This is a genomic window from Mycobacterium sp. IS-3022 (genome assembly GCF_001500065.1).
Lineage (GTDB): Bacteria > Actinomycetota > Actinomycetes > Mycobacteriales > Mycobacteriaceae > Mycobacterium.
In genome coordinates this window covers 1-57671 of sequence record NZ_LQIN01000016.1, presented here as the reverse complement: position 1 = coordinate 57671, position 57671 = coordinate 1, and the positions used below count along the sequence as shown (strand labels likewise).

Below are 57671 nucleotides of genomic sequence, written 5' to 3'. Positions count from 1 at the left end.
GTCGCCGGGCCGGTGCTTGAGGCGGTCCTCCAGACCCACGCGGTCCAGCAGCTGTTCGGCCCGCTTGCGCGCGGCTCGGCGCGACATGCCCGAGGCGCGCAGCGGCACCATCACGTTCTCCACCGCAGTGAGACTCGGCACGAGGTTGAACGCCTGGAACACGAACCCCACAGTCTCGCGCCGGTATGTCCCAAGGTCTTTCGCGCTCAACGACGTGACGTCGACGTCCCCGAACTTGATGGTGCCGCTGGTGGGTTGCAGGATCCCGCCGAGGCAGGACAGCAGCGTCGTCTTCCCACATCCGCTCGGCCCCAACAGGATCACCAGCGAGCCGGCTGCGACATCGAGGTTCAGGCCGTCGATCGGTCGCAATGCGTGCCCGCCGCTCGAGTACTCGACCACCAGGTTCTGGATGGACAGATCACCCATGGGTCACGGACCCCCGAATGCCAGCGCAGGATCGACGGCCACCGCGCGGTGCAGGCCCGCGGCACTGGCGATCAGGCCGATCACCACCGCGACGATCGGCAGCGCGACGAACGCCTGTGTCGGCACGATGACCTGCATGGGGAACAGCGGCCCGAGCAACAGCGACAGCCCCGCCCCGACGAGGGCCGCCAGCAACGCCACGATCACCGCTTGTAGCGCCAGCCCGGCCATCACCGAACGCGTCGGCACCCCAATCGCTTTGAACACGGCGAAATCTCGCAGCCGTTCGAGCACGGACAGGTAGACGACCGAGCCGACAATCAGCGCCGCGACGATCCACAGCAGGACCGCGACGATGGTGATCGAATTGACCGCCACCTTCAGCGGCCGAAGTAGGTCCTCGATCGCGCCCGCGCGATCGACGGCGCGATAGCCGTCCGGCACCCGCTCGAGTGACCCGCGAACACCGATCGAGGCGACAAGTGGCTCACCGCCGTAGATCAGCCGCTGCGCTCCCTGTGTGGTGAGGAACACGTTGGGCAGGTTCGCCAGCGCGGTCGAGTTCTCCACGAGGCCGACGATACGCAGGGTCCGCGAAGCGATCTCGACTTCATCGCCGACATCGCGGCCCAGTGTGGTCGACACCGCGACTTCGTCGGGATCCGTGGGCGCGCGCCCTGCCGTCACGGCCGGCATGCCCGGACCGCGTTCCGGCGCACCGAAGATGTCGACATTGCGCGTCTCACCCTCCAGAGTCGCGGTGCCGCCGGCATAGGCCAGGGGAGCGGCCGCGTCGACGCCGGGTGCCGCGGCGATGCGCCGCAATTCGACGGGCGCGAACGGTGTCGCGCCCACAAAGGGACCCGATGCGCCGGCCTTGACGATGAACTGGTCGACCCCGAGCGAGTCGACCGTACGCTCGGCCTCGGTCTGGAAACCGTTGGCCAACCCGGTCAGAACGAGGGTCATCCCGAAGATGATCGCGGTGGACAACACCGCGATCGCGAAACGCCGCCTTCTCCACTGCATGTCGCGAAGCGCGGCGAGGAGCATGTTCGCGACGTTACCCAGGGCCGTCGGTCGGTGGGCCGGGTTTCGGCTACTTGGCGAAAGCGCTCACCAGCGTGTTGCAGAACGCAGGCAGGTCATCCGGTTTGCGGCTGGACACCAAAGTGTTTGGGCCGCGGGAGCATTCGACCACTTCGTCGTCGACCCAGTTGGCTCCCGCGTTGACGAGGTCGGTCTTCACGCTCGGCCATGATGTCATGGTGCGTCCACGCACCACGTCCGCCTCGATCAGCGTCCAGGGTCCGTGGCAGATGACCGCTACCGGCTTGGCCGCATCGAAGAAACCCTTCGCGAACGCGACCGCGGCGGCGTTCATGCGGAGGTTGTCCGGGTTGGCGACGCCTCCCGGCAGCACCAGGCCCGCGTAGTCGGACGCCGCCACCGAATCGGCGGATTTCTCGGCCTCGAACGTATCGGCCGGGGTCAGATGATTGAACGCCTGAATCTTGCCGACCTCCGTCGACACCAGCTCCGGGGTGCCGCCGGCCTGCTCGACGGCCTTCCAGGGTTCGGTCAACTCCACCTGCTCGACGCCTTCGGGTGCGACCAGGAACGCAATCTTCTTGCCTGTCAGTGAACTTGCCATCAGCTTTCTCCGTTGACGTGGGTGTGACCGCACGCATACCCGGCGCGGCAAGGAGCCAATCAGCGCGTTTCGTCGGTACACTCGTACCAGAGTGGGCCGCAGCGCCCCTGCTGTAATCGCGCCTTCACCGACGATTTGCGCGCAGGTGAGCACGAACAAAGGACGACCCATGACTGCATTGCAGGACTGGCTCAGCATTCGCCCAATGGACCCCCGAAGCCTCGCGGCGTTGATCTGCGACACCTTCCGAGGCCAACCCGACGAGGAGGACGCCGTCCGGCCGGCCGAGCCCGCGCTGTTGCGCCCCGGCCTCGAGCGCTGCTAGACGCCGCTGACCGAGTCAGCGTCGGTTTTCTCGGTTACGGCTGGCGGTTCGTCGGCATGCTCGTTCCTGCCGCTGATCAGCAGTCCGAGCAAGGCGCCGACGACGCAGACCACCGCTGTTGCGAGAAAAATAACCCCGTACTGCATGGTGTAGGCCTCCACGGTCGCCCGTGAAAGGCGTGCGGCTTGAGCGACCATCAAGCCGCCAGGGCTATCCGCCGTTGGGGCCGGCAGGGCGTCGAGGCGCTCCTGCAGGTACTGATTGAACTTGTACAAGCCCCATGCCGTCAGCGCAGCCAGGCCGATCAGCATGCCGATCATCCGTGCCACCACGACGGCGGCCGACGCGATGCCGTGCTGAGCCGCCGGCACCACTCGTAGTGTCGCGGAGGTCAGCGGGCCGATCACCAGTCCCAGTCCGAAGCCCGCGATCGCAAGGTCGGTGTCGAGCACCGGCAGGGCGACAAAGCCGAGGTCGTGGTGGGTCGACAGGACATCGACTCCCCAGTCCGAGATCAACCAGTACCCGCCCGCGGCGATCATGAGACCGACGAAGGTGACCACGCGGTCACCGACCCGGGTGGCAATCCATCCGCCGATGACGGCGCCGATCGGCAGCGCGATCAGGAAGCGCAGCAGCAGAAGAACCGCTCCGTTCTGGTCCTCACCGAGCACGCCCTGTCCGAACAGTTCGACATTGACGAGCGTCACCATCAGCGCGGCGCCCGCGCAGAGCGACGCCCCCAGCGCGGCGAGGAATGGCCGGAAGTGGACGCCCGCCGGCTCGATCAGCCGGGTGCGGGCGAACCGCTCCCAAACGAAGAACAGCACCAGGGCGAGCGCCGCGGCCAGGAGCACCGGCAGCCCGTAGCTCGGCAGGATCTTCTTGCCGTCGGGAGCGGGGTTGTACAGCCCGATCACCGTCAGGCCGAGCGCGACGGCGAGCAGTACGCCGCCGACCACGTCCACCCGTTCCGGGTTCTCGGACTTGAGTCGGGCGGGCAGGCTGAAATGAATCAGCACCATCGCCACGATCGCCAGCGGCAGATTGATCCAGAACACGTCTCGCCATGTGTTCAGGAGTGCGACCACAGCGATGCCGTAGAGCGGGCCCAGCACGCTGCCCAATTCCTGCGCGGCACCGATCCCGCCCAGTACCGACGCCCGATTACGGGTGGCCCACAGGTCCGCGGCCAGCGCCAGCGTGACCGGGAGCAGCGCGCCGCTCGCGACGCCTTGAATGGTGCGGCCGACCACCATCGGAACCAGATCGTTCGACATCGCGGTGACGACGGAACCGACCGCGAATCCTGCCAGGCTCAGCTGCAGGATGAACTTGCGGCCGAACCGGTCGGAGGCGCGGCCCAACAGTGGCATGGCCGCGATGTAGCCCAGCAGATAACAGGTGATGATCGGAGTCACCCGTTGCAGCTGGTTCACCGGGATGCTCAGGTCGACGATGATGTCCCTGATGATGGCGACGACGACGTAAGTGTCCAGCGCGCCGAGCAGCACCGCGAGGCCGCCCGCACTGATCGCGATCCGGCGATTCGACCTCGTCGTTGGCGTCGCCTCGGCGTCGGTCGCTCCTACTGAGACCGACATCAGGCCGCCGGCGGCTTGGCGACGGTCACCGGCTTGCCCCACTCCGACAGCGTCATGGTGATGCTGGTGTCTGCGTCGGTCTGCAGCTTGACCTGGGCCAGCTTGTGGTCGCCGTCCTCGGCGATCCATGCGGTCCCGGGCACCGGACCGGTCGCCCCGATCTGCGGCGCGATCTTGTTGACCGCGTCGGCGCTGACGTTTCCGGTGATGCGGACGGTCTTGACACCGTTGATCGTCTCGCGGCCCTCGGCCTTCGCGTCGGAGAAGTTGGCGAGCACGTTGGCCACACCCGTCTCGGGGTTGAGGATGAGCGAGGCGTCGTAGATTTCGGCGGCCGGGCCGAAATTCGACAAGCCGGCGCCCGGAGTCAGCGAGGCGTATAGGTCGCCGTCGACGACCTTGAACTCCACGCCTTCGAGGCGCTGTCCCATCATCAGGAGATTGACCTTGCCTTCGGCGGCGAAAACCGGAGCGTTGATCAGGTCGCCTTCGAGCATCTCGATCGGCAGCTTTTCGGACGGGCCCTCCATCGTCAGCTTCATGTGCGCGCTGGTCTGGTTCTTCGTGGTTTGGCTGGATTGCTGCAGGAGAGTCGCGGCATCCGGAAGGTCCTTGGCGGATTCCTCCGACTTGGAGCACCCCGCGAGGAAGGCGACGGCGGCGGCCAGGGTTGCGACGATCAGCATGAGGCGCTTGGGCATGAGTGCATCGTAGAGGGTCCGGCGATGTGGAAGCGGTCGACGGGGCGTGGTGACTGGATAGTCTGGCGGCGTGTTCACCGGAATCGTCGAAGAGGTGGGCGAGGTCGTCGACAAGGAGGAGCTAGGCGATTTCGCCCGGCTCGCGATCCGCGGACCCCTCGTGACATCGGATGCCCGCCACGGCGACTCGATCGCGGTCAACGGTGTCTGCCTGACCGTCGTCGAGGTGCGGCCCGACGGGGTGTTCACCACCGACGTCATCGGCGAGACGTTGAACCGGTCCAGCCTGGGCCGCGTCGGACCCGGCAGCCGGGTCAACTTGGAGCGTGCGGCGGCTGTCAACAGCCGCCTCGGCGGACACATCGTCCAGGGACACGTCGACGGAACCGGACACGTCGTCGCGCGCACGCCCTCGGAACGTTGGGTGGTGGTGCGTATCGCGCTGCCGACCGCACTGTCGCGCTATGTGGTGGAGAAGGGTTCCATCACCGTCGACGGGGTGTCCCTGACGGTGTCCGGTCTCGGGCACGACTGGTTCGAGGTGTCGTTGATCCCGACCACGCTCGACCTCACGACGCTCGGTCGCGCCGAGGTCGGTACCCACGTCAACCTCGAGGTCGACGTGATCGCGAAGTACGTCGAGCGGTTGCTCGCCCCGGAAAATCCGTTCACCAGCTGAAAACGGGGCTCCGCCCGTAGGCTCTGGTCATGGTCACGACATGTCGCGGTCTGATCGTTTCAGTGGCGTCTCTATCGACGCTCGCGGTGCTGACTGCAGCGCCCGTGCAGGCGGACGAAGCAACCTATCTGAAAGAGTTGGTGCCTACCTACACCCACCTGAGTCCCGAGCAGTTGCTCACGGCGGGTTACCGCGTGTGCCACGCCGAGCGCAGCGGCATCAACTCTCCTACGGCGGTCGATATGGTCTACGAAGATCTCGGGGTGTCGCTGACCGCGGCAGGTGACATCGTCAGAGCCGCCGTGGTTCACCTCGGCTGCTGACCAGACGGCTTACCGTCCCTTTCGCGGGCCTCCGATGACCACTGGCCGGGAGCCCGTCTTCCCAGGTCAGGGGAGCGGCAATAACTTCTGAACCGTGGTGGTTCATACTGAAGTGGTGACGAGGCTGGACTCTGTTGAGCGAGCGGTTGCCGACATCGCCGCGGGTAAGGCCGTCGTCGTGATCGACGATGAGGACCGCGAGAACGAGGGCGACCTCATCTTCGCCGCCGAGAAGGCCACCCCGGAACTCGTCGCGTTCATGGTCCGCTACACCTCGGGTTATCTGTGTGTGCCGCTGGACGGCGCGATCTGCGACAAGCTGGGTCTGTTGCCGATGTACGCGGTCAACCAGGACAAGCACGGCACCGCCTACACCGTCACCGTGGACGCGAAGAACGGTGTGGGAACTGGGATTTCGGCCTCGGACCGGGCGACGACGATGCGGCTGCTGGCCGACCCCGCCAGCCTCGCCGACGACTTCACCAAGCCGGGACACGTCGTGCCGCTACGCGCGAAGGACGGCGGGGTGCTGCGCCGCCCCGGCCACACCGAGGCGGCCGTCGACCTGGCCCGCCTCGCCGGACTACAACCCGCCGGTGCGATCTGCGAAATCGTCAGCCAGAAGGACGAGGGCGCGATGGCGCAGACCGACGAGCTGCGCATCTTCGCCGACGAACACGATCTGGCGCTGATCTCGATCGCCGATCTGATCGAGTGGCGGCGCAAGCACGAAAAGCACATCGAGCGCATCGCCGAGGCCCGCATCCCCACCCGTCACGGCGAGTTCCGCGCGGTCGGCTACACCAGCATCTACGACGACGTCGAGCACGTCGCCCTGGTCAGGGGCGATATCGCCGGGCCGACCAGCGACGGTCACGACGTGCTGGTGCGGGTGCACTCCGAATGCCTCACCGGCGACGTGTTCGGCTCCCAGCGCTGCGACTGCGGCCCGCAACTCGACGCCGCGATGGCGATGGTCGCCCGCGAAGGCCGCGGCGTCGTGCTGTACATGCGCGGGCACGAAGGCCGCGGCATCGGGCTCATGCACAAGCTGCAGGCGTACCAATTGCAGGACGCCGGCGACGACACCGTCGACGCCAACCTCAAGCTCGGCCTGCCCGCCGATGCCCGCGACTACGGCATCGGCGCACAGATCCTCGTCGATCTCGGGGTGCGTTCGATGCGGCTGCTGACCAACAACCCCGCCAAGCGGGTCGGCCTGGACGGCTACGGGCTGCACATCATCGAACGCGTGCCGCTTCCGGTGCGGGCCAACAAGGAGAACATCCGCTACCTGATGACCAAGCGCGACCGGATGGGTCACGACCTGAGTGGTCTCGACGACTACCACGAAGCGACCACCATGGCCGACTACGACGAGGGCGTCTACCTGCTCGGTGACCGGCGCCCGACCGATCTCGGTGGAGCCCTGTGAGTGGTACTGGTGTACCCGATCTTCCGAACATCGACGGATCGGGGCTGAAGCTGGCCATCGTGGCCAGCACATGGCACGAGACCATTTGCGACGCACTGCTCGACGGCGCCCGCAAAGTCGCCTCGGGCGCCGGCATCGACAACCCCACCGTTGTGCGGGTGTTGGGCGCCATCGAAATCCCGGTCGTGGCACAGGCGTTGGCGGCCACCCACGATGCCGTGGTGGCCTTGGGTGTGGTGATCCGCGGTGAGACACCGCATTTCGACTATGTCTGTGATGCGGTCACCCAGGGCCTGACCCGGGTGTCGCTGGACGCGTCGACACCGGTCGCCAACGGTGTGTTGACGACCAACAGCGAGCAGCAGGCCCTGGACCGTGCCGGGCTGCCCTCCTCCGCCGAAGACAAGGGAGCCCAGGCGGCCGCTGCGGCGCTGACCACGGCGCTGACCCTGCGAGGCCTTCGCGCTCATGAATGACTGGGACGTCGAGATACGCCCCCGCCTGGCAGTGTATTTCGCTTACGCCGCCGCGGCGCTGATCCTCGCCGCACACATCACCGTCGGTGCACTGTTGAAGATCGGCTCCACCGGAGTGATCTTCCGGACCGCCGACCAGGTGGCGATCGCACTGCTGGGCGTCGTCATCGCCGGTGTGGTGCTGCTGTTCGCCCGCCCCCGGCTGCGCGTCGGAGCGCCGGGGGTAGCGGTGCGGAATCTGCTCGGCGACAAAGTGGTTCCATGGTCGGACGTCGTCGACATCTCGTTCCCACGCGGCGCGCGGTGGGCCCGCGTCGATCTGCCCGACGACGAATACCTACCGGTCATGGCGATTCAGGCCGTCGACAAGGACCGCGCCGTCGACGCGATGGACCGCGTCCGCGCCCTGCACGACCGCTACAAGGACGTCAACTCACGCTGAGTGACATCGCGAGTTCCTCGCGCTTGGAAGCTGTTTGATCATCGGCGACGGTGAAGCCGAGGCTCTCGTAAACCCCGCGTGCCGCGGCATTGTCGGTCGCGACGCGCAACTTCACCGTGTGGACTTGGCTGGCGCGTGCCCAGTCGACGGCGGTCGCGACCAGACGTCGGGCCAGACCGCGGCCGCGGGCCGCCGGATCGAGCCACAGCGAGTAGAGATACACCGTCTCGGGGTTCTCCCGTTGCGCTGCGATCAGGCCGACCGGCCGGTCGCCGACCACCGCGGCGAACTGCGCATGGTCACGCAACCGGCGCCGCCACTGCGCGGCGGTGAAGGCCGCTTCGTCGCGGTAACTCGGATCGTCTTCACCCAGCGCGTCGGCCAGCGCCCGCAGCCGCATGCCCGCGAACACCCGCCAATGGGATTCGTCGAGCCGAGCGACGCACACCGTCATCGGGAGTCACCCATGACCAACCCTTCCCGGCGAGGGTCCGCCCCGCCGACGAGGCCGGTGCCGTCCCGGGCGATGGCCGACAGGCCACTCGACTGGTCGGCCAGGTCGACCTCGTGGCCGAGTTCCCGCAGTCCCTGCACGAGCGGGTCATGGTCCCCGTTATCGGCGGTATCGATGATCGGATGCTCGCCGCCGACATTCGTCTTTGGCGTGTTCGCCGCACCGAAGTCGACCATCGACACCGCCTGCTGTGGGTCGAGTCCCCAATCCAACATCCCGACAATGGTTTTCGCCACAAACTGGATGATCACCGCACCACCGGGCGAACCGAGGACGGCGTACAGGCGACCACGTTCGTCCGGCCGGCTCTGCGCCTGGTCGAAGATCAGCGTCGGCGCCATGGTGCTGCGCGGTCTCTTACCGGGTTGGATCCGGTTCGCAATGGGCGCCCCGTCGGGGCCGGTGGGCTCGGCGGAGAAGTCCGTGAGCTGGTTGTTGAGGATGAACCCGTCGACCATGTGGAACGAACCGAACGCCGATTCGACCGTGGTGGTCAACGAGGCCGCGTTGCCGTAGGAGTCGACGATGCTGACCTGGCTGGTGCCGTGTTCCCGGGTTGGCGGTGCCGGGGCCGTCGGCGGGCCGAACTCGCCGGGTTTCGCGGTCCCCATGCTGTGCTGCTCAGAGATCAGGGCGGCGCGACCGGCGAGATAGTCGCTGGCGAGCAGTGTTTCGGGTGAGTTGCCCGGCAGCGGAACGAAATCGGTATCGGCGACGTACTTGTCGCGATCGGCGTAGGCCAGTCGCTCCGCCTCGGCGATCAAATGAACGCCCATGACCGTGGGTCGGCCGCCGTTGAGATCGATGTCGGTCGGCTTGTGATCGGCCATCGGGAAGTGTTCGAGAATCCCGAGCGTGGCCGCGATTGCGATGCCGCCCGACGACGGCGGCGGCATTCCGCAGATCTCGCGTCCGCGGTACGGGCCGCACAGCGGTTCGCGTTTCTTGACGGCGTAATTGGCGAGATCCTCGACGGTCATCAGGCTGGGCGTGCGGCCGCCGGAGGTGTCGGCCGCCGCCGCCACGATGTCCCGGGCGATAGCGCCGGTGTAAAACGCCTGTGGGTCAACGGCGATGACGCCCAACGTCTTCGAGTACGCCGGATTGGTCAGCCGGGTGCCCTCCGATTTGGGGGCGCCACCGGGATTGAGGAAATATTCTGCGGCTTGGCGGTCGAGCTTGAGCTGCGGTGCGGCATCCTCGATGGCCGCTGCGAGTCGCGGGCTGATGTCGAAGCCGTCGTCGGCCATCGTGACGGCCGGGGTGAACAGATCACGCCAACCCCTCTTGCCGTGTTCGGCGTGAACTTCGGTGAGCATCCGCAGGATGCCGGGCACGCCGATCGATCGACCGGAGGCCCTGGCGTCCGGCTTGAGCTTCGTGCGGTCGGTGTCGGAAATCCAGCGAAGGTAGTTCTCCGTGGCGGCAGCCGGCGCGGTCTCGCGACCGTCGTAGGCTTGCACCTCCCCTGAGGCCGCGTCGAAGTACAGCATGAAGCCGCCGCCGCCGAAACCGGACGCCTGCGGCTCCACCAGGCCGAGGACGGCCTGCGCGGTGACGAGCGCGTCCGCCGCGGTGCCGCCGTCGCGCAGCACTTCGCAGGCGGCTTGGGTGGCCAACGGATTGGCGGTGACGACCGAATATGTGGCCGTGCGGACCGGCGTCATGTCGGTGCGGTAGCCCGTGGCCACCTCCGGGTTGGTGGAGATGTCCCTGGAGGTGGGGGGAGCCCCTGGAGAGGATTCGGCGGGTGGGGCCGTCGTCTTGGCTACCGGCGTGCCGTTCTCGACGATCGCGCACGGTCCCGCGGCGGGTTCGCCGGCGTCCTCTGCGGCGCAGCCGGCCAGCACCATGATCATCCCCGTCAGCGGCGCCATCACATTCATCAGTGAGGAGATCCGCATCACTCGACGGTAGTGGATCGGGGACGTCGTGACGCGGCAGTAACCTGGATTCCGTGCCCGATCCAGCGACGTACCGACCCGCCCCCGGGTCGATCCCCGTCGAGCCGGGCGTCTACCGGTTCCGTGACCCGCACGGGCGGGTCATCTACGTCGGCAAGGCGAAGAGTCTGCGCAGCCGATTGAACTCCTACTTCGCCGATCTGGTGAACCTGGCCCCGCGCACGCGGCAGATGGTGATGTCGGCGGGCAGCGTCGACTGGACGGTGGTCAACACCGAAGTCGAGGCGCTGCAACTCGAATACAACTGGATCAAGGAGTTCGATCCGCGATTCAACATCCGGTACCGGGACGACAAGTCCTATCCAGTGCTCGCGGTCACGCTCAACGAGGAGTACCCGCGGCTCATGGTGTACCGCGGGGCGAGGCGCAAGGGCGTCCGCTACTTCGGTCCGTACTCGCACGCCTGGGCGATCCGCGAAACCCTCGACCTGCTCACCCGCGTGTTTCCTGCTCGTACCTGCTCGGCGGGAGTGTTCAAGCGGCACAGGCAAATCGATCGGCCGTGCCTGCTGGGCTACATCGACAAGTGCTCGGCGCCCTGCATCGGCCGGGTCGGTGCCGACGAACATCGACAGATCGTCCTCGATTTCTGCGACTTCCTGGCGGGCAAGACCGACCGGCTGGTCCGCGACATGGAACAGCAGATGACCGAGGCCGCCGACGAATTGGATTTCGAGAGAGCCGCGCGCCTGCGCGACAACATCGGTGCGCTCAAGCGGGCGCTGGAGAAGCAGGCGGTGGTATTCGGCGACGGCACCGACGCCGATGTGGTGGCATTCGCCGACGACGATCTGGAAGCCGCCGTGCAGGTCTTCCACGTCCGCGGTGGCCGGGTCCGCGGCCAGCGCGGCTGGATCGTCGAGAAATCCGGTGAGCCGGGCGAAACGAGCCAGGAACACTTGGTGGAACAGTTCTTGACCCAGTTCTACGGCGAGCAGGCCGAATTGGACGGCGCCGCCGATGAGTCGACGAATCCCGTGCCGCGCCAAGTGCTGGTCCCGTGCCTGCCGGGCAACGCCGACGAGCTGGCGGCCTGGCTCACCCAGTTGCGGGGGTCCCGGGTGATGCTGCGCGTGCCGCAGCGCGGCGACAAGCGCGCGCTCGCCGAGACGGTCCGCCGCAACGCCATGGACGCGCTCACGCAGCACAAGCTCAAGCGGGCCGGTGACTTCACCGCGAGAACCGCTGCGCTGCAGAGTATCCAGGACGCGCTCGGGCTCGCAGACGCGCCGCTGCGCATCGAATGCGTCGACATCAGCCACGTACAGGGCACCGATGTGGTGGCCTCGCTGGTGGTGTTCGAGGACGGCCTGCCACGCAAGTCCGATTACCGGCACTACGCGATCCGGGAAGCCGCGGGCGAGGGCCGTTCCGACGATGTAGCGTCGATCGCCGAGGTGACGAGGCGGCGGTTCTACCGTCACCTGCACGATACCCAGCACCCGACCGAGCTTGCGCCGGAAGGAAAATCGCGCAAGTTCGCCTACCCACCCAACCTCTTCGTCGTCGACGGCGGTGCACCCCAGGTCAACGCCGCGCAGTCGGTGCTCGACGAACTCGGCATCACCGATGTCGCGGTGATCGGACTGGCCAAGCGGCTGGAGGAGGTCTGGGTTCCGTCCGAACCCGACCCGCTGATCATGCCCCGCAACAGTGAGGGGCTCTACCTCCTACAGCGCGTGCGGGACGAGGCGCACCGGTTCGCGATCGCCTATCACCGCAGCAAGCGGTCCAAGCGGATGACCGCCTCGGCGCTGGACGCCGTGCGGGGTCTCGGCGAGCATCGCCGCAAGGCACTGGTCACCCATTTCGGCTCGGTGGCCCGGCTCAAGGAGGCGTCCATCGAGGAAATCACCGCGGTACCGGGTATCGGCGTCGCCACCGCCAGGGCCGTACTGGACGCACTCGGCGTACCGCCCGAAAGCGACGCGGCCGAGGCGGCGATCGGTCATGATCGGAGCAGGGTATCGGGATGACGGACCAAGGGATGCACGAGGACCTCCGCGACGAGGCGAACGCCGACTCGGATATCGACGTGGTCCTCGTCACCGGATTGTCCGGCGCGGGAAGGGGCACCGCGGCCAAGGTGCTCGAGGATCTCGGTTGGTACGTCGCGGACAACCTTCCGCCGGAGCTGATCGCGCAGATGGTCGAGTTGGGGCTCGCGGCGGGTTCGCGCATCACCCAACTCGCCGTGGTGATGGACGTGCGGTCGCGGGGTTTCACCGGCGATCTGGACTGGGTGCGCAACCAGCTGGCCGCCCGGAACATCACCCCTCGGGTGGTGTTCCTGGAGGCCTCCGACGACATCCTGGTGCGCCGCTACGAGCAGAACCGCCGCAGCCATCCGCTGCAGGGCAATCAAACTCTGGCAGAAGGCATTGCGGCTGAGCGGGCGCTGCTGGCCCCGGTGCGCGCGTCCGCCGATCTGGTGATCGACACCTCGACGCTGTCGGTGCCCGCGTTGCGCGAGAGCATCGAACGCGCCTTCGGCGGTGAGACGGTCGCGCACACGAACGTCACGGTGGAATCTTTCGGCTACAAGTACGGGCTGCCGATGGACGCCGACACCGTGATGGACGTCCGGTTCCTGCCGAACCCGCACTGGGTCGACGACCTGCGTCCGCATACCGGGCAGCATGCCGCGGTCCGCGACTACGTTCTCGGGCAGCCGGGTGCGGGGGAGTTTCTGGACACCTATCATCGGCTGCTCGACGTAGTCATCGACGGATACCGTCGCGAGGGGAAGCGATATATGACCGTCGCCATCGGATGCACCGGCGGCAAACATCGGAGCGTGGCGATCGCCGAGGCGCTGGCGGCGCGGCTGCAGGCGGGTGAGGACCTGACGGTGCGGGTACTGCACCGGGATCTGGGCCGCGAATGAGCGCGCGCATCGTTGCACTCGGCGGAGGACACGGGCTGTATGCCACGCTGTCGGCCGCTCGCAGGCTCACCCCGCACGTCACCGCGGTCGTCACCGTCGCCGATGACGGCGGCTCGTCGGGACGGCTGCGCAACGAGCTCGACGTGGTGCCGCCCGGCGACCTGCGAATGGCGTTGGCGGCGTTGGCTTCCGACAGTCCGCACGGCCGGCTGTGGGCCACGATCATCCAGCATCGCTTCGGCGGCAGTGGTGCGCTCGCCGGCCATCCGATCGGCAACCTCCTGCTGGCCGGGCTCAGCGAAGTGCTCGCCGATCCGGTCGCCGCGCTCGACGAGCTGGGGCGCATCCTGGGGGTCAAAGGCCGGGTGTTACCGATGTGCCCCGTTGGACTCGGGATCGAGGCCGACGTCGCCGGGCTCGAGGCGGATCCGCGGATGAGCCGGGTGATCAGCGGCCAGGTGGCAATCGCCACGACCGTCGGAAAGGTGCGTCGGGTGCGGCTGCTGCCGGGCGACCCGCCGGCCACCCGCCAGGCAATCGACGCGATCATGGCCGCCGACCTGGTGGTGCTCGGTCCGGGTTCGTGGTTCACCAGCGTCATCCCGCATGTGCTGGTCCCCGACATGCTGGCGGCGCTGCAGGCGACGACCGCGCGCCGGGCACTGGTGCTCAACCTGGTGGCCGAGCCGGGGGAGACGGCCGGCTTCTCCGTCGAGCGGCACATCCACGTGCTGTCGCAGCACGCGCCGACCTTCACCGTGCACGACATCATCGTCGACGCTAGCCGGGTGCCCAGTGAACGCGAACGCGAGCAATTGCGGCGCACCGCGACCATTCTCGATGCCCGAGTTGAGTTCGCTGACGTCTCCAGACCTGGTACACCTTTACATGACCCGGCGAGGTTGGCCGCGGCTCTGGACGGGGTTCGCCTGCGCGGCGCAGCACCGCCGGCGCCGACCGTGCCGACGCCGACGATGAACGGACCGAGAGGTGACGACCCGTGGCGATGACAGCCGAGGTCAAAGACGAGCTGAGCCGGCTGGTCGTCAATGCGGTCACCGCTCGCCGCGCCGAGGTGGCTTCCCTGCTGCGCTTCGCCGGCGGGCTGCACATCGTCTCGGGGCGCGTGATCGTCGAGGCGGAGGTCGACCTGGGCATCATCGCCAGGCGGCTGCGCAAGGACATCTACGACCTGTACGGCTACAACGCGACGGTGCACGTGCTGTCGGCCAGCGGCATCCGCAAGAGCACCCGGTATGTGGTTCGGGTGGCGAACGACGGTGAGGCGCTGGCCCGCCAAACCGGGCTGCTCGACCTGCGCGGCCGACCCGTGCGGGGGTTACCCGCCCAGGTTGTCGGCGGCAGCGTGGCCGACGCCGAAGCCGCGTGGCGGGGAGCGTTTTTGGCGCACGGGTCGCTCACCGAGCCGGGCCGGTCATCGGCGCTGGAGGTCAGTTGCCCGGGCCCGGAGGCGGCGCTGGCGCTCGTCGGTGCGGCCCGCCGGTTGGGGGTCAGCGCGAAGGCCCGCGAGGTGCGCGGCACCGACCGCGTCGTGGTGCGCGACGGCGAGGCGATCGGCGCGTTGTTGACCCGGATGGGCGCGCAGGACACCAGGCTGACGTGGGAAGAGCGCCGGATGCGCCGCGAGGTGCGCGCGACTGCGAACCGGTTGGCCAACTTCGACGACGCGAACCTGCGCCGGTCGGCCCGGGCGGCCGTCGCGGCCGCGGCCCGGGTGGAGCGGGCGCTGGAGATCCTCGGCGACACCGTGCCCGACCATCTGGCCGCCGCGGGCAAACTGCGCGTCGAGCACCGACAGGCGTCGCTGGAGGAGCTGGGCCGGCTGGCCGATCCACAGATGACGAAAGACGCTGTGGCGGGTCGTATCCGGCGATTGCTGTCGATGGCCGATCGCAAGGCCAAACAGGACGGCATCCCGGACACCGAGTCGGCCGTCACGCCGGACCTGCTCGAAGACGCTTAGGTTTCCGCCGAGCGCATCGTTTTCAGCATCGCCTGATCCTGCTGCGACAACTCCTGCAAAAGGTTCGCGAGTTCGCTCTCGGCACGGACGAATGTCTCGAATGCGCGAAGTGCCGCCGTGTCCGACATCGCGGCTTCGTCGTGTGCCGCGATGGGCAGGCTCCGGTGGTCGGCCATCTCGGCGGCAATACCGGACAACCGGTCGGCGACATCGCGGTGCGCGGTCACCAACGCCGCATACGCGTCGAGTTCCCTTCTCGCGTCCGCGTCGGCGGGATCGAGCGCCCTCATGTGCGCCTCGAGAACGCGTGCCTGCGCGTGCAGCGCTTCGCTGAGCTTGCCGGGGACGACGGCCCGCGCCGCCAACCCTTGGCCACAGGTTGATGGTTCCTCCATACCCGGAAGTTTCCACCCGATGCGTAGCCACCTCAAATACGGTGGATCGATGGAGACGCTGAGGGTCGCGACGGCCATCCCATATCCGCCGTTCATCGGCGACGAGGGCGGCCTCGACGTCGACCTGATGCACGCGCTGGGCGAACACCTCGGCGCCACAGTCGAATTCGTTGATCTAAAGTCGGCCTGCGACTGTGTCACCGGGAGCACCGTCACCTCGGAGGCCGACATGCTTCCGCCGTATGTGATCACCGGTCAGGCGGTGGCGGTCGATACTCGGCGGTGGCCCCGCGTGCGATCCGTCGACGACCTCGAAGGCCTGACCGTCGGCGTGCAGCGCGGTGACGCCGGCCAGTCGATCGCCGACCGACTGGTCGCCGACGGCAAGGCCGGTGCCGTCCGCCTCTACGACTCCATCGCTTCGGCGCTGACCGACCTCGGCATCGGCGCGTGCGACGCGGTCATCGCGCTGGCGCCCGTCCTCACCGAACTAATCAGGCCGATACCCGATGTGGAAGTGGTTCAGCGCGGCTTCTCCACAGAGGAGATCGCGATCGTGGTCGCCCCGGGCGACCAGGCGTTACTCGGGCGGCTGACCGTGGCGCAGGCCGAGTTGGAAGCCGACGGCACGTTGCAACGAATTCGCCGCAAATGGCTCGGCAACCCGTACACGGACCAGAGCTTGGCCGTGCACTGACCAGGTCGCACGTGGTCGCTATCACACCACTAGGCTGGCCTCTGAGCACCACACGTTGAGGCGACTGAGGGAGAGACCAGTGACGATCCGGGTAGGCGTTAACGGCTTCGGCCGCATCGGGCGCAACTTCTACCGGGCGCTCGAGGCGCAGAAAGCCGAAGGCAAGAGCACCGACATCGAGGTCGTCGCCGTCAACGACCTCACCGACAACGCCTCGCTGGCGCACCTTCTGCGCTTCGACTCGATCCTCGGCCGGTTCCCGAAGGAGATCAGCCTCGAGGGCGAGGACACCATCGTCGTCGGCGATAACAAGATCAAGGCGCTGTCGGTCAAGGAGGGCCCGGCGGCGCTGCCGTGGGGTGACCTCGGGGTCGATGTGGTCGTCGAATCCACCGGCATCTTCACCAAGCGGGACAAGGCGCAGGGCCACCTGGATGCGGGCGCCAAGAAGGTCATCATCTCCGCGCCGGCCAGCGACGAGGACATCACGATCGTGCTGGGTGTCAACGACGACAAGTACGACGGCAGCCAGAAGATCATCTCCAACGCGTCGTGCACCACGAACTGCCTCGGCCCGCTGGCGAAGGTCCTCAACGACGAGTTCGGCATCGTCAAGGGCCTGATGACCACGATCCACGCCTACACCCAGGACCAGAACCTGCAGGACGGCCCCCACAAGGACCTGCGCCGGGCGCGCGCGGCCGCGATCAACATCGTGCCCACCTCGACCGGCGCCGCGAAGGCCATCGGACTGGTGCTGCCCGAACTGAAGGGCAAGCTCGACGGCTACGCGCTGCGGGTCCCGATCCCCACCGGGTCGGTGACCGACCTGACCGCCGAGCTGTCCAAGACGGCCAGCGTCGACGAGATCAACGCCGCGTTCAAGGCAGCTGCCGAAGGTCCGCTCAAGGGCATCCTCAAGTACTACGACGCGCCGATCGTGTCCAGCGACATCGTGACCGACCCGCACAGCTCGCTGTTTGACGCCGGTCTGACCAAGGTCATCGACAACCAGGCCAAGGTCGTGTCGTGGTACGACAACGAGTGGGGTTACTCGAACCGCCTCGTCGACCTCGTCGCGCTGGTCGGCAAGTCGCTGTAACGCCGTGGCGATCAGGACGCTTGAAGACCTTCTCGCAGAAGGTGTTTCGGGGCGGGGCGTGCTGGTCCGGTCGGACCTCAACGTCCCGCTCGACGATGACGGCGATATCACCGACCCCGGACGGATCACCGCCTCGGTGCCGACGTTGAAGGCACTCTCCGATGCGGGGGCCAAGGTCGTCGTCACCGCGCACCTCGGCCGTCCCAAAGGGGGTCCGGATCCGAAGTACTCGCTGGCTCCGGTCGCGAAGGCATTGAGCGAGCAGCTCGGTCGGCACGTGCAGCTGGCCGGTGACGTCGTCGGAACCGACGCACTGGCCCGCGCCGAAGGACTGACCGACGGCGACATCCTGCTGCTGGAGAACATCCGCTTCGACGCCCGCGAGACCAGCAAGGACGACGCCGAGCGGCTGGCGCTGGCCAAGGCATTGGTCGAACTCGTCGGCGATGACGGCGCTTTCGTCTCCGATGGTTTCGGCGTGGTGCACCGCAAACAGGCGTCGGTGTACGACGTCGCGACGTTGCTGCCGCACTATGCGGGCACGCTGGTGGCCGCCGAGGTGAAGGTGCTCGAGCAGTTGACCAGCTCGACGGACCGGCCGTACGCCGTGGTGCTGGGTGGATCCAAGGTGTCCGACAAACTCGCGGTCATCGAATCGCTCGCCGAGAAGGCCGACAGCCTGCTCATCGGCGGCGGCATGTGCTTTACCTTCCTTGCGTCGCAAGGTGTTTCGGTCGGCACCTCGCTGCTGGAAGAGGGCATGATCGAGACCTGTCGCAAGTTGTTGGACACCTACGCCGACGTGATCCATGTGCCCGTCGACATCGTGGTGGCCGACAAGTTCGCCGCCGACGCGACCGCCGAGATCGTCGCCGCCGACCGGATTCCGGAGGACAAGATGGGCCTCGACATCGGTCCCGGCTCGATCGAGCGGTTCACCACGCTGCTGTCCAACGCCAAGACCGTCTTCTGGAACGGTCCGATGGGGGTTTTCGAGTTCCCGGCGTTCGCGGCGGGCACCAAGGGCGTCGCCGAGGCGATCATCTCCGCGACCGCCAAGGGCGCGTTCAGCGTCGTCGGCGGCGGCGATTCGGCGGCCGCGGTGCGGCAGCTCCGCCTCGCCGAGGACGGTTTCTCCCACATTTCCACCGGCGGCGGGGCGTCGCTGGAATACCTTGAGGGCAAGAAACTGCCCGGGCTGGAGGTTCTCGAGTCGTGAGCCGCAAACCGCTGATCGCCGGCAACTGGAAGATGAACCTCAACCACTTCGAGGCGATCGCGCTGGTGCAGAAGATCGCGTTCGCGTTGCCGGCGAAGTACTTCGACAAAGTCGACGTCACGGTGATTCCGCCGTTCACCGATCTGCGCAGTGTGCAAACCCTCGTCGACGGCGACAAGCTGCTGCTGACCTACGGCGCCCAGGATCTGTCCGAGCACGACTCCGGCGCCTACACCGGCGACATCAGCGGTGCGTTCCTGGCCAAGCTCGGCTGCACCTACGTGGTCGTCGGCCACTCTGAGCGGCGCACCTATCACCACGAGGACGACGCGATCGTGGCAGCCAAGGCGGCGGCCGCCTTCCGCCACGGGCTGGTGCCGATCATCTGCATCGGTGAGCAGCTCGAGGTCCGCGAGGCCGGCAACCACGTCGAACACAACGTCGAATCGCTGCGCGGCTCGCTGGCCGGTTTGTCGGCCGAGCAGGTCGGTCAGGCGGTGATCGCCTATGAGCCGGTGTGGGCGATCGGAACCGGCCGGGTCGCCAGCGCCGCCGACGCGCAGGAGGTGTGCAAGGCGATCCGCGACGAGCTGGGCAAGCTGGCCACGCCGCAGCTGGCGGCCGGTGTTCGCGTGCTGTACGGCGGCTCGGTGAACGCGAAGAACGTCGGCGAGATCGTCGCGCAGGAGGACGTCGACGGGGCGCTCGTCGGCGGGGCGTCGCTGGACGGTGAGCAGTTCGCCACGTTGTCGGCCATCGCGGCCGGCGGGCCCCTGCCGTAGGCACACCGGCCGATTAGGTAGTCTTGCGGCCATGGAATTGGCCCTGCAGATCACCCTGGTGGTGACCAGCGTCCTGGTCGTGCTCCTGGTGCTGCTTCACCGTGCCAAGGGCGGCGGCCTGTCCACGCTGTTCGGCGGTGGCGTCCAGTCCAGCCTGTCGGGGTCGACGGTGGTGGAGAAGAACCTGGACCGGTTGACGTTGTTCGTCACCGGCATCTGGCTGGTCTCGATCATCGGCGTCGCGCTGCTGATCAAATACAGCTGACGTAACTCTCCCTCACCCTGCGGCTCGTTGCTGCGGCACCGATACTTGAGTTATGGCTGAGGTCGCCGGACTGGAACCGATAGGCGCGGTCAGGCGCACCCGGGTGGGTCGCGACGCCACCGAGCCGATGCGCGAGGACATCCGGCTGCTCGGGGCGATACTCGGCGACACCGTGCGCGAGCAGAACGGCGAGGAAGTGTTCGACCTCGTCGAGCGCGCCCGCGTCGAGTCGTTTCGGGTGCGCCGCTCGGAGATCGACCGCGGGGCGCTGGCGCGCATGTTCGACGGCATCGAGATCCGCCAGGCGATCCCCATCATCCGCGCGTTCACCCACTTCGCACTGCTGGCCAACGTCGCCGAGGACATTCACCGGGAACGTCGCCGCGCCGTGCACGTGGCGGCTGGTGAGCCCCCGCAGGACAGCAGCCTGGCCGCCACTTACGCCAAGCTCGACTCGGTCGATTTGAAGCCGGGCGCCGTCGCCGAGGCGCTTGCGGGGGCGTTGGTGTCGCCGGTGATCACCGCGCATCCGACCGAGACCAGGCGTCGCACGATCTTCGACACCCAACACCGCATCACCGAATTGATGCGGCTGCGGCTGCACGGCCACGTTCGCACCGACGACGGTCGCGACATCGAACAGGAACTGCGTCGCCACATCCTGACGCTCTGGCAGACGGCGCTGGTTCGGTTGTCCCGGTTGAAGATTCAAGACGAGATCGAGACGGGTCTGCGATATTACCCGGCCGCATTCTTCGAAGTCATCCCACAGGTGAATGCCGACGTGCGCGCGGAACTACAGGCTCGCTGGCCCGACGCCGGGTTACTCGACGAGCCGATCGTGCGGCCGGGGTCGTGGATCGGCGGCGATCGCGACGGTAATCCGAACGTCACCGCCGAGGTGGTGCGCCTTGCCACCTCCGACGCCGCGTACACGGCGCTCGACCACTATTTCACCGAGATCACCGCGCTGGAAGAGGAGCTGTCGATGTCGGCGCGGCTGGTCCGGATCAGCGACGACCTCGCCGCACTGGCCGACCGGTGCCACGAGCCTGCGCGGGCCGACGAACCCTACCGGCGGGCGCTGCGCGTGATCCACGCCCGCCTCACGTCGACGGCGCAGGAGATCCTGGATCAGCAGCCGGAACACGAACTCGACCTGGGTCTCGAGCGCTATCAGACGTCCGCCGAACTGCTGGCTGACCTGAACGTGGTCGACGAGTCGCTGCGCGCCAACGGCAGCGCGGTGCTGGCCGACGACCGACTGGCACGGCTGCGAGAAGCCGTGCACACGTTCGGTTTCCACCTGTGCGGTCTGGACATGCGGCAGAACTCCGAAGTGCACGAGGAAGTCATCGCGGAGCTTCTCGCCTGGGCTGGTGTGCACCCGGACTACCGATCGCTGGCCGAGGGGGAGCGGGTCCAACTGCTGGCCGGGGAGCTGGCGACTCGGCGGCCGCTGGTCAAGGAGGGTGCGGCCCTATCCGAACTGGCCGGCAAGGAACTCGACATCGTGGTCGCGGCCGCACGGGCAGTGCGGGTGTTCGGACCGCAAGCCGTGCCGAACTACATCATCTCGATGTGCGAGTCCGTTTCGGACATGCTGGAGGCCGCCATTCTCCTCAAGGAGGCCGGCCTGCTCGACGTGTCGGCTGAAAAGCCGTACGCCCCGGTGGGCATTGTGCCGTTGCTCGAGACGATCGACGATCTGCAACGTGGATCGTCGATTCTCGAAGCGGCGCTGGACCTTCCGGTGTACCGATCGATCGTGTCCGCGCGTGACGACAGCCAGGAAGTCATGCTCGGTTACTCGGACTCCAACAAGGACGGCGGCTATCTGGCGGCGAACTGGGCGCTGTACCGCGCCGAACTCGACCTGGTGGAGTCGGCACGCAAGACCGGAATCCGGTTGCGCCTCTTCCACGGTCGCGGTGGCACGGTCGGCCGCGGCGGAGGCCCGAGCTACGACGCCATCTTGGCGCAGCCGCCGGGAGCGGTGAACGGATCGCTGCGGATCACCGAACAGGGTGAGGTGATCGCCGCCAAGTACGCCGAGCCGCAGATCGCGCACCGCAACCTCGAGACACTGGTGGCCGCGACCCTGGAGGCCACGCTGCTCGACGTGGAAGGCCTCGGCGACGCCGCCGGCCCCGCCTATGAGGTCCTCGACGACCTGGCCGCACGCGCCCAACGGGCATACGCTGAATTAGTCCACGATACACCGGGTTTCGTCGACTACTTCAAGGCATCGACACCGGTCAGCGAGATCGGCGCGCTCAACATCGGCAGCAGGCCCTCGTCGCGTAAGCCCACGACCTCGATCGCCGATCTGCGGGCGATTCCATGGGTGTTGGCATGGAGCCAATCGCGGGTCATGCTGCCCGGCTGGTACGGCACCGGTTCGGCGTTCGAGCAGTGGATCGCAGAGGGTGACGGTCGGCTCGAGGTTCTGCAGGACCTGTACCGGCGGTGGCCGTTCTTCCGCACTGTGCTGTCGAACATGGCACAGGTGTTGGCGAAGTCCGACCTCGGATTGGCGGCCCGCTATTCCGAACTCGTCGAGGACGAGGAGCTGCGGCGCCGGGTCTTCGACAAGATCGTCGCCGAGCACGGCCGCACGATCCGGATGCACAAGCTCATCACCGGACAGGACGACCTGCTGGCGGACAACCCCGCGCTGGCGCGTTCGGTGTTCAACCGCTTCCCGTACCTGGAACCGCTGAACCACCTTCAGGTCGAGCTGTTGCGCCGCTACCGTTCCGGGGACGACGACGAACTCGTCCAGCGAGGAATCCTGCTCACGATGAGCGGGTTGGCGACCGCATTGCGCAACAGCGGATAGCCGCTGTCACAGTCCGGTGGACTTGCGCACTTTGTTCACTGCTCCTCGCACCGCCTGCTCGGTGGCGGCCAGCGGCGAAATCACCGATTCACCGAGGCCGACGATCCGCTCCACCCGGTCGACGATGCCCTCCATGCGGTCCACCACCGCGTTGAGCCGTGGGGCAAGCTGATTGATCTGGTTGATCGTCTCGTTGAACCGCTCGAGCGTGGCATCGAGGTTGGCGGTGGAACTGTTCAGGTCCTCGAGGGTTTCGCTGAGCCCCTCGAGGATCGTGTCGACCTGTTCGACGGTGACGTCGGCGTTGAGTGCCGCCTGCGCGAGCTTCCTGATCCGTTCCGGCCCCGTGCGCACCGGCCTACCACCTTTGTCAGCCATGACGGTAATTATGACCGCAGCCGTGGAACCGCTGAACAGAACCCGTCGTCTGAATAGATGTGAGCCAACGAGAAACCACATCCCGGCAATGCACGGTGGACCCGCGTAGCCTCGCGCTGCCGTCGAAACCGGTGACCGGAAGCGTCGACTACGACGCTGGGTTCCGTGACGGTCGTCGCGACATTCGGACGGACCCTCACGAGTGACGGCATGTCAGAACGGCGGTGTGTCGTCGTCCCGGGAGAGCCTCTCGGCGAGCAGGAGCTGGATGCGACGGATGCGCGCAGCGTTGTGTTGTCGCTCCAGAGCAATGCGGTAGGCCTTGTCCTCGGCGCGGGTGCGTCGACGCATCGGCATCATCGCACCGCGATGAACGTCGACCGGCCCACGCGTCCGCGGCCCCAGCACGACCTCGCCGGTGGGTCGTCCCAGCAGTTCGAAGAACTCCGCACCACCTGGAGTGGTGGTGTAGGTCTGCCCATTGGGCGCCGTCCACACGACCGTACCGTCTGCGTTTTGACGATCGGACCATCCCTCAGCGCCGCGCCAAAACGTCTTCAGCAGATGGTGAAACACGCACAGCAGTTTGAGATTCGACGGATGTGTCGGCCCGCCGGGGTAGGGGACCGTGTGGTCGATCTGACACGCAGCGGCAGGCTCGTCGCAGCCTGGGAATCGGCATGTCAGGTCACGGCAACGCACGAACCGCGCCAGCGCGGCCGAGGGCCGGTAACCCTGCTCGGCGCACGGCTCCGGTAGCCGTACCGGTTGCAACCGAGAGGTGGCGGCCAAATCGCGCAACATCGTCGGGGGCACGGCACCGAACCCCGGAAGGTATCCCGGTGACTCGGATCGACCGTCGATGGTCGCCTGATCGGCGATCACATTGATGACGAGCTGGCTCAGGGACGGTTGTTCACCCTCCTTGCCGGCGCTGGGGCAATCCTCTGCGCCACAGCCACACTCGAGCGCGCTCTGCCCGGCCGCCAACGCCATCAGCGCATCGGCTCGGCGTTGCCGTTTGGTGCGCGGGTCGTCATCGCAGACCGTGGCGGCAATTTCGTCGAGGCGGGTGTCGAAGGCAACACCATCGACGAAGGCGAGTTTGGCCCAGACCCCGACCATGCCCGGGCTGATCGGTCCGACGTCGACGTAGCGGTCGTCAGTGGGCGACTTGGGTTCGCGGACCCCGGCCGGATCGAACTTCTCCACCCACATGTCGATGCGCTCGGTCAGTTTGGGTCCCGACACTTTCATCCATTTCGGTGCCCATTGCGCAAAAGCCGCATCGAGTCGGGCCAGTCGATCGGGGTCCTCGACGCTCTGACTACGGCTGACCAGCGCGGTCATCATCCGGAAATCGATGTCGCCGGCAGCGAACACCGCGGCCACACCGGGCAGCCGCTCCCGCAGGTCGATCGCGTAGTTGAGCCGCCCCGCCGCCCGACCGCGGCTGATGTTCAATGCCGCAGAGATCTCGGCGACCACGTTCGCGTGTCCGTCGATGGCCCAGTTGTCCCGCTCGTCCTCATCCGCCGGCGCGCGTCGAGCGTACAACTCCCCAATAGCCTGCATCTCCAGGCCACAGGCGGCGTTCTGTTCGCGCGAAGCCGCGGCGATAGCCTCGGCCACCGCCGCGTCACAGAGCGTGTCGAACATATGTTCGATACTACCCGGATCCACTGACAGGCGGCGATCTTTTCGCAGGGGTCAGAGTTTGTTCGCGGCCGCCTCGTCGAGCAGCCAGACGGTCGCCTCGCGGCCGACGGCACCCGCGGCGGGTACGTCATCCGGATCGGCACCGCCGATCGCAGCGGCCACCGCATCGGCCTTTTCCCCGCCGGAGACGACCAACCACACCTCCCGTGACTGTCGAACCGCAGGCAACGTCAACGTGATACGGCGCGGCGGCGGCTTGGGCGAGTCGACGACACCGACCACGAGTCTCTCGCGTTCACGGACCGCGGGGGTATGGGGGAACAGCGAATTGACGTGTCCCTCACCGCCCATGCCCAGCAGGTGCACGTCGAAGTCCGGTGTCGGCTCGCCGTCGTCGGCGTTTGCGGCCAGCACGCGCTCATAGTCGGCCGCGGCCGCGTCGAGGTCATCGCCGAACTGCGCACCGCTGGCGGCCATCGGGTGCACGTTGCCGACCGGGATGTCCACCCGGTCCAGCAGCGCCTCGCGCGCCTGCTTGTAGTTGCGTTCGTCGTCATCCTCGGGCACGAAGCGGTCATCGCCCCAGTAGAGATGGACCTTGCTCCAGTCGATCCCGTCACTGTGCTCGGCGACGCGCTTCAGCAGGTTGATGCCGGTGCCGCCCCCGGTCAACACAATATGCGCCGTGCCCCGCTTGTCGATCGCGTCGACGATCGCCGCGACAAGCCGGTCGCCGGCCGCCGCCACCAACGCTGCCGAGTCCGGATACCGCTCGATGATCGGACTCACGCGTACTGCACCTTCTCGATGCCCCGCAGGGCCTCGTGGTAGACCTCGTCGGCGTCGAGCCTGCGCAGGTCCTCGGCCAGACATTCCTTGGTCTCGCGGCGCGCCAACGGGATTCGCGCCTCGGGACGGCTGGTGCGGCTCAGCGTCGCGGTGACACCGGTCTGAGGCCGTCGCAGCGTGATCGTCTCGCCGTCGCGCACCAGCTCCACTTTGAGCTCGCCGACCTCTCGCTGCACCGGCCCGTCGATTCTGGCGGCCAGCCAGCCGGCCAGGACATCGAGCGACGGTTCTTCGCGCAGGCCTGATACCAGCGCAGACGTGATCGGCTCGTGCGGTTCCTGATCGACCGCAGCCGCCAGCAGCGCACGCCAGTACGTGATGCGGGCCCAGGCAAGGTCGGTGTCGCCCGCCGTGTAGCCCTCGAGGCGGCCCTTGATCGCCGCCAACGGATCTGCGCACTGCGTTGCGTTGGTGATCCGTCGAATCGCCAACCGGCCCAACGGGTCCTTCGCGGGCACATCCGGGCCGCCCGCGGGCCACCACGCCACGACCGGGGTGTCGGGAAGCAGGAACGGCAACACCACACTGGAGGCATGGTCGGCGAGTTCGCCGTGCAAGCGCAGCGCCACGACTTCACCCGCGCCGGCGTCTCCGCCGACGCGCAGCTGGGCGTCGAGCCGGGAATCCGCGGCGCTCCGTTCGCCGGGCACGACGACGATCACCCGGCAGGGATGCTCACGGCTGGCGAAATTGGCCGCTTCAATCGAGTCTTCAAGCAAGTCATCGGAATCCAGCGAGATCACCAGGGTGAGGACTCGGCTCAACGTGATCGCGCCGCCCTCTTCGCGCAGGCCGGTGATCTTCTTGTTGATGTCGTTGGTCGTGGTATCCGGCAGATCGACAATCACGGCCGCCTCCATTCCCGGCCTACCCGATGCAACATCTCGTCAGCGGACGCGGGCCCCCAGGTGCCTGCCTCGTACGCCTCGGGTTTGCCGTGCGTCGCCCAGTAATCCAGCACGGGATCGAGGATCTCCCAGGACAATTCGACCTCCCTGTTCACCGGGAACAGCGATGGTTCGCCGAACAGCACGTCGAGGATGAGTCTCTCGTAGGCCTCGGGGGAGTCCTCGGCGAACGCCGAACCGTAGGAGAAGTCCATGTTGACGTCTCGGACCTCCATGGCACTGCCCGGCACCTTCGAGCCGAATCGGGTGGTGATGCCCTCGTCAGGCTGCACCCGGATCACCAACGCGTTCTGGCCCAGCTCCTCGGTCATGGTCTTGTCGAACGGCAGATGCGGCGCCCGCTTGAAGATCAACGCGATCTCGGTCACCCTGCGGCCCAACCGCTTTCCGGTGCGCAGGAAGAACGGTACGCCGGCCCATCGCCGGGTGTCGACCTCCAGCGTGATGGCCGCGTACGTCTCGGTCGTCGAATCCTTCGAGAAGCCTTCCTCCTCCAGCAGGCCGACCACCTTTTCGCTGCCCTGCCAACCCGCCGCGTACTGTCCGCGGGCCGTGGTCTGGTCGAGCGGCTGAACGGGTTGCGTGGCCGAAAGCACCTTGATCTTTTCGGCCTGCAGTTCGTGCGGTCCGAAGTTGACCGGTTCCTCCATCGCGGTCAGCGCCAGCAGCTGCAGCAGATGGTTCTGGATGACGTCGCGCGCCGCCCCGACACCGTCGTAATAGCCTGCGCGACCGCCGAGCCCGATGTCCTCGGCCATCGTGATCTGCACGCTGTCGACGTAGTTGTTGTTCCAGATGGGTTCGTAGAACTCGTTGGCGAAGCGCAGCGCAAGGATGTTCTGGACGGTCTCCTTGCCGAGGTAGTGGTCGATGCGGAACACCGACTCCTCCGGGAAGACGCTGTTGACCACCGCGTTGAGTTCGCGGGCGCTCTGCAGGTCGTGGCCGAACGGCTTCTCGATCACCACCCGGCTCCAGCGGCCCTCCTGCGGCCGGGCCAGCCCGGACTTCTGCAGCTGCTCGCAGACCTGCTGGAACGCCTTGGGTGGAATGGACAGGTAGAACGCGTGATTGCCCCCCGTCCCACGCTCGGCATCGAGTTTCTCGAGCGTCTCGGCGAGGCGGGCGAACGCCGCGTCGTCGTCGAAGGTGCCCTGGACGAACCGGAAACCCTCGGCGAGCCGGTCCCACACCTCCTGGCGGAACGGCGTGCGGGCGTGCTTCTTGACCGCCTCGTAGACGACCTGGCCGAAATCCTCGTCCGCCCAGTCCCGTCGGGCGAATCCGACGAGCGAGAACGAAGCAGGCAGCAGGCCGCGGTTCGCGAGATCGTAGATCGCGGGCATCAACTTCTTCCGCGAGAGATCGCCGGTGACACCGAAGATCACGATTCCGCACGGCCCCGCGATCCGCGGCATCCGCTTGTCGCGCTTGTCGCGCAGCGGATTGACCCAATCCGTCATTTCTTGCTGGCGTCGAGCTGTTCCTGCGTCGCCTCGAGCAACTCGAGCCACGACTTCTCGAATTTCTCCACACCCTCGTCCTCGAGCAGCCGGAACACGTCGGGCAGATCGATTCCGACCGATGAGAGCTCGTCGAACAGTGCCTGCGATTCGTCGGCCGTACCGGTCACCGTGTCGCCGGTGATCACGCCGTGGTCGGCGACCGCGTCAATGGTCTTCTCCGGCATGGTGTTCACCGTGTTCGGGGCGACCAACTCGGTGACATACAACGTGTCGGAGTAGTCCGGGTTCTTCACGCCGGTCGACGCCCACAGCGGACGCTGGACACGGGCGCCGTCGGCTTTCAACGCCGCGTAGCGCGAGCCGCCGACGAACACTTCTTCGTAGGCCGCATAAGCGAGCCGAGCGTTGGCCACCCCGGCCTTGCCGCGCAGTCTCAGTGCTTCCTCAGAGCCGATCTTCTCCAGCCGCTTGTCGATCTCGGTGTCCACCCGCGACACGAAGAACGAGGCGACGGAATGAATCTTCGACAAATCGTGGCCGGCCTCCTTGGCCTTGTCCAACCCCGCAAGATAGGCGTCCATCACGAGCCGGTGGCGCTCGACGGAGAAGATGAGCGTCACGTTGACCGAAATTCCTTCGGCGATCACGGCGGTGATGGCGGGCAGGCCGGCCATCGTGGCGGGGATCTTGATCAGCAGGTTGGGCCGGTCGACGGTCTTCCACAGATCGATCGCCTGGAGGATGGTCTTGTCGGTGTCGTGCGCGACGCGGGGGTCCACTTCGATCGACACCCGGCCGTCGACGCCGTCGGACAGTTCGTTCTGCTTGGCCAGCACGTCGCAGGCGTTGCGCACGTCGTCGGTGGTGACGGTGCGGATCGTCGCGTCCACGTCGGCGCCGCGCGCGGCCAGTTCATTGACTTGATCGTCGTAGGCGTGCCCTTTCGACAGGGCGGCCTGGAAGATCGACGGGTTCGTCGTCACCCCGACGACGCTCCTGGTGTCGATGAGCTCCTGCAGGTTGCCCGTCTGTAGTCGGTCGCGCGACAGGTCGTCGAGCCACACCGACACGCCGGCGTCGGACAAGGCTGCGAGATTCGGATTCTGAGCCATTGCTGTGCCTTTCGATCGCTAGTTGTCTATGGAGCGCTCCGCGGCTGCCACCACGGCCTCGGGGGTGAACCCGAACTCGCGGAACAACGTCTTGTCGTCGGCGGACTCGCCGTAGTGCTCGATGGAGACGATTTCTCCTGTGTCACCGACGAGCTTGTACCAACTCTGTGCGACGGCCGCCTCGACCGCGACACGCGCCGAAACCGTCGGCGGCAGCACCGAATCGCGGTACTCCTGCGGCTGCGATTCGAACCACTCCACGCATGGCATCGACACCACGTAGGCGGAGATGTCCTTCTCCGCCAACAGCTTGCGGGCTTCTACCGCCAGCTGCAGTTCCGAACCGGTCGCGATGATGATCACGTCGGCGTCGTCGGCCGGGTTCCCGCCGCCGAGCACATACCCGCCGCGGGCCACACCGTCGGCGTCCGTGCCCTCCAGCACGGGGATGCCCTGCCGCGTGAGGATGAAACCGACGGGACCGCTTCCGTTGCCTCGGGCGAGGATGCTTCGCCACGCGTAGGCGGTCTCATTGGGGTCACCGGGGCGGACCACCGACAGGTTCGGGATCGCCCGCAGCGCCGCGAGGTGTTCGATCGGCTGGTGGGTCGGTCCGTCCTCGCCGAGGCCGATCGAATCATGCGTCCAGATGTAGATGGTGTCGATGTCCATCAGCGAGGCCAGCCGCACCGCCGGGCGCATGTAGTCGGAGAACTGCAGGAAGGTGCCGCCGAACGCACGCGTCGGACCATGCAGCACGATGCCGGACAGGATCGCGCCCATCGCATGCTCGCGGACACCGAAATGCAGCACCCGGCCGTACCAGTCCGCCGTGAAGTCGTCAGTCGAAATCGACGGGGGACCAAAGGATTTCACGCCCTTGATCGTCGTGTTGTTGCTGCCGGCGAGGTCCGCAGAACCGCCCCACAGCTCGGGCAGCTTCGGTGCGACGTCGTTGAGCACCTGACCGAATGCCGCGCGGGTGGCCAGCGGCTTTGAGCCCGGCTCCCAGTGGGTGAGGTCGGAGTCCCAACCGTCGGGCAGTTCCTGGGCGAGCAGCCGGTCCAGCAGCGCCTTGCGGTCGGGTTCGCGCTCCGCCCAGGCATCGAAACCGGTCTGCCACTTGGCATGTGCTTCCTTGCCGCGCTCCACCAACTTGCGGGTGTGTTCGATGACCTCGGGCCGCACCTCGAACGTCTTGTCGGGGTCGAAGCCGAGGATCTTCTTGGTCGCGGCGACCTCATCGTCGCCGAGCGCCGACCCGTGCGCACTGCCGGTGTTCATCTTGTTGGGCGCCGGATAGCCGATGATCGTCCGCACCGCGATGAACGACGGCTTGTCGGTGACTTTGCGTGCGGCCTCGATGGCTTCTTCTATGCCGACCACGTTCTCGCCGCCCTCGACCTCCTGCACGTGCCAGCCGTAGGCGCGGTAGCGAGCCGCGACGTCTTCGGACAGCGCGATGTTGGTGTCGTGTTCGATCGAGATCTGGTTCTGGTCGTAGAAGACGATCAGGTTGCCCAACTGTTGGGTGCCCGCCAGCGAGGACGCCTCACTGGTGATGCCCTCTTCGATGTCGCCGTCGGAGGCGATCACGTAGATGTAGTGGTCGAACGGGCTCTCCCCCCACGGGGTGTCGGGGTCGAACAGGCCGCGCTCGTAGCGCGATGCCATCGCCATCCCGACCGCCGAGGCCAGCCCCTGACCCAGCGGGCCGGTGGTGATCTCCACGCCCTTGGTGTGGCGGAACTCCGGGTGTCCCGGCGTCTTCGACTTCCAGGTCCGCAGCGACTCGATGTCGGAGAGCTCGAGACCAAAACCCCCGAGGTACAGCTGGATGTAGAGCGTCAGGCTGGAGTGCCCGGCGGACAGCACGAAGCGGTCCCGGCCCAGCCAGTGCACGTCGCTGGGGTCGTGGCGCATCTGACGCTGGAAGAGCGTGTACGCCAGCGGCGCGAGGCTCATCGCCGTGCCCGGGTGGCCGTTGCCCACCTTCTGTACCGCATCCGCCGCCAGCACGCGGACAGTGTCGACCGCCAGCGTGTCCACCTCTGTCCAGTCGTCGGGGTGGTTCGGACGGGTCAGCGCGGAAATCTCTTCGAGCGTGGTCACAGGCGCACTCCTGGTCGGCGTTGAGCTCTTTTCAGCTGCTCGCTTAAACACCCTAGTGCCGGATGGTCATCCGATGCAGGCTGCTGGGGGACGATTAGGCCGCCGTTGCGGCGCGGTCTACCATCGTCTGTAGTAGAAGCCCCCGCATTTCGACAGGAGTAGCTGCGTGAGCGTTCGCGAAGGCCACCTCGTCGGCGGGGTGCCTGATCGAATGTCGCCGCCGGAGCGGCTCCGGACGCGAATCCGCCAGAAACTCTCCGGCTACGTATCGCTGACGAAGCCGCGGGTCATCGAACTGCTCCTGGTCACCACGATCCCCGCGATGCTGCTGGCCCACCGCGGCGACGTCGACCCGCTGCTGATCCTGAACACGCTGGTCGGCGGGCTGCTGGCGGCGGCAGGCGCGAACGCGCTGAACTGCGTGGCCGACGCCGACATCGACAAGGTCATGAAGCGCACCGAGCGCAGGCCGCTGGCCCGCGCCACGGTGCCGCGCAGCCACGCGCTGGTGTTCGGGCTCGCGCTGTCCGTCGCATCCTTCTTCTGGCTGTGGTGGACGACCAACATGCTCTCGGCCCACCTCGCGGGCGCGACGATCGCGTTCTACGTTCTCGTCTACACGCTGTTGCTCAAGCGCCGCACCTCGCAGAACGTGGTGTGGGGAGGCGCCGCGGGCTGCATGCCGGTGATGATCGGCTGGTCAGCGGTCACCGGGACGATCGCCTGGCCGGCGTTGGCGATGTTCGCGATCATCTTCTTCTGGACGCCCCCGCACACCTGGGCGCTGGCCATGCGGTACAAGGAGGACTACCGCGCCGCCGGGGTTCCGATGCTGCCCGCGGTGGCCACCGAGCGCCAGGTCACCAAGCAGATCGTGATCTACACGTGGCTGACGGTGGTCGCCACGCTGGCGCTGACGCCCGCCACCGGCTGGTTGTACGCGGCCGTCGCGGTGCTGGCCGGGGCATGGTTCCTGGTGATGGCGCACCAGCTCTACAACGGCGTGCGCCGCGGCGAACCCGTCAAACCGCTGCGGCTGTTCCTTCAGTCCAACAACTACCTCGCCGTCGTCTTCTGCGCACTGGCGATCGACTCGGCCCTGGCGCTGCCGACATTGTTCTGACCGCTAGGGCACCAACACCACCGATCCGACGGTCCGGCGGCCCTGCAGGTCGCGGTGCGCCTGCTCGGCGTCTGGGAGCCGGTAGCGCTCGCTGACCGTGATGGTCAAGGTGCCAGATGCGATCGCGTCGAGGAGTTCGCCTGCCCGCCAAGCGAACTCGTCTGCAGTGCGGGTGTAGTGCACAAGCGTTGGCCGAGTCAGGAACAGTGAGCCGGCCGCGTTGAGGAGTTGCGGATCGAACGGCGGGACCGGGCCGCTGGAGGCACCGAACAGCGCCAGCGTGCCCCGCACCGCCAGGCTGGCGAGGCTGGCTTCGAACGTGGCCGCCCCGACGCCGTCGTACACGGCTGCGACGCCGCCGTCGGTCATCTCCTTGATCGTGGCGCCGAACTCCGCCGGGTCGTCCGGATAGTCGAGCACTTCGACCGCGCCGGCCTGACGCGACAATTCGGCCTTCTCCGGCGTCGAGACCGTGGTGATGACGCGCACCGCCATGCTGGTCGCCCACTGGGTGAGGATGAGGCCCACGCCGCCCGCTCCCGCGTGCACCAACACCGAGTCGCCCTGCTGCACCGGGTACAGCGACTTGATCAGGTAGTGCGCGGTCATTCCCTTGAGCAGTGCGGCCGCGGCCGCCTCGGGACTCACGCCGTCGGGTACGTAAGCGACGAAATCTGCTGGGGCGACGCTGTATTCGGCATACGCTCCGTTGGCCTGCGCGGTGACGACGCGGTCGCCGACCTTCAGCGCGGCGACGCCATCGCCGACCGCTTCGACGGTGCCGCACACCTCGTTGCCGACGATGAACGGCGTCTCCCGCGGATACTGGCCGGACCGGAAGTAGGTGTCGAGGAAGTTGACTCCGATCGCCTCGGCCTTGATCAACACCTCGCCGGGGCCAGGCGTCGGTTGGGGCTTCTCGACGTAGGTGAGGACTTGCGGTCCGCCGGTCTCGGCGACTTCGATGGCGTACATGCTCACATCCTCCCAATATCCTTGCAGTTGTGAAGCTCGCGCGGCCCGACCTGTTCCATCCGCGCATCGTGCTGGCCGGCTGCCCCGCACTGCCGGAGGGAGACGGGGACGACGCCGGCCTGGTCGCCGCACTGGGTAAGCACGGGTTGCACGCCCGCTGGCTGTCCTGGGACGACCCGGCGACACTGGAGGCGGACCTCGTGATCCTGCGGGCGACGTGGGACTACATCGATCGGCTCGACGAGTTCCTCGGCTGGGCGGGGCGGGTCCGCAACCTGCTCAACCCCGCGGCGGTGGTGCCGTGGAACACCGACAAGCGGTATCTCCTCGACCTCGCCGACGCGGGGGTGCCGATCGTGCCGAGCCGGTTCTTCGGTCCGGGCGACACGGTGCGGCTGCCGAACAGTGCCGAGGTCGTGGTCAAACCCGCTGTCGGTGTGGGATCGGTGAATACGCTGCGCTTCTCGGATCGCGATGACGCTTATCGGCACGCCGCCCGTCTGCTGGCCGCCGGCCGGACGGTGCTGATCCAGCCCTACGACGCACGCATCGAGGACGGGGAGACCGCGCTGGTGTTTCTCGGCGGTTCGCAATCCCACGCGTTCACGAAGGGCCCGATACTGCGGCGCGCCGGCCAGGTGCCGCCGTTCGACGAGTCGGGCACGTACGCGCGCGAGACGCTCACCCCGGCCGAGCCCGACTTCGAGGTCTGGGACGTCGGTCATGCGGCGCTGGCGGCGGCGGCCGCGCACCTGAACCTCACACCCGAGGAGTTGCTCTATGCGCGGGTGGACGTCGTCGGCGGACGCTTCGACCCGCGAGTGCTGGAGGTGGAACTGGTCGAGCCGTCGCTGGGCTGGATGCAGCTCGACCAACCGACCCGGGAGCGGCAGCAGCGGGCGTTCGTCCTGGGCGTCGAGTCAGCGCTGGAGAGGTTCGGGCTCGGCCCGCTCTCGCATCGACGCCCATAGCGCCGCGGTGGCCGCCGTGCAGGCCGCGGCGCCGGCCACGTGGACGGCGACCAGGGCCGCGGGCACGCCGGTGTAGAACTGCACGACCCCGACCAGTCCCTGCGCCACCACCAAGGCCAGCAGCACACCCAGCCGCACCCTCACCGGCCGGGCCGCGCGGACCGCCAGCAGGCCGAAGCCCAGGCCGATCACCAGCGACAGGTAGGCCACCAGCAGCGACGAGTGCATGTGCACCAGCGTGGGGACGGGGACCTCGAGGCGTGGGACCGTGCGGTCGAGGCTCTTGTCTCCCGCGTGCGGTCCGGCCCCGGTCACCAACGTACCGGTCACCAGGACTGCTGCTAGCGCGACGCCACTGAGGAAAGCCAACTGTCGCAACGGCTTTGGTGCCCGCCGCGTGAGTACACCATCGTCGGGCTCGCCGATCTTGACGAACAGCAGCACCGCCAACCAGACCATCGTCATCGACGCCAGCAGGTGGATGGCCACCGTCCACCACAGCAGGCCCGTCAGCACGGTGATCCCTCCGATCACCGCCTGCACGACCGTCGAAGCCGGCATCAGCCAGGCATAGATCAGCACCTCGCGGCGGCGACGCGCGCGTGTCACCGCCAGGACCGCGGCCGCGGCGGTGAGCACCACCAGGAACGTGACCATGCGGTTGCCGAACTCGACGGCTTGGTGGATGACCGCCACCTCGGGGTGGGGCATCGGGGTGAAGCTGCCGGGGAAGCACTGCGGCCAGGTCGGACACCCCAGGCCGGACGCGGTGACCCGGACGATCGCACCGGTCACGGCGATGCCGCCTTGGGTCAGGATGACGAGGAACGCGATGACGCGCTGGGCCCGCAGGCTGGGCAGCGGCAGCAGATCGACCAGCCGCAGAAAGGCGCGTCGCACGGGTTCGATCGTAGAGCAGCGCAACTACAAGCCGTAGTAGCGGGTGCTGGCGCCCGACAGCCTCAGGTGAATCGGAACCAGCGCAGCGCACACAGTGCGGCGACGACACCCCACACCGCGAGCACCAACAGGCCGAACCAGTCGACCGACAGCGTCATCGCCCGCGACAGCGCCTCTGTGAGGGCGCCCGAGGGAGTCAACCGGGCCACCCATTGCGCCGCGGTGGGCACCATGCCGCCCTCCAACGTCAGCGCGCCGAGTCCGGCGAAGACGAACCACAGCAGGTTCGCCAGCGCCAGCACGATCTCGGCGCGAAGCGTGCCGCCCAGCAGCAGGCCCAGTGCGGCGAAACCCGCGGTGCCCAGCGCGATGATCGCGGCGCCGAGCGCCAACCCGGCCATGTGCGGTCGCCAGCCCATCGCAAAACCGATGGTGCCCAACACAATCGACTGCAGAAACACCACCGCGACCACGGCCAGCGACTTGCCCGCGATGATGCCCCACACCGGAAGCGCCGTGGCGCCCAACCGCTTCAGCGCTCCGTAGCGGCGGTCGAACGCCACGGCGATCGCCTGGCCGGTGAACGCGGTGGAGATCACCGCCAGCGCCATGATCGCCGGCACGAACGTCGCAGCCCGGTTCGGTCCGAACGAACCGAGCGGCAACAGCGTCAACCCGATCAACAACGTGATCGGAATGAACATCGTCAACAACAGTTGTTCGCCGTTGCGCAGCAACAACCGCAGCTCGAGGCCGAACTGCGCGGCCAGCATCTTCGCCACGGTGGCCGGCCGGGGGTCGGGCGAGAAGGTGCCCGGCGCGAAACGATTCACGAGCGCAGCTCCCGTCCGGTCAAGTCGAGGAAGACGTCCTCGAGGCTCCGCTGTTCGACGCGCATATCGGTGGCCAGCACATCCAGCCGTGCACACCACGCCGTCACCGTGGCCAGCACCTGCGGGTTGATCGCGCCCTCCACCAGGTACTCGCCCGGCGCCGTCTCGCTGGCCCGGTAGCTCTCCGGCAATGCCGAGACCAGCAGCGACAGATCGAGCATGCGCGGTGCGCGGAACCGCAACTGGTTCTCGGCGCCGCTGCGCATCAACTCCTCCGGCGTCCCGGTGGCCACCGCGACACCGTGGTCGATGATCATGATGCGGTCCGCGAGCTCCTCGGCCTCGGTCAGCTGATGGGTCGTCAGCACCACCGTGACGCCGTCGCGGCGCAGCCCGTCGATCAACTCCCACACCACGATTCGGGCATGGGCGTCCATGCCGGCGGTCGGTTCGTCGAGGAAGACCAGCTCGGGACGGCCGACCACGGCGCACGCGAGCGCCAGCCGCTGCTGCTGGCCGCCGGAGAGCCGCCGGTAGGTCGTTCGCGCCGCCTCGGTCAGCCCGAGGATGTCCATCAGCCACGCGGGGTCGAGCGGGTTGGCCGCGTAAGACGCGACGAGGTCGAGCATCTCACCGGCGCGGGCGGCCGGATATGCGCCGCCGCCCTGCAACATCACGCCGATGCGCTCGCGCACCCGGGCGTTGTCGCCGAATGGGTCGAGGCCGAGGATCTCGATGCTGCCGGCGTCGGGCTTGATGAACCCTTCGCACATCTCCACGGTGGTGGTCTTGCCCGCGCCGTTCGGCCCGAGCAGTGCGAACACCTCGGCGGTCTGAACCTCCAGATCGAGGTCTGCCACCGCGATCGTCGACCCGTAGCGCTTGCTGACCCCGCTCAGGCGCACGGGGGCGGGGGAGGGCCCCGGTCCTGGGTGGGTCACGGGGACTCAGCGTAGGCGTCGGGTCTCACCGGCTGTGGTTCCGGTGGCGACGGCTGCTCGGACGGCCGCGTCGTCACGCTCCGCCAGGGCAGCCGGTTGTAAGTGAGCAGGATCAACGCCGCCACGATCACGGTGCTGGCCGCCACTGTGAGCAGGATCTGAAACAGCGTGAACCGGTCGCCGTTTGCGGTGGGGCCGAAGATGCCGACCGCCAGCGTCACCACGATCGTCGTGCTGCGGAACGCCGGCCGGGTGGCCCACGCCGCGAGTGGCAGCACGGCCCACAACACATACCAGGGCTGGACCACCGGGAACAGCAGCACGGTCACGCCGAGCGCGACGCCGAGACCGCCCACCGGGTGTAGGCGGCCGCGCAGCACCGCCAGCAGCAGCCAGGTCACCAGGATCGCGATGATGAACACGCCGATCGCACGGGTCAGGCCCAGCACCGCCGTGGTGTGGTCGCCGAGGCCGAGCAGGATGCCGACCTGCCCGGTCCCAAGGGCCAACAAGGTCGGCAGCGACATCCAACTGCGCACGACGTTCGCGGTGCCCAGAGTGAAGAGCCAGCCGAAGCCGAGGCCGCTGGCCCACCCGATGATCGCCATCACCGCGACCGACACGGCGGTCAGCGAACCCCCGGCCAGGAAAAACGCCTTGACCGTGCCACCCCACCGGCAGGCCAGCGCCATCGCAACAAAGCCCAGCGCCAGCAACGACGGCAGCTTCACCTGAGACGACAGCGTGATCAGCACGACGCCCAGCAGCAGCATCGCCAGCGGCCGCCACCGCAACCATTGCGCGCGGCCTTGCGGCCGGGTCAGCGGCCTGGGAACCAGGGGTGTGGCGGCGCCGATGCTGCTGACACCGCGCAGGGCGAACTCGGTGCCGGCGAGCATCAGCCCCAGCATCAAGGCCTCGTTGTGGATGCCCGCCACCAGATGCATGATCAGCAGCGGGTTCGCGGCGCCGAGCCACAGCGCGCTCACCTCCGCGACACCGCAGCGGCGGGCCAGGCGCGGCGTCGCCCAGACGATCAGGCCGACGCCGAACAGCACGACCAGCCGGTGACACAGCACCGCGGCCACGATGTTCTCGCCGGTCAACGCCGAGATGCCCTGGCCGATCCACAGGAACAGCGGACCGTACGGGGCCGGCGTCTCGCGCCACATGTTCGGTACGGACAACGTGAACACGTGGTCCAGGCCGAGGCCGGTCGCCGGACCCACCCGGTAGGGGTCCAGACCGCTGACACCGATCTCACTCTGCGCCAGGTAGGAGTAGACGTCGCGGCTGTACATGGGCGGGGCGATCAGCAGCGGGAGCACCCACAACCACAGCAGACGGTCCAGTTGACTGCGCGACATGCGCCGGTCTCCCAGCGCGAACCGGCCGAGCATCAGCCAGGCCAGCGCCATCATCACCGCGCCGGTGGTGGTCATGGTCAGCGACACCGTCTGGATGCGGGACGGAAGGTTGAGCAGTCGTACGCCGAACGTCGGATCCTGGACCACCGGCCTGGCCCCGACTCCGAGTGCACCGATCGCCATCAGCACCGTGCCGGCCGCGCCGAACAGCCGGGTCCGGCGCAGCGCGATGACCTCGGCGTCGTTGAGCGGTGAGCCCACCGGGGGTTCGTCGGCGTGCCAACGGGCGATCGACGAGCTGAACGAAGGGAGGCGGGCTGCCACCTCAGCAGCGTAACCGCCGGTGTCGGTGGTCCCGGTCGGGCCGAGGTCGGGCTAAGGGTGCCCTTGCTTTACACGGCTTTTGGAATTCCGTCACAATAGTGTTGTGAAATTCAGTCCGGAGGCTGGCGCCGCTACGACGGCGACGTCCAGCACCGCCGCAGGAGCCGATCGCCACACGCGTGGTGCGATCGTGCAGCTGCTGCTGGAATCCGGACCGATCACTGCGGGCGAGATCGGCGAGCGGCTCGGAATCTCCGCTGCCGGGGTGCGTCGCCACCTGGACGCGCTGATGGAGGCGGGCGACGCGCAGGCCAGCGCCGCGGCCGCCTGGCAGCACACCGGACGCGGTCGGCCCGCCAAGCGGTACCGGCTCACCCCGGCGGGTCGCGCCAAGCTGAGCCACGCCTACGACGACCTCGCCGCCGCGGCGATCCGGCAGTTACGAGAGATCGGCGGCGACGACGCCGTGCGGGCGTTCGCGCGTCGTCGTATCGACGGGATTCTCGCGGGAGTAACCGAGGGTCCCGATGACGTTGAATCAAAGGCCGACCGGGTGGCGGCCGCGCTGACCGAGGCCGGCTACGCGACGACTGTGACATCGGTTACGCCGGCGCCTGGACCGATCCACGGAATCCAGCTGTGTCAGCATCACTGTCCGGTGTCTCACGTCGCGGAGGAGTTCCCGGAACTGTGCGAGACGGAGCGGGAGGCCTTCGCCGAGATCCTGGGAACCCACGTGCAGAGGCTCGCCACGATCGTCAACGGCGACTGCGCCTGCACCACGCACGTACCGCTGGTCGACAAGGTCGACAAGATCACAGCCACAGCCCCAACTAGCAAGCAAGGAGCGTCGAGATGACGACGACACCCGAGGTCCACAAGGTAGGCGAACCGCTCAGCCAGGACGAGGCCATCGCTTCGCTGAGCCGGTACGGCTACGGCTGGGTGGACTCCGACGTCGCGGGCGCCAGCGCGCAGCGCGGATTGTCCGAGGCGGTGGTTCGTGACATCTCGGCGAAGAAGAACGAGCCCGAGTGGATGCTCGAGACCCGGTTGAAGGCGCTGCGCACCTTCACCAAGAAGCCGATGCCGACGTGGGGTTCCAACCTCGAGGGCATCGACTTCGACAACATCAAGTACTTCGTGCGGTCCACCGAGAAGCAGGCCGCCACCTGGGACGACCTCCCCGAGGACATCCGCAACACCTACGACAAGCTCGGCATCCCGGAGGCGGAGAAGCAGCGTCTGGTCTCCGGTGTGGCGGCCCAGTACGAGTCGGAGGTGGTCTACCACCAGATCCGCGAGGACCTCGAGGCCCAGGGTGTCGTCTTCCTCGACACCGACACCGCGCTGCGCGAGCATCCGGACATCTTCAAGCAGTACTTCGGCACCGTGATCCCCGCCGGCGACAACAAGTTCTCCGCGCTCAACACCGCGGTCTGGTCGGGCGGTTCGTTCATCTATGTCCCGCCCGGCGTGCACGTCGACATCCCGCTGCAGGCCTACTTCCGGATCAACACCGAGAACATGGGCCAGTTCGAGCGCACGCTGATCATCGTCGACGAGGGCGCCTACGTGCACTACGTCGAAGGCTGCACCGCGCCGATCTACAAGAGCGACTCGCTGCACTCCGCGGTCGTCGAAATCATCGTCAAGCCGGGCGGCCGCTGCCGCTACACGACGATTCAGAACTGGTCGAACAACGTCTACAACCTGGTCACCAAGCGGGCCCGCGCCGAGGCGGGAGCGACGATGGAATGGGTCGACGGCAACATCGGCTCCAAGGTCACGATGAAGTACCCGGCCGTGTGGATGACCGGTGAACACGCCCGCGGTGAGGTGCTGTCGGTGGCGTTCGCCGGCGAGGGCCAGCATCAGGACACCGGCGCGAAAATGCTTCACCTGGCGCCGAACACATCGAGCAACATCGTGTCCAAGTCGGTGGCCCGCGGCGGTGGCCGCGCGTCCTACCGCGGCCTGGTCCAGGTCAACAAGGGCGCACACGGATCGCGCTCCAGCGTGAAATGCGATGCGCTGCTCGTCGATACCGTCAGCCGCAGCGACACCTATCCCTACGTCGACATCCGCGAGGACGACGTGACCATGGGTCACGAGGCCACCGTGTCGAAGGTCAGCGAGAACCAGCTGTTCTACCTGATGAGCCGCGGCCTCACCGAGGATGAGGCGATGGCGATGGTGGTGCGCGGCTTCGTCGAGCCGATCGCCAAGGAACTCCCGATGGAGTACGCGCTGGAGCTCAACCGGCTGATCGAGCTGCAAATGGAAGGCGCGGTGGGCTGAGTGGTTTCCGAGCTGACCACCGCCGTCGAACCGACGCCGGCCGGATCCGCACTCAACAAGGGCGAGATCTTCACCTCGTTCGACGTGAACGCCTTCGAGGTGCCCGGTGGCCGCGACGAGATCTGGCGGTTCACACCGCTCAAACGCCTCCGCGGTCTGCACGACGGCTCCGCGCCCGCCACGGGCAGCGCCCAGATTCGGGCGGCCGAACTGCCCGGCGTCACCGTGGAGACGGTGCGCCGCGGCGACGAGCGGCTCGGTGAGGGCGGCGTGCCCGCGGACCGGGTTGCAGCGCAAGCATTTTCGTCGTTCGACACGGCGACGATCGTCACCGTGGCCCGTGACACCGAGGTCGCCGAGCCGATCGAGATCGACATCAGCGGCCCGGGTGAGGGCGCGGTGGCCTACGGGCATCTGCAGATCCGCGTCGAGGAACTGTCGCGGGCGATCGTCGTCGTCGACCTGCGCGGCAGCGGAACCTACGCCGACAACGTCGAGATCATCGTGGGTGATTCGGCCGGCCTCGGGGTGATCTGGATCGCCGACTGGGCCGACGACATGGTGCATGTCAGCGCGCACCACGCGCGGCTGGGCAAGGATGCCGTGCTCGGACACGTCAACGTCACGCTCGGCGGCGACGTCGTCCGGACCACGGCGACGGTCCGCTTCACCGGAACCGGCGGCGACGCCAAGTTGCTCGGCACCTACTTCGCCGACGACGGTCAGCACTTCGAGTCGCGGCTGCTCGTCGATCACGCCCATCCGAACTGCAAGTCCGATGTGTTGTACAAGGGTGCACTGCAAGGTGATCCGGCATCCAATCGGCCCGACGCGCACACCGTGTGGGTCGGCGACGTGTTGATCCGCGCGGAGGCCATCGGCACCGACACCTTCGAGGTGAACCGCAATCTGCTGCTCACCGACGGCGCGCGGGCCGACTCGGTGCCCAACCTCGAGATCGAGACGGGTGAGATCGTCGGCGCCGGACACGCCAGTGCCACCGGACGTTTCGACGACGAGCAGTTGTTCTATCTAAGGGCCCGCGGCATCCCCGAGGATCAGGCACGGCGCTTGGTGGTGCGCGGCTTCTTCAACGAGATCATCGCCAAGATCGCCGTGCCCGCGGTGCGCGAGCGCCTCACCGAAGCAATCGAACGAGAACTAGCGATCACAGAATCGAGAACAGCCCAATCATGACCACACTGGAAGTCAAAGACCTGCACGTCTCGGTCCTCACACCCGAGCAGACCGAGATACCGATCCTCAAGGGTGTCGACCTGACCGTGAAGTCGGGGGAGACCCATGCGGTGATGGGCCCCAACGGTTCCGGCAAATCGACCCTGTCGTACGCGATCGCCGGCCACCCCCGCTACACGGTGACGTCCGGTTCGATCACGCTGGACGGCCAGGACGTGCTGGAGATGAGCATCGACGAGCGCGCCCGCGCAGGCCTGTTCCTCGCGATGCAGTACCCCGTCGAGGTGCCGGGGGTCTCGATGTCGAACTTCCTGCGCACCGCCGCGACGGCCGTGCGAGGCGAGGCGCCGAAGCTGCGGCACTGGATCAAAGAGGTCAAGGCCGCGATGAGCGACCTCGGGATCGACGCGGCGTTCTCCGAACGCAGTGTCAACGAAGGGTTCTCGGGCGGTGAGAAGAAGCGCCACGAGATCCTGCAACTGGCTCTGCTGAAGCCGAAGATCGCGATTCTCGACGAGACGGACTCGGGTCTGGACGTCGATGCGCTGCGGGTGGTCAGCGAGGGCGTCAACCGCTACGCCGAGACCGAGCACGGCGGCGTGCTGCTCATCACGCACTACACCCGGATCCTGCGGTACATCCGGCCGCAGTTCGTGCACGTGTTCGTCGACGGGCGCATCGTCACCTCCGGTGGTCCGGAACTCGCCGACGAACTCGAGGAGAACGGCTACGTCCGGTTCACCCAGACGGCGGCCGCGGAGGCGTAACCCGTGACCGCCTCCGTTCGCCCACTGGATCTGGCCGCCATCCGCGCGGACTTCCCGATCCTGAAGAAGCAGATGCGCGGCGGAAACGTGTTGGCGTACTTGGATTCCGGTGCGACGTCGCAACGGCCGTTGCAGGTCCTCGACGCCGAGCGCGAGTTCCTGGTCACCTCGTACGGCGCAGTGCACCGCGGCGCTCACCAGTTGATGGAGGAGGCCACCGACGCCTACGAGGAGGGCCGCGCGGACATCGCGGCGTTCGTCGGCGCCGACCCCGACGAGTTGGTGTTCACCAAGAACGCGACCGAGGCGCTCAACCTGGTGTCCTACGCGCTGGGTGACACGCGCTTCGAGGGCGCTGTCGGCCCGGGCGATGTGATCGTCACGACGGAACTCGAGCACCATGCGAATCTGGTGCCGTGGCAGGAGTTGGCGCGTCGCACCGGCGCGACGCTGAAGTGGTACGGGGTCACTGCTGACGGGCGAATCGACCTCGATTCGCTCCGACTCGACGGGCGCGTCAAAGTCGTTGCGTTCAGCCATCATTCGAACGTGACCGGCGCCTTGGCCCCGGTCGCCGAACTGGTTTCGCGCGCCAAGGCGGTCGGTGCGCTGACCGTGCTCGACGCGTGTCAGTCAGTGCCGCACCAGCCGGTTGACCTCCATGCACTCGACGTCGACTTCGCGGCGTTCTCCGGGCACAAGATGTTGGGGCCGACCGGGATCGGCGTGTTGTACGGCCGCGGCGCGGTGTTGAACGCGTTGCCCCCGTTCCTCACCGGCGGGTCGATGATCGAGACCGTCACGATGGAGGAGACGACGTACGCGTCGGCGCCACAGCGCTTCGAGGCGGGGACGCCGATGACGTCGCAAGTGGTCGGGCTGGCCGCCGCCGCGCGGTATCTGCGCGAGGTCGGGATGGCCGCCGTCGAAGCGCACGAGGCCGAGCTGGTCGCCGCGGCGCTGGAAGGGCTGACCGCGATCGACGGCGTGCGGATCATCGGGCCGAGGTCGTTGGAGAACCGCGGGTCGCCGGTCAGCTTCGTCGTCGACGGTGTGCACGCCCACGATGTGGGGCAGGTGCTCGACGACGAGGGCGTGGCGGTGCGCGTCGGCCACCACTGCGCGTGGCCGCTGCACCGCCGGTTCGGCATCGCGGCCACCGCGCGGGCGTCGTTTGCGGTGTACAACACCGTCGAAGAGGTCGATCGGCTGGTGGCGGGTGTCCGTCGGGCCGTGGAATTCTTCGGCAGGGACTGACGTGCGGCTGGAGCAGATCTACCAGGAAGTGATCCTCGATCACTACAAGCACCCGCACAACCGTGGGCTGCGCGAGCCGTTCGACGCGCAGGTGCACCACGTCAATCCGACCTGCGGGGACGAGGTGACGCTGCGGGTGACGTTGTCCGGCGACGGCGAGCAGGTGGCCGACATCTCCTATGACGGTCAGGGCTGTTCGATCAGCCAGGCCTCGACGTCCGTGCTGACCGATCAGGTGATCGGGCAAAGCGTCGGCGACGCCATGAAGACGGTCGCGGCGTTCAGCGAGATGATTTCGTCGCGCGGGACGGTCGGCGGCGACGAAGATGTGATCGGAGACGGCATCGCGTTCGCCGGTGTCGCGAAGTATCCGGCGCGGGTCAAGTGCGCGCTGCTGGGTTGGATGGCTTTCAAGGACGCGCTGGCGCAAGCCGGCGCAGAATTCGGGACAGAGGAGGCGCCGAATGAGCGACACCGCAGTGCCTAACGAGGAACTGTTGTTCGATCTCGAGGAGGCGATGCGCGACGTGGTCGATCCGGAACTGGGGATCAACGTCGTCGACTTGGGCCTGGTTTACGGAATCAACGTCGAGCAGGGGGAGCAGGGCAACGTCGCGTTGATCGACATGACCCTGACGTCGGCCGCGTGCCCGCTGACCGATGTCATCGAGGATCAGTCGCGCACCGCGCTGGTGGGTGCGGGCCTGGTCGACGAGCTGAGGATCAACTGGGTGTGGAACCCGCCGTGGGGACCGGACAAGATCACCGAGGACGGCCGCGAGCAGCTTCGGGCGCTCGGCTTCACGGTCTGACGGCGGCGATCGCGCGCTGCACCGTTTCGCCGTCCGTAGGCTGGGGAACACCCGGCTGAACACCAGCGTTAGGACTCAACGTGGCTACCCAAGACATCACCGCCGAACAATTCAACGACACCATCAACGACAACGAGATCGTGCTGGTGGACTTCTGGGCGTCGTGGTGTGGCCCGTGTAAGGCATTCGCCCCCACGTTCGCGGCGTCCTCCGAGGAACACCCCGACGTGGTGTACGCCAAGGTCGACACCGAGGCCGAACAGGCGCTGGCTGCGGCCGCCGACATCCGGTCCATCCCGACGTTGATGGCGTTCAAGAAGGGCAAACTGGTCTTCAACCAGGCCGGCGCGTTGCCGCCCGCGGCGCTCGAGGAGCTCGTCCAGCAGGTCAAGGAGTTCGACATCGACGCCGCGATCGCAGCGCAGGACAACGGCCAGCCGGAGTGACGCTGCGCACGCGATAGCGTGCACTGCGTGAACGAGCGCGCAGACACCGAACAGAGCAACTTCGTCCTGGTGGACCGACCGCGGCCCGGCGTCGCGCTGGTGACCCTGAACCGGCCGGAACGGATGAACTCCATGGCCTTCGACGTCATGGTGCCGCTCAAGAAGGCGCTCGAGGAACTGACCTTCGACAACTCCGTGCGGGCGGTGGTGCTGACCGGCGCGGGACGCGGTTTTTCCTCCGGCGCCGACCACAAGTCGGCCGGCGCCGTGCCGCACATCGACGGGCTGACCCGGCCGACGTTCGCGCTGCGGTCCATGGAGGTGCTCGACGACGTCATCCTGGCCCTGCGCAAGATGCACCAGCCGGTGATCGCCGCGGTCAACGGCGCCGCGATCGGAGGAGGCCTGTGCCTGGCACTGGCGTGCGACATCCGCGTCGCCGCCGACGGCGCCTACTTTCGCGCTGCTGGTATCAACAACGGTCTGACCGCCAGTGAACTGGGATTGTCCTATCTGCTGCCGCGCGCCATCGGCACCTCGCGGGCCTTCGAGCTGATGCTGACCGGCCGTGACGTCGACGCCGCCGAGGCCGAACGCATCGGGCTGGTGTCCCGCGCGGTCCCCGACGACGACCTGCTCGAGGTTTGCTACCAGCTCGGTGAACGCATCGCGACGTTCTCTCGGCCGGGAATCGAGTTGACCAAACGCACACTTTGGAGTGGACTGGACGCCGGTAGCCTGGAAGGGCATATGCAAGCCGAGGGCCTCGGACAACTCTTCGTCCGGTTGCTCACCGCCAACTTCGAAGAAGCGGTGACAGCGCGCGCCGAGAAACGGGCCCCTGTCTTCACCGACGACAAGTAAGGACAGCACAGCGTGATCACCGCAACGGACCTCGAGGTCCGCGCCGGGGCACGCACGTTGCTGTCCACCGACGGAACCGCGCTTCGGGTGCAGCCCGGCGATCGGATCGGCTTGGTCGGCCGCAACGGCGCAGGCAAGACCACCACGCTGCGCATCCTCGCCGGCGAAAGCGAGCCCTACGCGGGAGACATCGCCCGCAACGGCGAAATCGGTTACCTGCCACAGGATCCCAGAGAAGGCGACCTCGACGTGCTCGCTCGCGACCGGGTCCTGTCGGCACGTGGGCTCGACACCCTGCTGGCCGACCTGGAGAAGCAGCAGGTGCTGATGGCCGAGGTCGCCGACGACGCCGCCCGGGACAAGGCCGTCCGCCGGTACGGTCAACTCGAGGAACGGTTCGCGGCGCTGGGCGGCTACGCCGCCGAGAGCGAGGCAGGCCGGATCTGCGCGAGCCTCGGACTGCCCGAACGCGTCCTGACGCAACCGCTGCGCACGCTGTCCGGCGGTCAGCGCCGCCGCGTGGAACTCGCCCGGATCCTGTTCTCCGCATCCGAGAGCGGTGCGGGATCTTCGGCAACGCTGCTGCTCGACGAACCCACCAACCATCTCGATGCCGATTCCATCGGCTGGCTGCGCGACTTCTTGCAGCAGCACACCGGGGGCCTGATCGTCATCAGCCACAACGTCGATCTGCTCGCCGATGTGGTGAACCGGGTGTGGTTCCTCGACGCGGTGCGCGGCGAGGTCGACGTCTACAACATGGGTTGGCAGAAGTACCTCGACGCCCGCGCCACCGACGAACAGCGGCGCCGCCGCGAACGCGCCAACGCCGAACGCAAGGCTTCCGCGTTGCGCTCACAGGCCGCCAAGATGGGCGCCAAGGCCACCAAAGCCGTTGCTGCGCAGAACATGTTGCGACGCGCCGACCGGATGATGGCCGCTCTCGACGAGGAACGCGCCGCCGACAAGGTGGCCCGCATCAAGTTCCCGACCCCCGCGCCGTGCGGACGTACCCCGCTCGTCGCCAAGGGGCTGACGAAGAACTACGGGTCGCTCGAGGTCTTCACCGGTGTCGACCTCGCGATCGACCGCGGCTCACGCGTCGTGGTGCTCGGCCTCAACGGCGCGGGCAAGACCACGCTGCTGCGCCTGCTGGCCGGCGCCGAAACGCCGGATGCCGGCGTGTTGGAACCCGGCCACGGCCTCAAACTCGGCTATTTCGCCCAGGAGCACGACACCCTCGACGACACCGCGACGGTGTGGGAGAACATCCGGCACGCGGCGCCCGACACCGGCGAGCAGGACCTTCGGGGTCTGTTGGGCGCCTTCATGTTCAGCGGACCGCAGCTCGAGCAGCCGGCGGGCACGCTGTCCGGCGGGGAGAAGACACGACTGGCGCTCGCCGGGCTGGTCGCATCGACCGCGAATGTGCTGTTGCTCGACGAGCCGACGAACAACCTCGATCCCGCGTCACGGGAGCAGGTCCTCGACGCGCTGCGCAGCTACGTCGGCGCGGTCGTGCTGGTGACCCATGATCCCGGCGCCGCCGAGGCGTTGGACCCGCAGCGCGTGGTGCTGCTTCCCGACGGCACCGAGGACTTCTGGTCCGAGGACTACCGCGATCTCATCGAGTTGGCCTGATCCGGCGGGTCTGGAGACCGTTTCGTCATTTTCATCCGCCGTGTGTAACCGGTTCATACGCTGGGTATGCGTCGGGGCATCAAGCGGGGAGGTGCTGATGAAAAAGCTGGACAAGTCGAGAGACCAGTTGCTCAACGAGTTGCGGAGTGCTTACGAGGGTGGCGCGAGTATCCGCACGCTGGTGGCGTCCACCGGCCGATCGTACGGTTCGATCCACAGCATGCTGCGCGAGTCGGGCACCACGATGCGCAGCCGCGGCGGCCCCAACCACCGCAGCAGGCGCGCCAGCTAGTCCGGCCGCTGCCGCAGGGATGCCTCGACGAGGTCCAGTACGGCACTGAGCTTTTCGGGATCGTCTCCCGAAGCCAACCGTGCAACCAAACCGTCGAGGACGAGGTCGAGATAGGTCTGCAGCACGGCGCTGGGGACGTCGTCGCGCAGTCGGCCCGCCTGTTTCTGCATACGTAACCGCTGATGGGTGGCCGCTGAGAGTTCGGCGGACCGCTCCGACCACCCGCGGTGGAACTCGGGATCGTTGCGGAGCTTTCGCGCGATCTCCAGCCGCGTGGCCAGCCAGTCGAACTGTTCGGGCGCAGCGAGCATGTCCCGCATCACTTGGACGAGCCCCTCCCTCGCGGCGACGTCGGCCATCCGCTCGGCGTCCTCGCGGGCCAGCTCGAAGAACAGCGTGTCCTTGTCCCGGAAGTGGTGGAAGATGGCGCCGCGCGACAGCCCGATCGTCTGCTCGAGCCGCCGCACGGTCGCCTTGTCATAGCCGTACTCGGCGAAACACCGGCGGGCGCCGTCGAGGATCTGCCGACGACGCGCCGCCAGGTGGTCGTCGGTGACCCGGGGCATGTCGCCTACGACTTCAGCATGTTGCGCAGCACATACTGCAGGATGCCGCCGTTGCGGTAGTAGTCCGCCTCACCGGGGGTGTCGATGCGCACCACCGCGTCGAACTCGACCGCCTCGCCGTTCTCCTTGGTCGCCTTCACGTGCACCGTCTTCGGCGTCTTGCCCTCGTTGAGCTCCTCGATACCCGTGATGTCGAACGTCTCGGTGCCGTCGAGCTTCAGCGACGACGCCGACTCGCCCTCGGGGAACTGCAGCGGAATCACGCCCATGCCGATCAGGTTCGACCGGTGGATCCGCTCGAACGACTCACAGATCACCGCGCGCACGCCCAGCAGCCGGGTGCCCTTGGCGGCCCAGTCCCGCGACGAGCCGGAGCCGTACTCCTTGCCACCCAGGACGACCAACGGAATATCCTGCGCCGCATAGTTTTGCGCGGCGTCGTAGATGAACGCCTGCTCGCCGCCGTTGGTGAAGTCGCGGGTATAGCCGCCGGACACGTCGTCGAGTAGCTCGTTGCGCAGCCGGATGTTGGCGAACGTGCCGCGGATCATCACCTCGTGGTTGCCGCGTCGGGAGCCGTAGGAGTTGTAGTCCTTCTTCTCGACGCCGTTTTCCTCGAGGTACTGCGCGGCGGGAGTGCCGGGTTTGATACTGCCCGCGGGGGAGATGTGGTCGGTGGTGACCGAATCACCCAGCAGTGCCAGCACTTTGGCGCCCTTGATGTCGGTCACCGGCTCCGGCTCGGCCGGCATCCCGTCGAAGTACGGCGGCTTGCGCACATAGGTCGAGTCGTCGGCCCACTCGAAGGTGTTGCCGCTCGGGGTCGGCAGGTTACGCCAGCGCTCGTCACCCTTGAACACGTCGGCGTAGTTCTTGGTGAACATCTCGGTGTTGATAGCCGAGGCGATGGTGTCGTCGATGTCCTTCTGCGACGGCCAGATGTCCTTGAGGAACACCTCGTTGCCATCCGAGTCCTTGCCCAGCGGTTCGTTGTCGAAGTCGAAGTCCATCGTTCCCGCCAGCGCGTAGGCGATGACCAGCGGCGGCGACGCCAGGTAGTTCATCTTCACGTCGGGATTGATGCGGCCTTCGAAGTTGCGGTTGCCCGACAACACCGCGGCCACCGACAGATCGGCGTCGTTGACCACCTGCGAGATTTCCTCGGGCAGTGGCCCGCTGTTGCCGATGCAGGTAGTGCAGCCGTAGCCCACCAGATAGAAGCCGAGCTTCTCCAGATACGGCCACAGATCGGCCTTCTCGTAGTAATCGGTGACGACCTGCGAACCGGGCGCCATCGTCGTCTTCACCCACGGTTTTGTGGTCAGTCCCTTCTCCACGGCGTTCTTGGCGAGCAGCGCCGCGCCGAGCATGACCTCGGGGTTGGAGGTGTTGGTGCACGACGTGATGGCCGCGATGACGACGGCACCGTGGTCGAGGATGAACTCACCGCGCTCATCGGACTTGACCTCCACGGGGTTCGTGGGTCGGCCGTTGGACCCCACGGCCGCCGACGGCACCACGGCGTCGTCGTCGGCGAACGCCAGGCTGGACGCCGGGTCGCTGGCCGGGAACGTTTCCTCGACGGCCTCGTCGAGTTTGGTGTGCGCGGGAGCGTTGCCGTCCTCGACATAGTTGTGAATGGCCTTGCGGAAAGCGTCCTTCGCGTCGTTCAGCGCGATGCGGTCCTGCGGGCGCTTCGGCCCCGCGATCGAGGGCACCACGTCGGAGAGGTCGAGCTCGATGTACTCGGAGAACTTCGGCTCCCGCTTCGGGTCGTGCCACATGCCCTGTTCCTTGGCGTAGGCCTCGACCAGCGCGAGCTGCTCGTCGCTGCGCCCGGTCATCCGCAGATAGTCGATGGTGACCTCGTCGATCGGGAAAATAGCTGCGGTCGAACCGAATTCGGGGCTCATGTTCCCCAAAGTGGCGCGGTTGGCCAGCGGTACCTCGGCCACGCCGTCGCCGTAGAACTCGACGAACTTGCCGACCACGCCGTGCTTGCGGAGCATCTCGGTCACGGTGAGCACCACATCGGTGGCGGTCACCCCGGGTTGGCGCTCACCGGTCAGCTTGAACCCGACCACCCGCGGGATGAGCATCGACACCGGTTGGCCCAGCATCGCGGCCTCGGCCTCGATTCCGCCGACGCCCCACCCCAGCACGCCCAGGCCGTTGACCATCGTGGTGTGGCTGTCGGTGCCGACGCAGGTGTCGGGGTAGGCCACACCGTCGCGCTCCCACACCACCCGCGCCAAGTACTCGATGTTGACCTGGTGCACGATCCCGGTTCCCGGCGGGACCACCTTGAAGTCGTCGAAGGCACCCTGTCCCCAGCGCAGGAACTGATAGCGCTCGCCGTTGCGCTCGTACTCGATCTCGACGTTGCGTTCGAAGGCGTCCTCGCGGCCGAACAGGTCGGCGATCACGGAATGGTCGATCACCAGGTCGGCCGGGGCGAGCGGATTGACCTTGTCGGGGTCACCGCCCAGGTCGCCGATCGCTTCCCGCATCGTGGCGAGGTCGACGATGCACGGCACACCGGTGAAGTCCTGCATCACCACCCGGGCCGGGGTGAACTGGATCTCCACGCTGGGCTCTGCTTCGGGATCCCACTTGGCGAGCGCCTCGATGTGGTCTTTGGTGATGTTCTTGCCGTCCTCGGTACGCAACAGGTTCTCGGCCAGAACTTTCAGGCTGTAGGGCAGTTTCTCGGTGCCCTTGACTGCATCGAGGCGGTAGATCTCGTAGCTCTTGTCGCCGACCTTCAGGGTGTCGCGGGCATCAAAAGAATTGAGGGAAGAATTTTCCGTATTATCTTTGCTCACATCAACTCCCGGCTAGTTCTCGCAGCCGACGGGCTGTGTCGGCCGCGTTCCAACTCTAACAGTACGCTTGTCCTGTAAAACAATCAGGGTCGGTGTTCAGTCTCGTCCCCGCCTGCGCGTGCTGTCACCCCGCTGGGTACCCATCACGTACGGTTCTTTCGTGACCGGACCGCATGTGCTTCCGTTTCTGCCGGCATACATACCGCCCGACGTCTGTGGGCCGGTCGGCCGAGATCCCGCGACCACGCCCGTCGACACGTGCATGAACCTCGTGATCGATGACGTCCGCGACGACGGCGTGAGCGCCTCGCCGACGCCGGAGAACGAAGGCCTGCCCGGGGTGGTCGCCGAGGCTGCGCAGCAGGGGATCGACCTCAAGATCGTCGTCGTCGACCAGAATCCGCCGATCGACACGCCACTGCGTGATATCGCCACCGAGGTGGGCCAGGCGTTTCCCGGGGCGACCGTGCTGGTGCTCAGCCCCAGCGAGTCGGGTTCGTTCAGCACCACTTTCGACCGGGCCACGCTGGAAGCCGGTCAGGATGTCGCCGAAGGCCGTGGCGCGGTCCAGGGTTCGAAGAACTTTCTGAGCGAGTTGACGACGCCGGACTTTCCGTGGACGGCGTTGACCATTGTGGTGGTTCTGGGAGTCATTGCGGCCGTTATCGGTACGCGACTTTTGCAAATTCGCGGCAGGCGCACCGAGTCCCGCGCGCAGACCTGAATGCGCAGCGCAACAGCGGTTTTGACGCCGGAGCGCGGTGGCGCCGCAGGTAGTGAAGTCACGGCTCGATAACACTACATTCAATTACAAACTTGTAATTTGTGACTTGAGTTTCTTTGGCGTCAGATGTGACGTACGGTGCAATCGGTAACTGTGTTGTAGATGTGCATTTTGTGACTAATGCGCACAGTGCCCGACGAATGTGTCCGCACGTTCGCCTGAGAGCCATAGGAGAACTGAGTCGGATGAGACCCATCACTCGCGCATTGGCCACTTGGCCGTGTGAACGGTTCTGCGCGGCTCTGCTCGCGGCGGTCGTGCTGCTCGCCACCCCCGGCCTGGCCGTGGCGCAACCCAGCAGCCCCGACAGCCTCGCCGCACTCGTCGCCGCCGTCGCCGAAGCGGATCAGAAGTTGCAGGACCTCGGCGCCGCGATTCAGCAACAGCAGGAGAGCGTCAACAAGGCGATCCTCGATGTGCAGACCGCCCGGGAGAATGCCGATGCCGCACAGCGCGAGGTCGACGCGAGCAGGCAGCGTGTCCAAGACGCCAACATCGCAATCGAGCAGGCGCAGAAGCGGTTCGACTCGTTCGCGGCCGCGACATACGTCAACGGTCCTTCCGACTCGTACCTGACCGCGAGCGATCCCGCGGACATCGTCAAGACCGCCGCGGTCGGGCAGACGTTGACGCTCAGCTCGCAGAAGGTCATCGCCGACCTGCAGCGGGCCCGCACCGAGCAGGTCAACCGGGACTCCGCGGTGCGACTGGCCAAGCAGAACGCCGACAAGGCCGTCGCCGACGCTGAAGCCAGCCAGCGCTCGGCGGTGTCGGCACTCACCGACGCGCAGGAGACGTTCCGGTCTCAACAGGCCCAACTCGACAAGCTGACCGCCGAGCGCGCCGCCGCACAGGCGAAGCTCGCGCAGGCACGCACCGCGTCCGCGCCGGCGGCGGACGCCCCTGCGGCACCGGCGGCGGCCGCGGCCCCGGCGAACGAGAACTGGGACCGCGCACCGCAGGGCCGCGACCCGGGCACCGGCAACTGGGCCGGGCCGTGGGACCCGACGCTGCCCGCGATTCCCAGCGCCTTCGTCAGCGGTGATCCGATCGCGATCATCAACGCGGTGCTCGGAATCGCGTCGACGTCGGCGCAGGTGACCCAGGACATGGGCCGCAAGTTCCTGCAGTCGCTTGGATTGCTACCCACTCCGACCGGCTACACCAACGCTCCCGGTGCGATTCCTCGGGTTTACGGCAGGCAGGCCACCGAGTACGTGATCAAGCGGGCCATGTCGCAGCTCGGCGTGCCGTACTCATGGGGCGGCGGCAACGCCGCCGGCCCGAGCCGGGGCATCGACTCCGGCGCGGGCACAGTCGGATTCGACTGCTCGGGGCTGATGCTCTACGCGTTCGCCGGTGTCGGCATCAAGCTCGACCACTACTCCGGTTCGCAGTACAACGCCGGACGCAAGGTCCCGTCGTCGCAGATGCGGCGTGGCGACATGCTGTTCTGGGGCCCCAACGCCAGCCAGCACGTGGCCCTCTATCTCGGCGACGGACAGATGCTCGAAGCGCCCTACACCGGGTCGGTGGTGAAGGTGTCACCGGTGCGCACCAGCGGCATGACCCCGTACGCGACTCGTCTCATCGAATGGTGACTTCGATAAAGAACAGGAATACCTTGCGTTCCAAGCTGACTCGCTTCCTCGGCGGTTGCGCACTCCTGCTCGCCACGGTTGCGCTGACCGTCGGACTGGCCACGCCCGCCGCCTCGGCGCCCGGCGACGGTCAGTGGGATCCCACGTTGCCCAAGCTGCTCAGCGCCGGCGCGCCGGGCGATCCGCTCGCGATCGCCAACGCATCGCTGGCCGCGACCGCGCAGGCCACCGAAGTCACGATGAACCTGGGCCGCAAGTTCCTGTCCACGCTGGGCCTCGCACCCCCGGAGGCGGCGACGGCCGGCGTCGCGCCGGGCCGGGTTCGCGGGCCGCAGGCCATCGAGTACGTGATCCGCCGGGGCGCCTCGCAGATGGGCGTGCCGTACTCGTGGGGCGGCGGCAAGCCGAACGGACCCAGCCGCGGCATCGACTCGGGCGCCAATACCGTCGGCTTCGACTGTTCGGGCTTCACCCAGTTCTCGTTCGCGGGTGTGGGCGTGCTGATCCCCAAGTACTCAGGTGATCAGTACGACACCGGCCGCAAGGTGCCGACGTCGCAGGCCAAGCGCGGCGACCTGCTGTTCTGGGGGCCCGGCGGCAGCCAGCACGTCGCCCTCTACCTCGGCGGTGGGCAGATGCTGGAGGCCTCGAGCAACTCCGGGAAGGTCACGGTGAGCCCGGTACGCCACTCGGGCCTGCAGCCCTACGTGGCCCGCATCATCGAGTCCTGACCCCGAACCTGAGCGGAGCCTGAGCCGAACCTGAAGGCGCTTGTTGAATTCTCTTCGCGCAAGCGCTCATCGTCGGGCAACGTCGACGGATTTCGTGGTGCCTGGAATAGTTGACGGCGAGCGCGCGGCCCGGACCGGCCAGCGCCGCTATGACCAGCGAGTTATGTGGAAGGAACGTTGATGACGTCACCGAGTGGGCCGCCGCAGGGGGCTGCAGGTTATCCCGGCCAGGCACCGGCGCAGGGATACCAGGGCTCGCATGCCGCGCCGGCGACCAACCCGGCCTCCAATAACGGCGGTCTGCAGCAAGAGGTCCACACGCTCGAGCGGGCCGTCTTCGAGGTCAAGCGGATCATCGTCGGTCAGGACCAACTGGTCGAGCGCATGCTGGTCGGCCTGCTCGCCAAGGGCCATGTGCTGCTCGAGGGTGTGCCCGGCGTCGCCAAGACGCTGGCCGTCGAAACCTTCGCCAAGGTGGTGGGTGGCACGTTCGCACGCATCCAGTTCACGCCCGACCTGGTGCCCACCGACATCATCGGTACCCGTATCTACCGGGTGGGCAAGGAGGAGTTCGACATCGAACTCGGCCCCGTGGTGGTCAACTTCCTGCTCGCCGACGAGATCAACCGCGCCCCGGCGAAGGTGCAGTCGGCGCTGCTGGAGGTCATGGCAGAGCGCAAGATCTCGATCGGCGGCAAGACCTTCCCGCTGCCCCAGCCGTTCCTGGTGATGGCCACCCAGAACCCGATCGAGCAGGAGGGCGTGTACGCGCTGCCCGAAGCTCAGCGCGACCGCTTCCTGTTCAAACTCAACATCGACTACCCATCGCCCGAGGAAGAGCGCGAGATCATCTACCGGATGGGCGTCAAGCCGCCGGAGCCCAAGCAGATTCTGGCGCCGGGTGACCTGCTGCGACTGCAGGACGTGGCGGCCAACAACTTCGTGCACCACGCGCTCGTCGACTACGTCGTCCGGGTGGTGACCGCCACCCGGCAGCCCGAGAAGTTCGGAATGCCCGACGCCAAGGCCTGGATCGCCTACGGCGCATCACCGCGCGCATCGCTGGGCATCATTGCCGCGGCCCGGGCGCTGGCGCTGGTGCGCGGGCGTGACTACGTGATCCCGCAGGACGTCGTCGAGGTCATCCCTGACGTGCTGCGGCACCGGCTGGTGCTGACCTACGACGCGTTGGCCGACGAGATCTCCGCCGAGACGGTGATCACCCGGATCCTGCAGACCGTGGCCCTGCCGCAGGTGAATGCCATTCCGCAGCAAGGTCATTCGGTGCCGCCAGTCGTGCCCGCCGCCGCAGGTGCGGCCAGCAATCGGTGACCACCTCCGGACGCAACGTCGATCTGCCGTCGCTCAAGCGGGGGGAGATCCGTGACCCCGCGCTGACGGCGGCGCTTCGCAAGCTCGAGTTGACGGTGCGCCGCAAACTCGACGGCGTCCTGCACGGCGACCACCTCGGCCTGCTTCCGGGTCCGGGTTCGGAGCCGGGGGAGTCGCGGCTCTACCAGCCCGGCGACGACGTGCGCAGGATGGACTGGTCGGTCACGGCGCGCACCACCCATCCGCATGTGCGACAGATGATCGCAGACCGCGAGCTCGAAACCTGGCTGGTGGTCGACATGTCGGCCAGCCTCGATTTCGGCACGACCGGTTGCGACAAGCGTGACCTCGCGGTGGCCGCCGCGGCGGCGATCACGTTCCTCAACAGCGGCGGAGGCAACCGGATCGGCGCGATCATCGCCAACGGCGACACCGTGCGGCGGGTGCCGGCTTTGTCGGGCCGGATGCACGAGCAGGAGATGCTGCGCGCGATCGCGACGATGCCCAAGGCGCCGACGGGCGTTCGCGGCGACCTGGCCGCCGCCATCGACGCCCTGCGCCGGCCGGAGCGTCGTCGCGGCATGGCGGTGATCATCAGCGACTTCCTCGGCCCGATCAACTGGATGAGGCCGCTGCGGGCGATCGCCGGCCGCCACGAGGTGCTCGGCATCGAGGTCCTCGACCCGCGCGACGTCGAGCTGCCGCCGGTCGGCGACGTGGTCCTGCAGGACGCCGAGACCGGCACGACCCGCGAGTTCACCATCGACGAGCAGTTGCGCGACGACTTCGAACGGGCCGCGGCCGCCCACCGTGCCGAGGTGGCCAGGACGTTGCGGCGATGTGACGCGCCGCTGCTGACGTTGCGCACCGACCGTGACTGGATCGCCGACGTCGTCCGGTTCGTCGCCAACCGCAGGCGTGGCGCCCTGGCAGGCCGTGTCTAGGTCGGATCGTCGCGAAATGATTAGGCGCACATGACATTGCCGTTGCTCGGACCGATGACGCTGTCGGGCTTCGAAAACGCCTGGTTCTTCCTGTTCTTGCTCGCGGTGCTCGGGATCGTCGGGCTCTACATCGTGGTGCAGCTGGCCCGGCACCGGCGGATGTTGCGGTTCGCCAACATGGCGTTGCTGGAAAGCGTTGCGCCGAAAAGTTCTACGCGCTGGCGGCATGTGCCCGCAATCCTCCTTGTGATCGCGCTGGTGTTCCTCACGGTGGCGATGGCCGGTCCGACGCACGACGTGCGCATACCGCGTAACCGCGCGGTGGTGATGCTCGTCATGGACGTGTCGCAGTCGATGCGGGCCACCGACGTCGCACCGAACCGCATGGCAGCGGCCCAGGAGGCGTCCAAGCAGTTCGCCGACGAGCTCACCCCCGGTATCAATCTCGGGCTGATCTCGTATGCCGGGACGGCGACCGTGCTGGTGTCGCCGACCACCGGCCGTGAGGCCACCAAGGCCGCGATCGACAAACTTCAGTTCGCCGACCGCACGGCCACCGGTGAGGGCATCTTCACCGCGCTGCAGGCGATCGCCACGGTCGGGGCGGTGATCGGTGGCGGCGACGAACCGCCGCCGGCGCGCATCGTGCTGTTCTCCGACGGCAAGGAGACCGT

At 67.2% G+C, this 57671-nt stretch carries 57 protein-coding genes (1 of these 57 running past the window's edge); 35 read left to right on the top strand and 22 right to left on the bottom strand.

The window, feature by feature from the left end:
• The 3 genes in view from AU188_RS12815 to AU188_RS12805 are tightly spaced (at most 46 nt apart) and all read right to left on the bottom strand, a layout consistent with a single transcriptional unit that may run on beyond the window.
• A protein-coding gene (locus AU188_RS12815; protein ID WP_059164088.1) for an ATP-binding cassette domain-containing protein crosses the window boundary here: on the bottom strand, positions 1 to 429 show its 5' end (the start). 588 nt of this gene lie to the left of the window's left edge; 429 of the gene's 1017 nt are visible here — the first part of the coding sequence; the start codon lies at positions 427 to 429; its stop codon lies off the left edge, out of view.
• A 3-nt stretch (positions 430 to 432) separates the two neighbouring features.
• Positions 433 to 1482 (bottom strand): ABC transporter permease, encoded by a 1050-nt coding sequence (locus AU188_RS12810; protein ID WP_059164087.1) that lies wholly within the window; start codon positions 1480 to 1482, stop codon positions 433 to 435.
• 46 nt (positions 1483 to 1528) lie between these two features.
• Positions 1529 to 2083 (bottom strand): type 1 glutamine amidotransferase domain-containing protein, encoded by a 555-nt coding sequence (locus tag AU188_RS12805; RefSeq protein WP_172799487.1) that lies wholly within the window; start codon positions 2081 to 2083, stop codon positions 1529 to 1531.
• Between the two features lie 169 nt (positions 2084 to 2252).
• On the opposite strand from AU188_RS12805, the gene AU188_RS25525 reads away from it, so the two are divergent.
• Positions 2253 to 2408 carry a hypothetical protein gene (locus AU188_RS25525; protein ID WP_172799486.1) on the top strand — a complete coding sequence of 52 codons (156 nt, stop codon included), beginning with the start codon at positions 2253 to 2255 and terminating at the stop codon, positions 2406 to 2408.
• Here AU188_RS25525 and AU188_RS12800 read toward each other — a convergent pair.
• Together AU188_RS12800 and AU188_RS12795 are read right to left on the bottom strand one after the other, a co-directional pair.
• The gene (locus tag AU188_RS12800) at positions 2405 to 4012 is read right to left on the bottom strand and encodes an MFS transporter (RefSeq protein WP_059164100.1); all 1608 of its coding nucleotides are present in this window, start codon (positions 4010 to 4012) and stop codon (positions 2405 to 2407) included. The two genes, AU188_RS25525 and AU188_RS12800, sit on opposite strands and share 4 nt — an antisense overlap.
• Positions 4012 to 4713, bottom strand: coding sequence for an LppX_LprAFG lipoprotein (locus tag AU188_RS12795; protein ID WP_059164086.1), 702 nt, complete (start codon positions 4711 to 4713; stop codon positions 4012 to 4014). Before AU188_RS12795 ends, AU188_RS12800 begins: the two co-directional genes overlap by 1 nt.
• Before the next feature lie 70 nt (positions 4714 to 4783).
• Here AU188_RS12795 and AU188_RS12790 point away from each other — a divergent pair, with 70 nt between their 5' ends.
• The 5 genes from AU188_RS12790 (at position 4784) to AU188_RS12770 (ending at position 8068) form a co-directional block, all read left to right on the top strand.
• Positions 4784 to 5392 (top strand): riboflavin synthase, encoded by a 609-nt coding sequence (locus AU188_RS12790; RefSeq protein ID WP_059164085.1) that lies wholly within the window; start codon positions 4784 to 4786, stop codon positions 5390 to 5392.
• A gap of 29 nt (positions 5393 to 5421) precedes the next feature.
• The gene (locus AU188_RS12785) at positions 5422 to 5715 is read left to right on the top strand and encodes a DUF732 domain-containing protein (RefSeq protein WP_082686619.1); all 294 of its coding nucleotides are present in this window, start codon (positions 5422 to 5424) and stop codon (positions 5713 to 5715) included.
• Positions 5716 to 5830: 115 nt separating this feature from the next.
• Complete coding sequence (locus AU188_RS12780; RefSeq protein ID WP_059164099.1) at positions 5831 to 7150, top strand: bifunctional 3,4-dihydroxy-2-butanone-4-phosphate synthase/GTP cyclohydrolase II; 1320 nt, start codon at positions 5831 to 5833, stop codon at positions 7148 to 7150.
• Entirely contained in the window at positions 7147 to 7626 is a 480-nt protein-coding gene (ribH, locus tag AU188_RS12775) for a 6,7-dimethyl-8-ribityllumazine synthase (RefSeq protein ID WP_059164083.1), read from the top strand. Before AU188_RS12780 ends, ribH begins: the two co-directional genes overlap by 4 nt.
• A complete protein-coding gene (locus AU188_RS12770) occupies positions 7619 to 8068 on the top strand; it encodes a PH domain-containing protein (RefSeq protein ID WP_059164082.1) in 450 nt (149 codons plus the stop codon). The genes ribH and AU188_RS12770 overlap by 8 nt, the downstream gene beginning before the upstream one ends.
• Here AU188_RS12770 and AU188_RS12765 read toward each other — a convergent pair.
• Both AU188_RS12765 and AU188_RS12760 read right to left on the bottom strand, forming a co-directional pair.
• Positions 8055 to 8522 (bottom strand): GNAT family N-acetyltransferase, encoded by a 468-nt coding sequence (locus tag AU188_RS12765; RefSeq protein ID WP_059164081.1) that lies wholly within the window; start codon positions 8520 to 8522, stop codon positions 8055 to 8057. The genes AU188_RS12770 and AU188_RS12765 overlap by 14 nt on opposite strands.
• Complete coding sequence (locus AU188_RS12760; protein ID WP_172799485.1) at positions 8519 to 10486, bottom strand: gamma-glutamyltransferase family protein; 1968 nt, start codon at positions 10484 to 10486, stop codon at positions 8519 to 8521. Before AU188_RS12760 ends, AU188_RS12765 begins: the two co-directional genes overlap by 4 nt.
• Positions 10487 to 10539: 53 nt before the next feature.
• Here AU188_RS12760 and uvrC point away from each other — a divergent pair, with 53 nt between their 5' ends.
• From uvrC to whiA, 4 genes are read left to right on the top strand one after another with little or no spacing between them, the layout of a single operon-like run.
• Entirely contained in the window at positions 10540 to 12522 is a 1983-nt protein-coding gene (gene uvrC, locus AU188_RS12755) for an excinuclease ABC subunit UvrC (protein WP_059164080.1), read from the top strand.
• 11 nt (positions 12523 to 12533) lie between these two features.
• Positions 12534 to 13433 (top strand): RNase adapter RapZ, encoded by a 900-nt coding sequence (rapZ, locus tag AU188_RS12750; RefSeq protein WP_172799489.1) that lies wholly within the window; start codon positions 12534 to 12536, stop codon positions 13431 to 13433.
• Positions 13430 to 14443, top strand: coding sequence for a uridine diphosphate-N-acetylglucosamine-binding protein YvcK (yvcK, locus tag AU188_RS12745; RefSeq protein WP_059164079.1), 1014 nt, complete (start codon positions 13430 to 13432; stop codon positions 14441 to 14443). The genes rapZ and yvcK overlap by 4 nt, the downstream gene beginning before the upstream one ends.
• Positions 14440 to 15417 carry a DNA-binding protein WhiA gene (gene whiA, locus AU188_RS12740; protein WP_156426666.1) on the top strand — a complete coding sequence of 326 codons (978 nt, stop codon included), beginning with the start codon at positions 14440 to 14442 and terminating at the stop codon, positions 15415 to 15417. Before yvcK ends, whiA begins: the two co-directional genes overlap by 4 nt.
• On the opposite strand, the gene AU188_RS12735 is transcribed toward whiA, so the two are convergent.
• On the bottom strand, positions 15414 to 15812 hold the full coding sequence (locus AU188_RS12735; RefSeq protein WP_156426664.1) for a hypothetical protein: 399 nt from the start codon (positions 15810 to 15812) through the stop codon (positions 15414 to 15416). The genes whiA and AU188_RS12735 overlap by 4 nt on opposite strands.
• Before the next feature lie 49 nt (positions 15813 to 15861).
• Between AU188_RS12735 and AU188_RS12730 the strand changes: the two genes are divergently transcribed.
• The 6 genes from AU188_RS12730 to ppc all read left to right on the top strand — a co-directional run bounded on the left by AU188_RS12730 (position 15862) and on the right by ppc (position 22719).
• Positions 15862 to 16509, top strand: coding sequence for an ABC transporter substrate-binding protein (locus AU188_RS12730; protein WP_059164076.1), 648 nt, complete (start codon positions 15862 to 15864; stop codon positions 16507 to 16509).
• 79 nt (positions 16510 to 16588) lie between these two features.
• Complete coding sequence (gene gap / locus AU188_RS12725; RefSeq protein WP_059099981.1) at positions 16589 to 17611, top strand: type I glyceraldehyde-3-phosphate dehydrogenase; 1023 nt, start codon at positions 16589 to 16591, stop codon at positions 17609 to 17611.
• 4 nt (positions 17612 to 17615) lie between these two features.
• Entirely contained in the window at positions 17616 to 18830 is a 1215-nt protein-coding gene (locus AU188_RS12720; RefSeq protein WP_059164075.1) for a phosphoglycerate kinase, read from the top strand.
• Positions 18827 to 19612: a triose-phosphate isomerase gene (tpiA, locus tag AU188_RS12715; RefSeq protein ID WP_059164074.1), complete on the top strand. Its 786-nt coding sequence runs from the start codon at positions 18827 to 18829 to the stop codon at positions 19610 to 19612. The genes AU188_RS12720 and tpiA overlap by 4 nt, the downstream gene beginning before the upstream one ends.
• Positions 19613 to 19643: 31 nt before the next feature.
• Positions 19644 to 19877, top strand: coding sequence for a preprotein translocase subunit SecG (gene secG / locus AU188_RS12710; protein WP_059164073.1), 234 nt, complete (start codon positions 19644 to 19646; stop codon positions 19875 to 19877).
• Positions 19878 to 19929: 52 nt separating this feature from the next.
• Positions 19930 to 22719, top strand: coding sequence for a phosphoenolpyruvate carboxylase (gene ppc, locus AU188_RS12705; protein WP_059164072.1), 2790 nt, complete (start codon positions 19930 to 19932; stop codon positions 22717 to 22719).
• Positions 22720 to 22725: 6 nt separating this feature from the next.
• Here the strand turns inward: ppc and AU188_RS12700 are convergent, their stop codons facing one another.
• The 7 genes from AU188_RS12700 to tkt form a co-directional block, all read right to left on the bottom strand.
• Positions 22726 to 23097, bottom strand: a complete 372-nt coding sequence (locus tag AU188_RS12700) for a hypothetical protein (RefSeq protein WP_059164071.1) — start codon at positions 23095 to 23097, stop codon at positions 22726 to 22728.
• Positions 23098 to 23310: 213 nt separating this feature from the next.
• Positions 23311 to 24756: an HNH endonuclease signature motif containing protein gene (locus AU188_RS12695; protein ID WP_059164070.1), complete on the bottom strand. Its 1446-nt coding sequence runs from the start codon at positions 24754 to 24756 to the stop codon at positions 23311 to 23313.
• A 51-nt stretch (positions 24757 to 24807) separates the two neighbouring features.
• Positions 24808 to 25545 (bottom strand): 6-phosphogluconolactonase, encoded by a 738-nt coding sequence (pgl, locus tag AU188_RS12690; RefSeq protein ID WP_059164069.1) that lies wholly within the window; start codon positions 25543 to 25545, stop codon positions 24808 to 24810.
• A complete protein-coding gene (gene opcA, locus AU188_RS12685) occupies positions 25542 to 26453 on the bottom strand; it encodes a glucose-6-phosphate dehydrogenase assembly protein OpcA (protein WP_059164097.1) in 912 nt (303 codons plus the stop codon). The genes pgl and opcA overlap by 4 nt, the downstream gene beginning before the upstream one ends.
• Positions 26450 to 27976: a glucose-6-phosphate dehydrogenase gene (gene zwf, locus AU188_RS12680; RefSeq protein WP_059164068.1), complete on the bottom strand. Its 1527-nt coding sequence runs from the start codon at positions 27974 to 27976 to the stop codon at positions 26450 to 26452. Before zwf ends, opcA begins: the two co-directional genes overlap by 4 nt.
• A complete protein-coding gene (gene tal / locus AU188_RS12675) occupies positions 27973 to 29091 on the bottom strand; it encodes a transaldolase (RefSeq protein WP_059164067.1) in 1119 nt (372 codons plus the stop codon). The genes zwf and tal overlap by 4 nt, the downstream gene beginning before the upstream one ends.
• A gap of 18 nt (positions 29092 to 29109) precedes the next feature.
• A complete protein-coding gene (gene tkt / locus AU188_RS12670; RefSeq protein WP_059164066.1) occupies positions 29110 to 31203 on the bottom strand; it encodes a transketolase in 2094 nt (697 codons plus the stop codon).
• 211 nt (positions 31204 to 31414) lie between these two features.
• Between tkt and AU188_RS12665 the strand changes: the two genes are divergently transcribed.
• A complete protein-coding gene (locus AU188_RS12665; protein ID WP_082686620.1) occupies positions 31415 to 32326 on the top strand; it encodes a heme o synthase in 912 nt (303 codons plus the stop codon).
• 3 nt (positions 32327 to 32329) lie between these two features.
• Here the strand turns inward: AU188_RS12665 and AU188_RS12660 are convergent, their stop codons facing one another.
• Complete coding sequence (locus AU188_RS12660) at positions 32330 to 33301, bottom strand: quinone oxidoreductase family protein (RefSeq protein ID WP_059164064.1); 972 nt, start codon at positions 33299 to 33301, stop codon at positions 32330 to 32332.
• A gap of 29 nt (positions 33302 to 33330) precedes the next feature.
• On the opposite strand from AU188_RS12660, the gene AU188_RS12655 reads away from it, so the two are divergent.
• On the top strand, positions 33331 to 34272 hold the full coding sequence (locus AU188_RS12655; protein ID WP_059164063.1) for an ATP-grasp domain-containing protein: 942 nt from the start codon (positions 33331 to 33333) through the stop codon (positions 34270 to 34272).
• Here AU188_RS12655 and AU188_RS12650 read toward each other — a convergent pair.
• The 4 genes from AU188_RS12650 to mptB all read right to left on the bottom strand — a co-directional run bounded on the left by AU188_RS12650 (position 34222) and on the right by mptB (position 38637).
• Positions 34222 to 35151, bottom strand: coding sequence for a COX15/CtaA family protein (locus AU188_RS12650; RefSeq protein WP_172799488.1), 930 nt, complete (start codon positions 35149 to 35151; stop codon positions 34222 to 34224). The genes AU188_RS12655 and AU188_RS12650 overlap by 51 nt on opposite strands.
• Positions 35152 to 35234: 83 nt before the next feature.
• Positions 35235 to 36005, bottom strand: a complete 771-nt coding sequence (locus AU188_RS12645) for an ABC transporter permease (protein WP_059164062.1) — start codon at positions 36003 to 36005, stop codon at positions 35235 to 35237.
• Positions 36002 to 36910, bottom strand: a complete 909-nt coding sequence (locus AU188_RS12640; protein ID WP_059164061.1) for an ABC transporter ATP-binding protein — start codon at positions 36908 to 36910, stop codon at positions 36002 to 36004. Before AU188_RS12640 ends, AU188_RS12645 begins: the two co-directional genes overlap by 4 nt.
• A gap of 32 nt (positions 36911 to 36942) precedes the next feature.
• A complete protein-coding gene (gene mptB, locus AU188_RS12635; RefSeq protein WP_059164060.1) occupies positions 36943 to 38637 on the bottom strand; it encodes a polyprenol phosphomannose-dependent alpha 1,6 mannosyltransferase MptB in 1695 nt (564 codons plus the stop codon).
• A 103-nt stretch (positions 38638 to 38740) separates the two neighbouring features.
• Between mptB and AU188_RS12630 the strand changes: the two genes are divergently transcribed.
• From AU188_RS12630 to AU188_RS12580, 11 genes are all read left to right on the top strand, one after another.
• Positions 38741 to 39496, top strand: coding sequence for a helix-turn-helix transcriptional regulator (locus AU188_RS12630; protein ID WP_059164059.1), 756 nt, complete (start codon positions 38741 to 38743; stop codon positions 39494 to 39496).
• A complete protein-coding gene (sufB, locus tag AU188_RS12625; protein WP_059164058.1) occupies positions 39493 to 40938 on the top strand; it encodes a Fe-S cluster assembly protein SufB in 1446 nt (481 codons plus the stop codon). The genes AU188_RS12630 and sufB overlap by 4 nt, the downstream gene beginning before the upstream one ends.
• A complete protein-coding gene (gene sufD / locus AU188_RS12620) occupies positions 40939 to 42135 on the top strand; it encodes a Fe-S cluster assembly protein SufD (RefSeq protein ID WP_059164057.1) in 1197 nt (398 codons plus the stop codon).
• Complete coding sequence (gene sufC / locus AU188_RS12615) at positions 42132 to 42902, top strand: Fe-S cluster assembly ATPase SufC (RefSeq protein WP_059164056.1); 771 nt, start codon at positions 42132 to 42134, stop codon at positions 42900 to 42902. Before sufD ends, sufC begins: the two co-directional genes overlap by 4 nt.
• Positions 42903 to 42905: 3 nt before the next feature.
• Entirely contained in the window at positions 42906 to 44159 is a 1254-nt protein-coding gene (locus tag AU188_RS12610) for a cysteine desulfurase (protein ID WP_059164055.1), read from the top strand.
• 1 nt (position 44160) lies between these two features.
• Positions 44161 to 44646 carry a Fe-S cluster assembly sulfur transfer protein SufU gene (gene sufU, locus AU188_RS12605; protein WP_059164054.1) on the top strand — a complete coding sequence of 162 codons (486 nt, stop codon included), beginning with the start codon at positions 44161 to 44163 and terminating at the stop codon, positions 44644 to 44646.
• On the top strand, positions 44624 to 44971 hold the full coding sequence (locus AU188_RS12600) for a metal-sulfur cluster assembly factor (RefSeq protein WP_059100004.1): 348 nt from the start codon (positions 44624 to 44626) through the stop codon (positions 44969 to 44971). Before sufU ends, AU188_RS12600 begins: the two co-directional genes overlap by 23 nt.
• Before the next feature lie 80 nt (positions 44972 to 45051).
• Complete coding sequence (gene trxA / locus AU188_RS12595) at positions 45052 to 45417, top strand: thioredoxin (RefSeq protein WP_059164053.1); 366 nt, start codon at positions 45052 to 45054, stop codon at positions 45415 to 45417.
• Between the two features lie 27 nt (positions 45418 to 45444).
• Positions 45445 to 46281 carry an enoyl-CoA hydratase gene (locus tag AU188_RS12590; protein WP_059164052.1) on the top strand — a complete coding sequence of 279 codons (837 nt, stop codon included), beginning with the start codon at positions 45445 to 45447 and terminating at the stop codon, positions 46279 to 46281.
• A 12-nt stretch (positions 46282 to 46293) separates the two neighbouring features.
• Entirely contained in the window at positions 46294 to 47922 is a 1629-nt protein-coding gene (locus tag AU188_RS12585; protein WP_059164051.1) for an ABC-F family ATP-binding cassette domain-containing protein, read from the top strand.
• Between the two features lie 97 nt (positions 47923 to 48019).
• Positions 48020 to 48214 (top strand): helix-turn-helix domain-containing protein, encoded by a 195-nt coding sequence (locus tag AU188_RS12580; RefSeq protein ID WP_059100174.1) that lies wholly within the window; start codon positions 48020 to 48022, stop codon positions 48212 to 48214.
• Here AU188_RS12580 and AU188_RS12575 read toward each other — a convergent pair.
• Positions 48211 to 48780, bottom strand: a complete 570-nt coding sequence (locus tag AU188_RS12575; protein WP_059164050.1) for a TetR/AcrR family transcriptional regulator — start codon at positions 48778 to 48780, stop codon at positions 48211 to 48213. The genes AU188_RS12580 and AU188_RS12575 overlap by 4 nt on opposite strands.
• 5 nt (positions 48781 to 48785) lie before the next feature.
• On the bottom strand, positions 48786 to 51605 hold the full coding sequence (gene acnA / locus AU188_RS12570) for an aconitate hydratase AcnA (RefSeq protein WP_059164049.1): 2820 nt from the start codon (positions 51603 to 51605) through the stop codon (positions 48786 to 48788).
• A 160-nt stretch (positions 51606 to 51765) separates the two neighbouring features.
• Here acnA and AU188_RS12565 point away from each other — a divergent pair, with 160 nt between their 5' ends.
• The 6 genes from AU188_RS12565 to AU188_RS12540 all read left to right on the top strand — a co-directional run.
• Complete coding sequence (locus tag AU188_RS12565; RefSeq protein ID WP_059164095.1) at positions 51766 to 52329, top strand: Rv1476 family membrane protein; 564 nt, start codon at positions 51766 to 51768, stop codon at positions 52327 to 52329.
• 245 nt (positions 52330 to 52574) lie between these two features.
• Entirely contained in the window at positions 52575 to 53990 is a 1416-nt protein-coding gene (ripA, locus tag AU188_RS12560; protein ID WP_059164048.1) for an NlpC/P60 family peptidoglycan endopeptidase RipA, read from the top strand.
• Between the two features lie 65 nt (positions 53991 to 54055).
• Positions 54056 to 54721, top strand: coding sequence for an NlpC/P60 family peptidoglycan endopeptidase RipB (gene ripB / locus AU188_RS12555; protein ID WP_286137447.1), 666 nt, complete (start codon positions 54056 to 54058; stop codon positions 54719 to 54721).
• Between the two features lie 180 nt (positions 54722 to 54901).
• On the top strand, positions 54902 to 56053 hold the full coding sequence (moxR1, locus tag AU188_RS12550; protein ID WP_059164094.1) for a chaperone MoxR1: 1152 nt from the start codon (positions 54902 to 54904) through the stop codon (positions 56051 to 56053).
• The gene (locus tag AU188_RS12545; protein WP_059164046.1) at positions 56050 to 56997 is read left to right on the top strand and encodes a DUF58 domain-containing protein; all 948 of its coding nucleotides are present in this window, start codon (positions 56050 to 56052) and stop codon (positions 56995 to 56997) included. Before moxR1 ends, AU188_RS12545 begins: the two co-directional genes overlap by 4 nt.
• Positions 56998 to 57027: 30 nt before the next feature.
• The coding region (locus AU188_RS12540; RefSeq protein ID WP_156426661.1) for a VWA domain-containing protein at positions 57028 to 57671 on the top strand (644 nt) is incomplete at its 3' end.

What these genes read in the sequence shown, in the direction of transcription:
- AU188_RS12810 (WP_059164087.1), bottom strand. Translation starts at nt 1,482, where the DNA reads ATGCTCCTCGCCGCGCTTCGCGACATGCAGTGGAGAAGGCGGCGTTTC.
- AU188_RS12805 (WP_172799487.1), bottom strand. Translation starts at nt 2,083, where the DNA reads ATGGCAAGTTCACTGACAGGCAAGAAGATTGCGTTCCTGGTCGCACCC.
- AU188_RS25525 (WP_172799486.1), top strand. Translation starts at nt 2,253, where the DNA reads ATGACTGCATTGCAGGACTGGCTCAGCATTCGCCCAATGGACCCCCGA.
- AU188_RS12800 (WP_059164100.1), bottom strand. Translation starts at nt 4,012, where the DNA reads ATGTCGGTCTCAGTAGGAGCGACCGACGCCGAGGCGACGCCAACGACG.
- AU188_RS12795 (WP_059164086.1), bottom strand. Translation starts at nt 4,713, where the DNA reads ATGCCCAAGCGCCTCATGCTGATCGTCGCAACCCTGGCCGCCGCCGTC.
- AU188_RS12785 (WP_082686619.1), top strand. Translation starts at nt 5,422, where the DNA reads ATGGTCACGACATGTCGCGGTCTGATCGTTTCAGTGGCGTCTCTATCG.
- AU188_RS12770 (WP_059164082.1), top strand. Translation starts at nt 7,619, where the DNA reads ATGAATGACTGGGACGTCGAGATACGCCCCCGCCTGGCAGTGTATTTC.
- AU188_RS12765 (WP_059164081.1), bottom strand. Translation starts at nt 8,522, where the DNA reads ATGACGGTGTGCGTCGCTCGGCTCGACGAATCCCATTGGCGGGTGTTC.
- AU188_RS12760 (WP_172799485.1), bottom strand. Translation starts at nt 10,486, where the DNA reads ATGCGGATCTCCTCACTGATGAATGTGATGGCGCCGCTGACGGGGATG.
- rapZ (WP_172799489.1), top strand. Translation starts at nt 12,534, where the DNA reads ATGCACGAGGACCTCCGCGACGAGGCGAACGCCGACTCGGATATCGAC.
- yvcK (WP_059164079.1), top strand. Translation starts at nt 13,430, where the DNA reads ATGAGCGCGCGCATCGTTGCACTCGGCGGAGGACACGGGCTGTATGCC.
- whiA (WP_156426666.1), top strand. Translation starts at nt 14,440, where the DNA reads ATGACAGCCGAGGTCAAAGACGAGCTGAGCCGGCTGGTCGTCAATGCG.
- AU188_RS12735 (WP_156426664.1), bottom strand. Translation starts at nt 15,812, where the DNA reads ATGGAGGAACCATCAACCTGTGGCCAAGGGTTGGCGGCGCGGGCCGTC.
- AU188_RS12730 (WP_059164076.1), top strand. Translation starts at nt 15,862, where the DNA reads ATGGAGACGCTGAGGGTCGCGACGGCCATCCCATATCCGCCGTTCATC.
- secG (WP_059164073.1), top strand. Translation starts at nt 19,644, where the DNA reads ATGGAATTGGCCCTGCAGATCACCCTGGTGGTGACCAGCGTCCTGGTC.
- ppc (WP_059164072.1), top strand. Translation starts at nt 19,930, where the DNA reads ATGGCTGAGGTCGCCGGACTGGAACCGATAGGCGCGGTCAGGCGCACC.
- AU188_RS12700 (WP_059164071.1), bottom strand. Translation starts at nt 23,097, where the DNA reads ATGGCTGACAAAGGTGGTAGGCCGGTGCGCACGGGGCCGGAACGGATC.
- AU188_RS12695 (WP_059164070.1), bottom strand. Translation starts at nt 24,756, where the DNA reads ATGTTCGACACGCTCTGTGACGCGGCGGTGGCCGAGGCTATCGCCGCG.
- zwf (WP_059164068.1), bottom strand. Translation starts at nt 27,976, where the DNA reads ATGACGGATTGGGTCAATCCGCTGCGCGACAAGCGCGACAAGCGGATG.
- tal (WP_059164067.1), bottom strand. Translation starts at nt 29,091, where the DNA reads ATGGCTCAGAATCCGAATCTCGCAGCCTTGTCCGACGCCGGCGTGTCG.
- AU188_RS12665 (WP_082686620.1), top strand. Translation starts at nt 31,415, where the DNA reads ATGTCGCCGCCGGAGCGGCTCCGGACGCGAATCCGCCAGAAACTCTCC.
- AU188_RS12660 (WP_059164064.1), bottom strand. Translation starts at nt 33,301, where the DNA reads ATGTACGCCATCGAAGTCGCCGAGACCGGCGGACCGCAAGTCCTCACC.
- sufB (WP_059164058.1), top strand. Translation starts at nt 39,493, where the DNA reads ATGACGACGACACCCGAGGTCCACAAGGTAGGCGAACCGCTCAGCCAG.
- sufC (WP_059164056.1), top strand. Translation starts at nt 42,132, where the DNA reads ATGACCACACTGGAAGTCAAAGACCTGCACGTCTCGGTCCTCACACCC.
- AU188_RS12600 (WP_059100004.1), top strand. Translation starts at nt 44,624, where the DNA reads ATGAGCGACACCGCAGTGCCTAACGAGGAACTGTTGTTCGATCTCGAG.
- AU188_RS12580 (WP_059100174.1), top strand. Translation starts at nt 48,020, where the DNA reads ATGAAAAAGCTGGACAAGTCGAGAGACCAGTTGCTCAACGAGTTGCGG.
- AU188_RS12575 (WP_059164050.1), bottom strand. Translation starts at nt 48,780, where the DNA reads ATGCCCCGGGTCACCGACGACCACCTGGCGGCGCGTCGTCGGCAGATC.
- ripA (WP_059164048.1), top strand. Translation starts at nt 52,575, where the DNA reads ATGAGACCCATCACTCGCGCATTGGCCACTTGGCCGTGTGAACGGTTC.
- moxR1 (WP_059164094.1), top strand. Translation starts at nt 54,902, where the DNA reads ATGACGTCACCGAGTGGGCCGCCGCAGGGGGCTGCAGGTTATCCCGGC.